A 56,739-nucleotide genomic window follows, 5' to 3' on the forward strand; every position below is an offset into this window, starting at 1 on the left:
ACCTACGGGTGGCTGATGTTCCACCGCCGCCTGGCCCGTGACTACGAAACCCTGCCCGCCTGCTCCGAAGCCATGATCCACCTCGCCATGACCGACCTGATGGCCCGCCGCCTGACCAACGAAGCCACCATCTCCTGGCGCGACCCGACACCCCGGGATTAAACACCTATTCCAGGATGAAACATCGGGAGAAAACGACCTCTAAGGACTCTCCTCCGGAAATCCCCGAAGCGCTATCTGCACGGCATGCCAAACGGCGATCCCACCTAGGCTGCCGTCGCTCGCATTACCTCGATGGCCTCTGGGACGCCCGACACCACGATGTCGGGCCGGTGGAGGCCATCGAGCCAGGTACGGCCGTTGGACACCCAAGCCGTGCGGAGCCCCGCCACGCTGCCCCCATGCACGTCCGTCTCGGGACCGTCCCCGACCATCCACCCTCCAGCGTCCAGTCGGGCACCGCACAGGGCGGCGGCAGCCTCAAAGTGTTCGTACGCCGGCTTCCGGGAGCCGATCTCCTCCGAGACGCAGATGCCATCGAAGAGGAACGCGAGCCCGGTCGCAGTGAGCTTGGCCCGCTGGACATCCCCTGCTCCGTTCGTTGCAATGCCGAGTGTCCACCCACCGCGGCGCAGATCTTCGAGACTCTCCCGAACCCCCGGAAAGCGCACTGACCGAGCGATACCTTCGACGTACCCGTGCCAGAGGTCGCCCGGATCATCACTGAGCCCGAATGCTTCCCGCAGGTCCACGAAGTCCGAGGGGTAGGCCCGCTCCCGGAGTCGCTCGCAGATGAGAGACTCCGCCTCTGGGAGCAGACGCCTTGAGCGCACGAAAACCCGTGCCCAGTCCTCCAGGCCCCCGCGTCGGTCTATCAGGGTGTTGTCTAGGTCGAAAAGCGCCAACACGGAGCGACGGTACGCGATGGGCGCGCCGTGTCAGTTTCCGTCTCATTCATGGCCGTACGTGCCCGTTCACGGCCGCACTCGACCCACCTTCGCCGTACGGATATACAGGCGCCGACGACTCCGGATCATGCTCTGACCAGCACGAACAGTCCTTACCGGCACGATCGGACCTCGCTGAAGGGAAGGCTGCTGTCGTCGTGAGCCGTCGCGGGGGTGGTGCCTCATTTCATGAAGTGCGGCACCATCCAGTGCCACGTGCCCCATGGTGCCCGAACGCGTCGAGGACCGCCTGCGCGTCGCCCACCGCCACCACCTTCGGCTGCCGACCCACTGCGGTCCGGTGCACCGCTAGGCGACAGCTGATCAGCAGAGCAGGCGGAGGGTGACGGCCGCCCCCTGCGTCGCGTTGTGGGCGTGGGCGGTGCCGCCGTGGGCGGTGGCCACCGCGTATACGAAGGCGAGTCCCAGGCCGGATCCGTCGCTGGTGCGGCTGGGCTCGGCGCGGGCGAAGCGGTTGAACGCCCGCGGCAGGAACTCCGGCGGGAAGCCGGGGCCCTCGTCCGTGACGCACATGCTCAGCACGCTCTCGTGGACGGTCGCCGTTACGCGAACTGTGCCGTGTCCGTGCCGCAGGGCGTTGTCGACAAGATTGCGGATGGCGGGTTGCAGCCACCGGACGTCGACGTCGACGATCACACGGTCGGTGTCGACGGTCACAGCACGCCCGGTCTGCTCCGCAGTGCGTAGGTGAGGGGCGACAGCGGCGTCGAGGAGGTCGGCGAGGTGCGCGGGAGCGCGGGTGATGTGGCCTGTGCTGCCGAGTTCTTCCAGGTCCAGCAGCGCGTTGGCGAGGTCGATCAGGCGCTGGACCTCGGCGTCCACGGAGCGCAGGGTCTCGGTGAGTTCCCCCGCCGAGCGGGGGCGGTGCAGGGCGACGTCGAGTTCGGCGCGCATCAGGGTGAGCGGGGTGCGTAGTTCGTGGCTGGCGTCCGCGACGAAGCGGCGTTCGCGTTCGGCAGACGCTTCCAGGCGATCGAGCATGTGGTTGAGGGTGTGGCCGAGGCGGGTGATCTCGTCGTCGCGGTCGGCGGGCACGTCCAGGCGTAGGTGCTGGGTGCCGTCGGCGAGGGTGGCGGCTCCGCTGCGGTAACGCTCGACGGGACGCAGGGCGGCGCGGGCGGTGCGGTAGCCGACGTAGGAGGCGGCGATGAGGGTCAGGCCGGAGGCGATAGCCAGCTGGGCGAGGAGTTCGCGCAATGCTTCGTCGCGGTGGCCGCGTCGGACGGCGGTGATCACGATCCGCCTGTGGCCGCCGGCCGTGACACGCGTGGCCTGCAGACGCAAGGGATAGGAGGTGATCGGCAGCAGGGAGCCGACGTCACGCCGGATCGTGGCTCCGCGTGCGACGGAGTCCACTTCGGCCGCAGTGAGCAGCACCTGGTGGCGGAGGGAGTCGCTGGAGTTCAGAACCCGGCCGTGCGCGTCGAGGACCTGCTGCAGACTGCAGCGGGGGCCGGGAGGCAGTTGCGCTTGGTTGCGTACGGCACGGTCGAGACTGCGCTGGCAGGTGGTCAGGTCGTCGTTCAGTTGCTGGTCCAGCGCGGTTCTGACCCGCCAGTAGACCAGCCCCGCTGCGCCCGCCAGGACCAGCGACATGGTGATGGCCACGGCCAGCACGAGGCGCGTGACCACGGGCAGCCGCTGAAACCGCGGCATCAGCCGGCCGTGCAGGCTCACTGGGCGGGCTCCAGCCGATACCCGCGTCCGCGCAGCGTGGTGATCGTCGTACGGCCGAAGGCCCGGTCGACCTTGGCACGCACCTTGGAGACGTGCACGTCGATGGCGTTGCTGCGCAGGTCGGCCTCGCCATCCCACACCTCCTCCAGCAGCCGCAGGCGGGACACCACGCATCCCGCGTTCTCCATCAGCACCCGCAGCACGGCGAACTCCCGTCGGGACAGTTCGAGTTCGCTGTCCGCGCGCCAGGCGCGCTGCTGCTCGGGGTCGAGGACGAGGTCGCCGACCTGGAGCCGGCCGGCCGGATCGGGGCGGCGCCGGGATATCGCACGCAACCTTGCCAGCAGCTCCTCCATGGCGAACGGCTTGACCACGTAGTCGTCGGCACCGGCATCCAGTCCGGCGACCCGCTCGTTGATCGCGCCGCGCGCGGTGAGCAGGATCACGGGCACGTCGATGCCCTCGCCGCGCAGCGTCCGGCACACCTCCACGCCGTCCATGCCGGGCAGCATCACGTCCAGAAGTACGGCCTCCAGCCGGGGATCACGAGCGGCAGCGAGCCCGGAGGGTCCGTCGTAGCGGCCCTCGGCGGTGTGTCCCGATTCGGTCAGGTAGCGGACGACCAGATCGCTCAGGCGGGTCTCGTCATCGATGACCAGGCAGTGCATGCCGGGCAGACTAGCCGTCCGCCGGCTGCGGTCAGCCGGCGGGAAAGCTTCATGGTCTGTTCATGTGACATCCCTACCGTCCTTCCGGTCGCGGTGCTCCGCGGACCGCGACCGGTCCGCCGTCCGATGTGCCGTGACGGAAGGGACAGCCATGCACACATGGATGCTCGCCGCCAAGGGCATCACCGACCACATTGCGGTCACCGACCTGATAACCCGCGGCGGTCTCGACGTCATCGCTCTGCTAATCCTGGTCGGTTGGTTCTACCGTCGCCGCCCCAGCCCACCGGCGATGCTGCTGGTGCTGGCCGCACTGAACATCGGCCTGTTTGCCGCGATGAGCACGATCAGCGCCGGCAAGTTCCCCGCCGGGGTCGGGTTCGGCCTGTTCGGAATCCTCTCCCTGGTCCGGTTGCGCAGCGCGGCCTTCACCCTCCGGGATGTCGCCTACACCTTCGTCACCCTGGTGATCGCCCTGTGCACGGGTCTGCCGCAGCGCCAGACCTGGCTCGTCGTCGCGCTGGACGTGGTGGTCCTGGTGGCGGTGCTCGTGGTCGACGACCCCAAGTCGTACGAGCCGCCGACCCGGACGGTGAAGCTCACCCTCGACCGGATCTACCCGGACCCCTCCGCGATCGCCCAGGATGTGGCCTTCCGCTTCGGTCAGGCACCGCTGTCCGTGGTCGTGGACGAGGTCGACTATGTCCGCGAGACCACCCGGGTCTCCGCCCGCTACCCCGCCCAGCCCCAGGAGCCCGCCATCGCTTCGGACCCCGAGCCGCGTGAGCCGGCGGTGGTGTGATGAGCCTTGGCTTCTCCCTCGCGGCCGGGCTGGGGCTGGGAGAGCTGCGCGGCGCAACGCTCGCCGAGGTGGACGCAGCCGCAGCTCTCCAGCACCGTGTCGACCGCAAGTACCTGGTCCCGCTCGACCGTGCTCGCCGCCTCATCGCCTGCCTCACCGACAGCCACCACGTCCTCGACCTCGGCGGCCGGCGTACGACGCGCTACCTCAGCACCTACTTCGACACCCCGGAGCTGGGTGCCTGGCGCGCCCACGTCCAAAGGCGCCGCCGCCGCTGGAAGGTCCGCACCCGCCTGTACGCGGAGGACGGTCTGTGCCGGGTGGAGGTGAAGACGAAGGACGGCCGCGGCGCCACGGTCAAGCACGCCCTGAGGGTCCCGGCCAGCCAGTACGGCGAACTGACCACGCGGGCAGAGCAGTTCGTCGACGAGGTGCTGGACGGGGCCGGCATCCCCGTCAGGGCCAAGGAACTGTCTGCCGCCGCCGAGGTCCGTTACGTCCGCGCAGCCCTTGCCGACCTCGACCACGGCAGCCGCGTCACCCTCGACGGAACCCTCAGCTGTCATCGCGACGACCGCACCGCCGCGCTCGACCCCGGACATGTCCTGATCGAGACCAAGGGCGGCGCACAACTCGCACCCGCCGACCGCCGGCTGCTCGGCATGGGCGCCCGGCCGGTCTCGCTCAGCAAATACATCGTCGGCCAGTCCCTGCTCACCCCGGGCCTGCCCGACAACGACGTACGCCGCCTCGCCCGCACCCACTTCACCACCGAGGCGAACCCGGCACCGCTCCACGAAAGGATCCCCGCCGCATGAACGTCCTGCGCGGCATCAAATGGCCCTACGCCCTGATCGCGGTACTCGCGGTTGCGGCCGTCGCCGTCGGCGTGCTGCGACCGCAGCTGGTCACGGCCGCCACCCCCACCTCCGCGAAGAAAAAGCCCGGCGCGACGGAAAGAATCAAGCAAGACCCGCCGCCCACGCTCTTCACCGACGCAGAGATCGCCACGATCGGTAAGAAGGCAGACGCCCAGCGCAAGAAGGCCGACGCCCTCTTCGCCCAGTGGGAGAAGGCGCACGGCACCACCCGCGACGACAAGGCATTCGCTGCCTGGGCTGCCCAGCAGGTACCCGCCCCGCCCACGGCGGCACAGCGCACCGCCGAACTCCATCAGGACCAGCAACTCGCCAAGTCCCGCACTGCAGCCGGGAAAAAGGCCGCCACCTGGCTGGAGCTCCACGGCAAGAAGGACATCTGGAAGCTCTACCTCCACGACCAGCGCGAACTGATCCCCGCCCAGCAGGGCACGGCTGAGAAGGCACAACTCAAGGCGGCACTGAAGCTGGCCAAAACGATCTGCGACCAGGTGGCGGCCAAGGACAAGCAGCCGGCCCCCTACGTCCTGGATCCCACCTTGCGCCCGGACAAGCACATCAAGCCCGGTACCAAGGGCCCGTACTCCTACCCCTCCCGGCACGCCACCCGCTCTGCCGCCGCAGTCACCTACCTCAGCGCCCTCTCCCCGCACCGCGTCGCAGACTACGAGTGGATGCAGGCCGAGGTCCTCTACTCCCGCCTCTACATGGCGGGGCACGTGACCAGCGACCTCACCGCCGGCACCCTCCTCGGTAACCTGATCGGCGACTACGAACTCGCCGTCAGCAGGCGCTGAGACCCGCCGTCGTGCTGTGCGCCGTCTACTGTGCCGGCTTCACCCTGCGGTGACCGCGCCGTACGACGGTAAGTACCGGGCCGAGCGCAAGGATGACGCCGAGAACGGCGTAGCCGTGGCTCAGGGTGGTGAGGGCGGCGACCGCTGCGACCAGCAACGGGCCGCCCGCATCGCCGAGTTCGCGGCCCAGTTCGGCAGCGCCCATGGTCTGGCCGAGACGCTCGGCCTGGGTGGCGGCGGCCAGGGCGGCGAAGCCGAGCGGGGTGATCAGACCGGTCCCCACGCCGATCAGGGTGGCGCCGACGAGGACGCCGGTCAGGCCCGGCAGCATCGCGCACCCCAGCCCGGCGGCGGTCAGCAGCAGTCCCGCCGCGATGCCGGACCGGGCCGTCAGGCGGCCATCGTCCAGTGCCCGTCCAGCGCGCGGCTGGATCACCGCCGCGCAGGCGGCCAGCACCGACACGGCGGCACCGGTGGCCACCGTGCCCAGACCTGCTGCCCGGCCCGAGACCGGCAGGAATCCCACCCCGACCGACAAGGCGGCGGTCGCCGCGGCCAGGGCCGATGTCGGGGCGAGGAACGCCGGGTCGGACAGCCGCCGGGCCAGGTCGAGTACCGTCTGCCGGGCCTTGGGCAGCGGTGGTACGACCGGGACGGCGAGTGCGGCCCACACGGCGACTGCCGCCCCGAGCACGGCCAGGACGGCAAACAGCAGGCGCAGGCCCCCAGCCCACACCAGAACCCCGCCGAGCAGCGGGCCGAGGGTGTAGCCGATCGACTTGTAGAAGCCGTAGCTGCCAAAGGCCCGGCCGTGCTTGGCTGCCGGGTTGAGGCGGGCGACTAGGGCGGAGGCCGACGGGGAGAAGGCGGAGGCCGCGGCGCCTTGGCCTAGGCGGGCGGCCCACAGCCAGCCGGGGCTGTCCGCGACGACGTACAGGCCGGATGCGGCGGCGAAGGCGACGAGTCCGCCGAGCAGGCCCTGGAGTCCTAGCCCAGACACCGGGGAACAAGTAACCGGCCGGTAGCTTTTAGGTGTTCACCGCCGTCTCGGCCGCCTGCTCGTCGTGCTCGCGCAGCATCCGCATCACGGTCGCAGGCGAGGGGTGTTGCCCCTTCTTCGCGCCGGTGGTGATGACGAGCCGCTTGGCGATGTCGCGCAGGCTCATCTCCTGGTCGCGCAGGTGGAGGGCCATGGAAAGCATGTCGCCGTCGGTGACCCCGGCGCCGCCGATGGTCTTGCCGCGCTTCCGCGCGCTCTCGTGGCCTTCGAGGGTGCGGTCGCGGATGTACTCGCGCTCCATGCCGGACATGGCCGCGAGTACGGTGAAGACGATGCCGGACGGGTCGTGCGAGCCCTTCAGCTCTCCGGTGAGGAACTCCAGGCCGACGTCGCTCGCCTTCAGCTCCTCGGCGAGCATGGCGAGTTCGATGCCGCGGCCGAGGCGCTTGTGCTCGTGCACGACGAGGGTGACGGCGACACCGGAGGAGCGGATCTCCCCGGCCAGCTTCACAGCGGCCTCCAGCTCGGGACGCCGGGTGGCGCGGGTGGAGATCTTCTCCGAGAAGACCCGGGTGACCCCGGCCTCGGCGAGGGAGTCGAGTTGTGCGTCGAGGGACTGCCGGGCGGTCGAGGCGCGGGCATAGCCGAGGCGGACGTGTCCGACCAGCTCGGCGCCGGCGCGCACGGGCCGGGGCAGTTCGGTCCATGCCGAGCCCGGCTTACGTACGGCGGGGGTCGGCACGCTCAACGCCTTGGCGAGTTGGGGCACCAGGCGGAAGCGGGCGGTGTGGTACTGGATGGCCACCTTGCCCTTGCCGGTCCGGCACGGGGAACCCGCCGGGGCGGCGCAGGTGGACATCGGGCAGTCGTGCGATTCCACACGCTTGAAGTCGTCGCTCACGACCCCGGACTGTTTCATGAGGGTGTTTCAGATGTCCAGTCGTTTGCAACAACTCATGAAACATGATCGCCGCAGGTGGCCGACGACCCGGCTGGGTGTTTCATGAGCGACCACCTATGAAACAGCGAAAGGGGCCGTCCGGGGCTGCCAAAGCCGACATGATCTGAGAACACAACAGGACATGGAGAGTTCCGGGGTGACTGTGCGCGCAGACATGACTATCCAAGACCGCTACCAGTTGCAGCACCTGCTGGGTGCGGGAGGCTTCGGGCAGGTCTGGAAGGCGACGGACCAAACTCTTGAACGTGAGGTAGCGGTCAAGTTCGCTATCGCCATCGCTGATGATCCGCAGGCGGTCGCCCGTTTCACGGCTGAAGCCCGCAAACTCGCCAGGCTACGTCACCGCGGGATCGTCACCGTTCACGATGCCGGAACCGTCGTCGCCGATAGTGGCCATCAGATCCCGTACCTAGTGATGGAGCTCCTGGACGGTACAACCTGGCAGCAGAGCACCTCCATGGAATCGATCGTACGGACGGGGGCGAGCCTTGCCGACGCACTCGCGCACATGCACGAGAAGGGGATCGTGCACCGGGATATCAAGCCTGCGAACGTCATGATCGGCGCGGATGGGAGTGCCGTGCTGATGGACCTCGGCATAGCCCGGGACTTCGCCGCCCTGACCACGGTCACCGCAGCCGCTTCCCCGGGGACCCTGGCCTATATGGCCCCTGAACAGCTCGCCGGGGAGCCTGCCACCGCTGCTTCCGATGTGTACGCGCTCGGTCTTGTCCTGATCGAGAAGCTCACCGGCAAACGTGGCCCGGCCGCACAGCTCCCCGCCACCGACCGGAACACCCTCACTCCCCACCTCCGCATGCTGCTCGACCGCATGACCGCTCTCGACCCAGCCGAGCGCCCCAGCGCGGCCGAATGCCGAATGCAACTGGCCCAGCCATCGCCCCCTGGTCACCCAGTGCCCGGAGAGCCCACCATGCCGCGGCCGAACGCGGAGAGCCCTGGGCACCGCGCACAGTGGGAGCGGTTCGGCCCTCCGGTGATCGTGTTCGTGCTTCTGAGCCTGTCTTCTGACCTCTGGCGCATCGACTTGGCTGGAGAAGGCGAGGATTGGGCCCTTGCCATCTGGCTTGTGCGTTTCCTTGAGGTGGGTCTGCTCGTGCTTACGGCAGTGCTGACACCGCGTTCTGAGAATGTGACGCGTACGGTCGGCTACCTGTTTGCGTCCTGCAATGCTGTGGGCTTCATCCTGGGCGTAACCCTGGGTCCGGGACCCTCGCTCGCCCACAACCTGCCGCTGTACTGCATAACGATCTTCCTGAGCGTCACGGCGTACTGCTACCGCGACTTCAAGACCCGTCGCATTCGGTTGCGGAGCGAATAGGTCAAAGCGTCTCTCTTGCTGCGGGAGGCTGATCGGCGGTGTCCGCTCGGGGGCGGGGTACGACGGATGCCGGGGCGAAGTTGAGGCGCTTGTCCATGTCGAGGCGGAAGGTGCCGTACGGGTTGACGTTCGACCAGAACAGCGCGGTCAGGCCGCGCCGGTCCTCGTGGTTGAGCTTCTTCGCCCACGCTGGTTCGGCCAGGACGTGCTGAACCAGAAGCGTGTTGACGTGCACGAGTGCGGACTGAAGCAGGTGCAGGGCGAGCATCGACGTCTCGGCGTGCTCCTTGTCCGGGCCGGTCAGGGCGCCGTCCTTGCCGTAGTGGAGCACGGTGTTCGCGCTGTTCCAGTTCTCCACGACCTGGAGCCCGCCGTGGATCTCGCGGCGTAGATCGGGGCTGGCGAGGTAGTCGCACGCGAAGATCGTACGCACGGCGCGGCCGAGTTCTTCGAGGGCCTGGTAGGTGGGGTGCTTGGGGCCACCCCGGGTGAAGCGCCGCAGCACCTGCTCCGCCTCCGCCGTTCCGAGCCGGAGCGCGGTCGCGTACTTCACCATCTGGTCGTACTGCTGCTCGATCAGCTCCCAACGGATCGGCCGCGTCAGCGAGGCGCCGAGCGACGGCCAGCCAGGCGGGGTGTCGTCCGGGCGGTACAGGCGGATGCTGCCGATGTTCTTCAACCGCGGCAGGAGGCGGAAGTTGAGCAGTTCGGTGAACGCGAACCCGACCACCGAGGCGCCGTGCGTATCGACGTAGTTCGACTCGATCTCGGCGTCCGTACAGTGCCGCAACAGGCCCTCGATCATCGCCGCGACCTCGGACGACGAACAACTCTTGAGCTGGGAGTAGATGCAGACGTTCTTCCGCTCGACGTGCCAGTAGATCATCACGCCGTTGCCGCCGTACCGGGCGTGGTACTCGGTCATGAAGTTCGAGGACCAGGACCCGAACTTCTTCGAGTCCGACGCGCACGCGGTGCCGTGACCCCACCATGCGGTGTCGCGGGCGGCGAAGGTGGCGTTCACCAGCCTGGTGACGGCGGCCCGAAGGTTGTCGACGGTGATGAAGTGCCGGCGGACGTGCCGCAGCGCGGCCTCGCTCTCGCCGTGCTCGCCGGTCGCCACGATCGCCCGGATGCCCATGTTCGTGCCCAGAGCGAAGAGGGCCAGTAGCAGGCGGCGCTGGAGAACGTCACGCTCGATGCGCTCGTACGCGGCCACCGAGGAGAACTCCTCGGTGAAGCCGGTGAGAAAGTCGGCGTTCTTCAGCACGTCCAGGAGGTCCAGGACACCCCAGCGGCGTGCGACCTCCTCCTTGAGGGCCGCCAGACCGGTGGCCTCGGCCAGCGGCTCCAGCTTCGGCACGGTCCGCGGCGCGGCTCGGGACCAGCGAACGGACGGTGCAGCGCCGGATCAAACGGCTGATGGAGCTGTCCGGCACCGACAGCCGGATGCAGCTGGCCTGGTACGCAGCCCGCTCCGGCCTGATCGCCCCGTGAGCGTGGCCCCACCCCTTGCTCGAGGCGGGGCCACGCTACGAGTCAGCGGACCTGGTACGCGCGGGTCACGGTCTGCTCGACGGCGGTCCCGTCGACGTCCGTGGCCTGCACCTTCAGCGTCACGAACCCGGCGGTCTTCGGGTTCAGCAGGACGGCGGTGGCTCCGGCGTCACCGGTCAGGCGTACCTGGGCCTGCGTCCAGGTCGCGCCGTCGTCGTACGACGCCGACACCTTGACGTCCTTCAGGTTCGGCGCGGCCAGCCCCTTCGGGTACCGGAAGCCGAGGCCGAGCGTACTGGTGCTCCCCTTCCGAACGCTGTTGTCGAGTGCCAGGTCCAGGTCGTAGTCGATCGACATGACCCCCAGTGCACCGTTGTCCGCGTGCTCGGAGCGGAACGTCCAGGCGCTCTGGACCTTCGTCGAGGTCGTCCACCACGGCTGGTCCCTGACCACCTCGCCGACCAGCGTGTACGTCGCCGGCTCCGGAACCATCGGGAAGTCCACCGACAGCGAGGGCGCCGTCCCGACCAGCTGACCGTCCCGGTACACCGTGAGCTTCTTCGTCTCCAAGAGGCTGACAAAGTTGGACTGCTGGCGAGGCTCCTCGGCCAGCAGCGGGGCGATGTCGACGGTGCCGAGCTCGCCCAGCCTGCGGGTGCCGTGCGCGTTGCCCGCGACGATGGCCGACCTGTACACGCCCTTGTTCCAGTCCATGGAGTACACCTGGCCAGCCTGCAGCCGCTCCGCAGAGGTCTGGACGGCCCCATTGCCCGGCTGCCAGAGCGGGGCACCGGCGACAAGCTCATAGGTCTGCACGCCGGCCGTGACGTACTCCGTCAGCGTCCGCGGCATCGTCGTCCGGACGATCGTCGGGTAGACGAACGCCTGCTTGTCCGACCTCATGACCCGTGCGAAGCCACCCTCGGTGGCCGGCGTCGAGGCGTAGAACCTGTCGTTGACCGTCGCCAGCTCGCTCGGGTCGGTCCGGTACTGCTGGTCGGCCGAGATGCCCTGTTCGGTCTTCATTACCTCGTAGCTGTACGCCGGCATCGCCTTGCCCTGGAACTGCAGCTTGACGTTGCCCTGCGCGGCGAGTGCCGCCAGCTTCGCGCCCTGCTCACCGGACAGCGTCAGCGCCGGGATCGCGGTCTCCGTCCTCGCGTCGACCTTGGTCCCCCACTCGCCCGGTACGTCGCTGTAGATGACGACCGCACCGGCGCCGGCGGCGGCCGCGTTCTGGAGGCTGTAGCCCTCAGCTTCGCGAGCATCTCCTTCTTCGAGCACCGCAAGCCGCTGCAGCGGCTGCTCGACGACAGCCGGTCCGCCTACACCATCCGCCCGGACGGCCGCGCCCTCGTCCACCGGGTCGACCCGACAACGACCGCGCTGCTCGACGCCGCCAAGCGCGCTGGCGAACAGCCCGACCGGGGCTCCTCCAGCACTCATCTACAGCACGCGTACGCCGCGGCGTACGCGCTGCACCAAGACCCGGTACGCGCCTACAGCGAGGCGGTCAAGGCGGTCGAGTCCGCCGCACCCTGGAGCCGAATAACACGAAGGCCACGCTGGGCACGATGCTGCGCGAACTGCGGCAGCACCCGAGGCAGTGGGACGTCACGCTCGCGGGCAAGACTGGCACTGAGGGAGCGGCGACCGTCGAGGCGATGATGTCCCTGCTGTGGACCGGGCAGACCAGCCGCCACGGCAACCTCCAGACCACCCGCGAAGAGACCCCGGCCGAGGCACGCATGGCCGTCGACCTCGCCGTGTCTCTGGTCCGTTGGTTCGCCGACGGCGCCGTACGGCGCCGCTGACCGACCGCGCTCGGTCGGTCGGTGCCCTTTCCGCCCACCGTGGACGACGTGTGGACGATCGCGAGCCGTCTCTAGGTGAATACAGCAGTTTCACCAGGTCAGCGCCTACATTGCTGCGTGATTTTGGGGGGACTGTAAACCTGCTCCCGAGTTCAGTCGTCCCGGGATGACCGAGACGGGGGCTGCCTCGACAACGATCACGAGGCGCGGCGGTTTGCCGCGTCTCGTGGTGTGTGCCCAGTGCAAGGGGCATGGTGTGTGTCCATGGCGCGCAGTGCCTGGGTCCGCCACTTGACGTCGACGGGAACCTGTACTTCGCCGTCGTGCTTGATGCGGTATCCGCTCATATCCAACAGGGCACCACTGCGGACGGCGATGTTTCCCGCCCACCGGGACGCTGCGCTCAGGAGTCGCGCCGATCAGCCGAACGAACGCTGCCGGCCGAGGCGCAGTCGAACGGCGCCGGTCTCGGGGTCACTGTGACCCATGTCTCATCCCGGCCGTGCAGCAGGCGTGGGCGTGTGCACGTCGAGGACGGGTGACAGGAAGGGAGGAGAGCGTGTGGAGACGGACTTCGAAGGCTTTGTCGCCGCTCGGGCCGGCGCCTTGTTCCGTGGGGCACTGGTGCTGACCGGGAACCGGGAGGCAGCCGAGGACCTGGTCCAGGAGACGCTGGAGCGGGCTTGCCGCAAGTGGCGGAGGATCGCCGTGGCGGACGCTCCGGACGCCTACGTACGGCGGATCATGGTGAACCTTGCCAACGACCGCTGGCGCAGGTTCCGCAGGACCGTTCCCGACCGTGGCGACCGGGTCGCCCCGGGGGACGAGTACGGACAGGTCGACAGCCGCGACCAGTTGGTGCGCGCCTTGCAGCAACTGCCCATGAGAATGCGGACGGTGGTGGTGCTGCGCTACTTCCACGACCTCTCCGACGCCGAGATCGCGGCCGACCTCGACATCTCGCCGAGCACCGTGCGCTCGCAGCTCGCCCGTGGCATCGACAAGCTCAGAAGCCAGATCCCCGCGCTCTCCAGCCCCTCATCACGGCAGCCCACGGAAGGAGTCCGATGACTTCCCACGACTCACGACCCTTCGACGGCGCCGGTCGCACATCCTTCGAAGAGGAACTGGTGAACGCCATGAACGCCTTCGCGAACTCCACCGAAACGCCGGACTTCGACGCGCCCAGTATGGTCCGCCGGTCGCGCCGCAGGCGGACCACAGTCATCGCCGCCGTAGCCGTGGCTCTGGTCACGGCGGGGGGCGGCAGCGCACTCGCGGCGATGAGCGGCAGCACGACGCACACCGCACGGCCCGCCGCGACGGGCGTCGCGTCCAAGCCCGCCACGATCCGCGTCGTGCCCAGGCCCGCCACGACCAGCGTCGCCCCCAAGCCCACCATCGGCCACGCGCCCACGGGCCATGACGCGACCACCGTGCTGGTCGCCGAGAAGGGGGTGAAGATCCCCATCGACTTCTCCGGCCTGAGCCGGTCGGCGGCCGAGCAGCGGATCCTGAAGGAGGGGTTCAAGCCGGGCACGGTCGCCAATGCGGCCCGCAAGGGCTGCACCCCGGGAACGGTGGTCGGCGTGAGCCCGCACAGCCCGACGGCCGTGCATCGGGGTGTCGCGATCGACCTCACTCTCTGCTCCCGCTGACCTGAGACACCTCCGCTCCGCCCGGTAGCACTGCCGGGCGGAGCGGAGTCGCGGGCGAGCCCGGGGCCGCGCACCGGGATCGATGCGCACGTGGGTGGCTCGGCCGGTGGCTCGAGGGCCTCGCCGTACCTAGCGAGGAACGTCTCATGCCCGACCCGGTCGTACTCCGCAATTGCTTGGAGGATCCCCGCGCGCGCGTGAAAGCCGCTGAGGCGGGGACTGATCGATCAAGCCGTCATACCCTCCAGAGAGCCCTGTGGGGCAAGGGCGGGGCGAAAGCAGTGGTGTCCACACGTAAGCGCTAGTCACGGCGTATTACGCGCGCGGTCTGTAAATCTGCCGGCTCAGCCTTCCCAGGTTCGAATCCTGGCGCCGCCACGTTGAGGGAGACCCCCTCTGACCAGGTTATTTGTCTGGTCAGAGGGGGTCTCTCGTTGGCTCTCCCTGTTCGATGCTCCCAATCGGTGATCCACAGGCGGAGCTTGCGTGCGGCCTCGGGGATCGTGATGAACACCTCGTGCCTCATGCCGGGTCAGGTTCTCCGCCAGCTCGCGGCGCCGCTTCTGTACCTCGTTCGTGGTGACCCCGAAGACAGGTCCACGTCGACTTCCACGCCGCATTCGGCGATGCGGATCGGGCCGAGAGTGGAGGCGCCTGCCTCGCCCATCTCCTTGATGGCGCCTCGCAGCGCGGGCACCCCCAGGTCACGCAGTGCCTTGACCGCGATGGGCTCGCCCTCGCTGGAGCGAAGGTCGTCGGGGAGCGCCCGCACCTTGTTGACGACTGAGGCGTGGCAACGCGCTAGGGACGCAGACGCTGTTCCTCCAGGCGTCCCCTGACAGCGTCAAGTTCAAGGGAACCCGCTGGTAACGGAGAGCGAACGGAGCCCGATGCACATCTGCCGGCTCAGCCCTCAGGATCCCCGCGCGCGTGATCTCGGAAGGGGCCATGAGCGACACCGTAGATCAGGGCACTGACAACGAGGCCGTGCTCTGGTCCCGCAGGCGTCCTCCCAACCAAGGCCGGAAGACGGAGAATCGCAGGCTCAGGCGGGGCCACCGTGCCCGGCAGGCGTGGTCGCGGATGAAAGTGACCCTCCACCAGGACGGTGAGCTGCGCCCCGGCGGATCTGCGCGACGGAGGTGTCAGGAATAGCCTGGAATTCCCTTCGCCGCGCGGGACGCGAAACAGGGAGATAAAGCCATGCCCTGGAATCTCAACGGCACGTACCTGGAGAGCTGCAACTGTGACGTGGTGTGCCCCTGCACCACCTCGGGCCTCACCGCACCGGCCGACCACGAGCGCTGCCAGGTGACCTTCGCCTTCCACGTGGACAGCGGGAACGTGGACGGCGCGGACGTCTCCGACCGCAGCGTCGCCGTCTTCATCGACGCGCCCCGGGTGATGGCCGAGGGCGGCTGGCAGGTGGCGCTGTACATCGACGCTTCGGCCGACGACGGCCAGGCGGACGCGCTGGGCAAGGTCTTCTCCGGCCAGGCCGGCGGGCCGATGGCGGCGCTCACTCCGCTCATCGGCGAGGTCCTCGGCGTGGAGCGCGCCCCCATCGACTACCGCGACGACGGCCGCCGCCACGCCGTGCGGGTGGGCGACGCCATCGACATCGAAATCGAGGACCAGGTCGCCCCGCAGTTCGGCGAGGACGGTCCGGTCATGGGCCTGACCGGCATGTTCCACCCGGCGAACAGCACGCTGACGATCGCCCGGTCCACCCGGGCCACGGGCGACGGCGTGTACGGCCGATCCTGGGACTTCACCGGCGGCAACGGACACTCGGCGCCGTTCACGTGGTCCGCGTGACCGGTGGGCCGGCCGCCGTCCGCGGGAAGGCGGGCCCCGCCGGGTTGCTGCTGGTCGCGGCAGCTGCCGCCTGGGTCTGGGTGGTAACGCGCTGGGGCGGCATGCAGGCGATGCCCGGCACCATGGGCTTGGGCCTGCCCGCTTTCCTGGCCGTGTGGACGCTGATGATGGCTGCGATGATGCTGCCCGCCACGTCGCTCGTCGCCGCGCTGTACGCGCGCACCATCACCGCGCATCGGGCATCGCGCATGGTCGTCTTCACCGTCGCCTACCTGCTCGTCTGGGCTGCGGCCGGGCTGCCGGGGTACGCGCTGGCCGTTGGCCTGGACCGGGCGGCGAGCCTCCCCGCCGCGGCGGGGACCGCAGTGGCCGCGGCTGTGTTCGCGGTCAGCGGCGTCTACCAACTCACGCCCGTAAAGGACCGCTGCCTGGCGAGGTGCCGCTCGCCGATCGGGCTGATGCTGCGCTACGCCTCGTATCCGGGGCCCTCGCGCGATCTGCGTGCCGGAGCCCACCACGGGGCCTTCTGCCTGGGCTGCTGCTGGTCGCTGATGGTGCTGCTGGCGGCGTTCGGTGTGATGAACCTGTGGGCCATGGTGGTCCTGGCCTTTGTGATCACCACTGAGAAGCTCGCTCCGGTCGGCCGTCTGGTGGCCCGTGTCGTGGGGATCGCCTCGATCGCCCTGGCCGTCGCCGTCTTCTGGGTCCCGGCGCTGGCTCCGGGCCTCACCGGTGCGGGTATGGCCGGTATGTGACAACAGGCCGTCTCCGCCAGTGGATCACGGGCGGGCGCGGGAGTCCTGGGATCGGCGGCGGAGATCCTGGCAACCGTGAACACGGCGAGCGTGGTCAGCGGCGATGCGACGACCGCCCTGATCGACCGTCAGCAGGGATGGTGGTTCGGCTTGTCCTGCCACGCCTGGTAGGCCTCGGCGCCCAGCTCGGGGAACATCTGCTGATGCTGATGCTCCGTTGGTCCGGAGGCCGCTGGAAGTCCTCGTACTGGAAGTCGTCGCTGAACCTGATCTCCTCGGTGGCTTTCCAGCCACAGCTGAAGTGGACGGCGTCGATTCGCGCCCAGTAGATAGCGCTCATGCACATGGGACAGGGCGCGCCGCTGGTGTAGATCGAGAGTGGCACGAGGGGCGTGTCCACATCGTTTCAAGTCACCTGACAATTCAGTAAGAAGGCTGTGGGAAAGAGCAAAAAATCCCTCATGAATTGCCCTCCCGCCTTTGGGTAAATGAAGAGGGAGCGATAATGGCGATCGTTCATTGGTGGCGCGACGCCCTGCTGGAGGTCCCTGGAGAAGGCCCGGCTCAGGCCGGACGACTCGCGCGTCTGCCCGCTCAGCCTTCCCAGGTTCGGGTCCTGGCGCCGCCACATTGGGGAAGACCCCCTTTCATCTGCGGAGACGCAGACTGGAGGGGGTCTTTTCGTGTTCTCGGAGGGAGCGGGGTCCACTGCCGCGGCCCAGGCATCCAGGCGCGCAGGGCTCGGCACGTCCTCATACGCTCCGGGGCACACTGACCCCATGTCGTCCCGCCGTAGAACCTGTCCTGTGTGTCGTCGTGAGATCGCCGTCGTCGCGGGGCGGTTCGCGCGGCACGATCCGCCCGGGGCGCGGGAGAGCGGGGAACTCGTGTCTTGCTCCGGTTCGCGAAGGCAGGCGCAACTCGGGGCAGTCCAGCCGTCGTTGGACGGGTACGCCGTGCCGGAATTCCCCGGACAGCTGCCTCTCTTCTAACGGTCGGTGACCAACCTCAGTTCCCCGCCACCGACTTCACCGCCACCGACACCGGCGTCGAACCGCCGATCAGCTCCAGCGTCAGACCGGTCGTCGCCGAGCTGTCCACCAGTTCCGTGAGCACGGCGGCCACGTCCTCGCGCGGGACCGAGCCACGACCCGTGTGGGCTTCCAGGCGTACGAGGCCGGTGCCGGGGTCGTTCGTCAGGGAGCCGGGGCGCAGGATCGTCCAGTCCAGGGCGTCCAGGCCGCTGACGTACGCGTCGGCCTCGCCCTTGGCACGCAGGTACACGTCGAAGACGTCGTCTCCCTTGTGCGCGGGATCCGCGCCCATCGAGGAGACGACCACGAAACGGCGTACGCCGGCGCGTACGGCCGCGTCCGCGAACAGCACCGCCGCGCCCTTGTCCACGGTGTCCTTGCGGGCCGCGCCACTGCCCGGGCCGGCGCCCGCCGCGAACACCGCCGCGTCCGCGCCCTGCAGATACGCCGCCACCTCCTCCACCGAGGCCGACTCAAGGTCGAGCAGGACCGGTTCGGCACCGGCCTCCCGTAGATCGTCGCCCTGTTCGGCCTTGCGGATGATCCCCGCGACCTCGTCCCCGCGCGCGGAGAGCAGCCGCTCCAGCCGCAGCGCGATCTGACCATGACCACCAGCGATGACAATGCGCATGTCTCCGACCGTACGCCCGAAGGACCGCCGTCGCCGTACGGCTTGGGAGTGGCCGCGGAGGTTCGACCAGGGAGTGGTGTTTCAGCGGCGCTCGAACGCGGTTGCGCGCCCCAGGCGTACGCTCCGGGAGCGGCTTTCGTGACTCCGCGGGCGCGCACGGCAGGCGCAAGCGCGCACGCCCAGCGCGCACCACCCTCCGCGCGCACTTCGCCCCGCGTGCGCACCACATGCACGCGCCCGGCGTGCGACCCCCCCGGCGCACGAGTCAGGCGCGCCTACCGGGGCGCACGCGCCCCTCACCGCACCACGAGACGCGCACTCGGTGCGTGGCGCGCACGCCGCCAACCACACCACGCGGCGCGCACCCCACGGCGCACCAGCCGAGGCTGCACACCCACGGTGCACAGCGCACTCCACAGCGCACACGCCACGGCATGTACTCCACGGCTCGCAAGCCCCAGGAAGACGCCCCCTCGCGCGCCGCTCCGCACCCGCCTCCCCCCTGTCTCCCGCCCGCGCCCGACCCCCTCACACCCCCTAGGACAACTCCTTACGTCCCTGCCGCGGCAACCCCAGCTCCGCCGTCGCTGCCGATTTGCAGTACTCCCGTACCGCGCTCGTCCGGGCCACGATCCGCCCCCGGTGGACCACGACCCGGCTGTACGCGAGGGACAGCGCGCCCGCCAGGTGGTCGCCGCGTACGGCGAGGAGTTCGGCGGGGAAGCCGGCCTCCACGCGTACTTCGGGGAGGCCCAGCGCCGCTCGGGCCGCCGTGCTCACCGCGCCGTACGCGTCCTCGGGGCGCAGGCCGTGGCGGGAGGCCAGCAGGTAGGCGGCCTCGAGAGGGTCGCCGCGGCCGACCGGGTTGGAGACGTCCCGCAGCGCACCGCTTCCAGCCGCGACGCGGACGCCGGCCGCCCGCAGCAGCCGTACCGGAGCCGTGCCCCGCCGGTCCGCGCACCCGCAGCCGCCCTGGGGCAGGCACACCACCGTCACGCCGGCCGCCGCGAGCTGGTCGGCGACGCGTGAAGCCGCGTCCGTACGGAGGCGGGCCAGGCCGGCGCACGGGCCGAGGGTCACGCCGGGGCGCAGGCCGCCCGCCATCGCGGCGAGCCGGGACAGCCGGGCCGGATCGGTGGCGTCCGTGTGCAGGTCGACGGGACACCCGTGCTCGGAGGCCACCTCCAGGACCGCCTCCACATAGCCCGTGGGATCCGGGTCCAGGTCGGGACAGCCACCCACCACCGAGGCGCCCATCTTCACCGCGTCCCGCAGCATCGCGAGGCCGTCGGCCCCGGCAACGCCGGTCAGCACCCGCGGCATCGCCACCGTCGTCAGCTCGGCGAGCTCGCGCAGCGACCGCCGTGCCCGCAGTACGGCGGACAGCGCGCTCAGCCCCTGGACGTCGCCCACGCGCACGTGCGCGCGCAGTGCGGTGGTGCCGTGCCCGAGTTGCAGCAGGGCGGCCTCCGTCGCGCGGCGCTGGACGTCCTCGGGGTCGTACGAGACCGGTCCCTCGCTCGCGGCGGAGAGGGCGGTGTCGGCGTGGGCGTGCGGTTCGGCCGGGGCAGGCAGGAGCAGATAGCCGGTGAGGTCCACGCGTGTGCCGCCGCAACGGGACGGGCCCGGTGCCAGGCTGCCGGCGGTGCCGACCGCCTCGATGCGCGCGCCAGCGAGCCGTACGTCCACGATCCGTCCGTCGGTCAGCCGGGCCCCGCACAGCAGGAGGGCGGCCGCGTCCGACTGCCCCGAGGAACCCGGGGGGTTCGACGACGGAGGGGGCGGCTGCGGCTGGCTGTCGGGCATCGCGCTCCAGGGGATCGGGGGTCCGGCGGGCCGCGGGGGGGAGGGAGGGCTCGGGGACCGTGCACGGGGACGCAAGATCACGCAGAGTGAGTCGAGCCTAGGGTGGCCGGACACGTGCGTCGCGGAGGAGCGCAATAGTCGTACCGGCGTGGTCCCGCCCGGTGGTGAGGCGTGCGGGAGGGGCCCGCGGGGCTGCCGGGGACGGGCGCGGAACGAGCCCGGACGGGCGGTGCGAAACGGATTTGGGTGAACGGCGGCCGAGCGTGTAATGTCTTCATCGCTCGCCCCAATAGCTCAGTCGGCAGAGCGTCTCCATGGTAAGGAGAAGGTCAACGGTTCGATTCCGTTTTGGGGCTCTGGTGTGAGAGGTACCCGCCGCGAGGCGGGACCGATCTCATCAAAGCGGTGTAGCTCAGTCGGTAGAGCAAGCGGCTCATAATCGCTGTGTCACCGGTTCAAGTCCGGTCACCGCTACTGACAGTAGCCGATTGTGGGGTCGGTCCTTCGATCGGCTACTCTTTCTTGCGTTGAACAAGTCTATCCGTTCGTCTTAGGAGCACTCACGTGGCTGCCACCGACGTCCGCCCGAAGATCACGCTGGCCTGCGTGGAGTGCAAGGAGCGGAACTACATCACGAAGAAGAACCGGCGTAACAACCCGGACCGTCTCGAACTGACGAAGTACTGCCCGCGTGACAACAGGCACACGGTGCACCGCGAGACGCGATAACAACAGGCTCGTACCGCGAGGCCGCCCCCTGCAATCCGGGGGCGGCCTCGCGGCGTTTCACCCGCTGGTTCCAGCTAAGTTGTGGGCATTCACAGCAAATTCAGGAGGTACCGGGCCATGGCGCTCGACCAGTCCTTCGTCGGGCGGACCTATCCGCCCACCGAGCCCTACGAGGTGGGCCGGGAGAAGATCCGTGAGTTCGCCGAGGCGGTGGGGGACACCAACCCGGTGTACACCGACACGGAGGCCGCAAAGGCGCTCGGCCACCCCGATGTGATCGCCCCGCCGACCTTCGTGTTCTCGATCACCTTCCGGGCCGCGGGACAGGTCGTCGAGGACCCGCAACTCGGTCTCGACTACAGCCGCGTTGTCCACGGCGACCAGCGGTTCGTGTACGCCCGTCCGGTCCGCGCCGGCGACCGGCTCACGGTCGTCTCGACCATCGAGTCGATCAAGTCCCTTGCGGGAAACGACGTCCTGGACATCCGTGGCGAGGTCCGCGACGAGGCGGGCGAGCACGTGGTGACCGCCTGGACCAAGCTGGTGGCCCGTGCGGCCGAGGAGGCGTGAGGCAGCGATGACGGCGAAGATCGCGTACGACGATGTCGAGGTCGGCACCGAACTCCCGGCGCAGACCTTCCCGGTGACCCGCGCGACGCTGGTGCGCTACGCGGGCGCCTCCGGGGATTTCAACCCGATCCACTGGAACGAGAAGTTCGCCAAGGAGGTGGGCCTGCCGGACGTCATCGCGCACGGCATGTTCACCATGGCCGAGGCGATCCGGGTGGTCACCGACTGGGCCGGCGACCCCGGCGTGGTGGTCGAGTACGGCGTCCGCTTCACCAAGCCGGTCGTCGTCCCGAACGACGACAAGGGTGCCCTGATCGAGGTCGCCGCCAAGGTCGCGGCCAAGCTCGAAGACAACACGGTCCGCGTGGACATCACCGCCACGAGCGACGACAAGAAGGTGCTGGGCATGTCCCGGGCGGTCGTTCGGCTGGCCTGAGCGGCAGGTGGCGGATCGGTAAGGGGCGTTCTCCATTGCGGGGCGCCCCTTACTTGTGTGTGGTCCCCCTGACTTGTGTGGTCCCCGTACGGGCAAGAGCGGCCCCAGGGGCTGACGGGGTTGTCCGAATCTGATCCTGGCCGCGCTTGCGTGTGACTGCGGATGCGCCGTCGGCCTGCCTCGTCGAGCCGATCCGTCACGGAGACGCGGCCAGAAGGATGTCGAATGCGCCGGTTCTCGATCGACGTGAGAGTGAAAGCAGCACATCCCAGGACTCAGGAGCACCCATCGTGACCGTGACCGCGGACATGGCCATCTCCCTCGACGGCTACATCGCCGGCACCGACGTCGCCATCGACAACCCGGGAGGCGACGGCGCCGAGCCGCTCTTCGAGTGGATCCACGATCTGGCGAGCTGGCGCGAGCGCCAGGGCATGACCGGCGGGAAGGAAAACCGCGACTCCGAGCTGATGCGTGAATGGTTCGACGCCACCGGAGCGGTGGTCATGGGCCGGATGATGTACGACACGGGTGAGGAGTTCTGGGGCGACAACCCGCCGTTCCGGGCCCCGGTCTTCGTACTCACCCACCGCCCCCGGCCGACCCTTGTCAAGGAGGGCGGTACCAGCTTCACCTTCGTCACCGACGGCATCCACAGCGCCCTCGACCAGGCGAAGGCCGCCGCCGGCAACAGGAACGTCGACATCGCGGGCGGTGCGAGCACGGTGCAGCAGTACCTCAGGGAGGGGCTCATCGATGAGCTGCAGCTGCACGTGGTGCCCGCGCTCCTCGGAGGGGGGCTGCGGCTCTTCGAAGGACTGGGCGCCGGGCGGCGGTCCCTCGAACCGGTCAGGGTGGCCGACACGCCCCTCGCAACCCACCTGAAATACCGCTTCGTGAAGTGACGGACCAGGCATGGACAAGGTTGGGCCCCGCCGGCCCGCCCGGTGGGGCCCGGCCGCCGACCCGTCATGACCACAGACGAGGAACCGGCGCTACGCGGTCGGTGGAAGGCTTCACGAGAGGAGCGGTCAGATCCGTATTCACGCCGGTCGGAGCCGTCTTCACGCGGCCCGTCTCCGTGCGGGAATGCCCGGTGCGGACATCCCCTCCCGCCGGGGCTTGACCAAGTTAGTGATTGAGTACTAACTTAGTCGCATGGTCAGGATGAGCGCGGAAGAGCGGCGCGAGAGCGTCATCAGTGCGGCGATCGCCGAGTTCGCACAGAGGGGCTACTACGGCACCTCGACCGAGGTGATCGCCAAGCGGGTCGGTGTCTCGCAGCCGTATCTCTTCCGGCTCTTCCCGGGCAAGAAGGCGATCTTCGCAGCGGCTTCGCTGCGCTGCATCGAGGACGTCCGCCGTGTCTTCGCCGAGGCGGCCGACGGCCTGGAGGGCGAGGAGGCGCTCCACGCCATGGCGCAGGCGTACGTCAGTCTGATCCAGGTGGAGCCGGAGCGGCTCCGGATGCAGATGCAGACGTACATCGCGGTCGCGGCCGCAGAGGCGGAAGGCGACCACGAGTTCGGCGAGGCCGTACGGGCCGGCTGGATGAAGCTCTGGGAGACCGTGCATCTGCCGCTGGGGGCGGACGTGAACGAGACGACGACCTTCCTGGCGTACGGCATGCTCGTCAACACCCTCGCGGCCATGGGGTTCCCGCCGGGGCACCAGGTCTGGCAGGGCATGTATCCGTCCGCCCGCGTCACGGGGCGGCTGGAGAAGTAGGGGGTCACGGGGAGGCTGCCTGCCGCCTTTCTGTGCCCGCAGAAGTTAGTAATCGATAACTAATCACTGCTCGTGCATCACGCTCTGGGGGAGCGATGTCACAGGAAACCGCACCGACCACAGAACGCCGCGGGGGAGCCGTCTGGGCCCTCGTCATCACCGGCGTCGCCGGATTCATGGCGGCTCTCGACAACCTCGTCGTCACCACCGCACTGCCGTCCATCCGCGAGGACCTCGGCGGAGCGCTGGACGACCTCGAATGGACCGTGAGCGCCTACACGCTCACCTTTGCCGTCCTGCTGATGTTCGGTGCCGCCCTCGGCGACCGCTTCGGCCGCCGCCGGCTCTTCCTCGCCGGTCTCACCGTCTTCACCGGCGCCTCGGCCGCAGCGGCCATGGCACCCGGCATCGACTCCCTGATCGCCGCCCGCGCGGTCCAGGGCGTCGGCGCGGCGGTGATGATGCCACTGACGCTCACCCTCCTGACGGCCGCCGTGCCGGTCGCCAAGCGCGGGATGGCGTACGGCATCTGGGGCGCCGTCAACGGCCTCGCGGTCGCCTCCGGGCCCCTCATCGGCGGCAGCCTCACCGAGCACGTCTCCTGGCACTGGATCTTCTGGCTGAACGTCCCGCTCGGCCTGGCCGTGCTGCCCCTGGCCCGTCTTCGCCTCGCCGAGTCGTACGGCACCGGCGCGCCGCTCGACGTCCCCGGCACCCTCCTCGCCAGCGGCGGCCTCTTCGGCATCGTCTACGGCCTGGTGCGCGGACCGGCCGACGGCTGGACCGGCTCCCTCGTGCTGACCGGGCTGATCGCGGGCGGATCCCTGCTCGTCGGCTTCGTCCTCTACAGCACCCGCGCCAAGAACCCCATGCTCCCCATGCGCCTCTTCCGCTCCCGCGCCTTCTCCGGGATCAACGCGGCCAGCCTGCTGATGTACCTCGGGATGTTCGGCTCGATCTTCCTGCTCAGCCAGTACATGCAGGGCGTGCTCGGCTACTCGCCCACCGAGGCGGGTCTCAGGATGCTGCCGTGGACCGGCATGCCGATGCTCGTCGCGCCGATCGCGGGGATCCTCTCCGACCGCATCGGCGGCCGCCCGGTCGTCGCCGCCGGCCTGTTCCTGCAGGCCGCCGGACTCGCCTACCTGGCCTCCGTCGCCACGGCCGACGTCTCCTACGCCGCCCAGCTGCCCGGCCTGATCGGCAGCGGCATCGGCATGGCCCTGTACTTCGCCCCGGCGGCCAACCTGGTGATGTCCAGCGTCCGCCCGACGGAGCAGGGCATCGCCTCCGGCGCCAACAACGCCCTGCGCGAGGTCGGCGGCGCGCTCGGCATCGCGGTCATGGCGTCGATCTTCTCGGCACAGGGCGGGTACGAGTCCGCGCAGTCCTTCGTCGACGGCCTGCGGCCCGCGCTCGTCACCGGCGCCGCGGTGGTCGCCCTCGGCGCGCTCGCGACCCTGGCGATCTCGACCCGGCGCCGGGCCGCCACGCTGGTGGCGTCGGGCTCGGTCGAGCAGGAACCGGTTCTGGAGGCCGCCGCTCACTGAGCACCACCGGCTCCTCGAGCAATGGCACGCGCGCGTACGGCCCCGCTCTCCCGGCGGGGCCGTACGCGCGCGTGGGCCGTGTCTCCGCCGGGGCCCCGCGGCAGCCGCACGCACGCGTGCACATGAGGGGGCCCGCGGCCCCACCGCTGCCGGGCCCGTGTTTCCACAGGACCCGCGCCGCCCCGCCGGCGGTGTCCGTGGTGTCTCGTAGTCTTGGGCGCGTGCTGGAACTCCACGACGCTCCCCTCGCCCCGCTGACCACCTTCCGGCTGGGCGGTCCCGCGACCCGGCTGGTCACCGCCGCCACCGACGCCGAGGTGATCGCCGCCGTCCGCGAGGCCGACGACAGCGGTACGCCGCTGCTGGTCATCGGCGGCGGATCGAACCTCGTCATCGGGGACAAGGGCTTCGACGGCACAGCCCTGCGCATCGCCACGCGCGGGTTCGAGCTGGACGGCACCCGGCTCGAGCTGGCCGCCGGCGAGGTGTGGACCGACATCGTCGCGCGCACGGTGGAGGCCGGACTCGCGGGCATCGAGTGCCTCGCCGGCATCCCGGGCTCCGCGGGCGCGACACCGATCCAGAACGTCGGGGCCTACGGCCAGGAGGTCTCCGCCACCATCACCGAGGTCGTCGCCTACGACCGCACCGCGCGCGACACCGTCATGCTGACGAACGCCGAGTGCGCGTTCTCGTACCGCCACAGCCGCTTCAAGGCCGACCCGCAGCGCTACGTCGTCCTGCGCGTCCGCTTCGAGCTGGAGGACGCGGGCGGGCTGTCGGCGCCGGTGAAGTACGCCGAGGCCGCCCGCGCGCTGGGCGTCGAGCCGGGCGACCGGGTGCCGCTCGCCGCCGCCCGTGAGGCCGTCCTGAAGCTGCGGGGCGGGAAGGGCATGGTGCTGGACCCCGAGGACCACGACACCTGGTCGGCCGGGTCGTTCTTCACCAACCCGATCCTCACGCACGAGGAGTTCGCCGCCTTCCACGCGCGCGTGCGCGAGCGCCTGGGCGACGGGGTGGAACCGCCCGCCTATCCCGCGGGCGACGGGCACACCAAGACCTCGGCGGCCTGGCTGATCGACAAGGCGGGCTTCACCAAGGGGTACGGCGCCGGTCCCGCCCGTATCTCCACCAAGCACACCCTCGCCCTCACCAACCGCGGCCGGGCCACGACCGAGGACCTGCTCGCGCTGGCCCGCGAGGTCGTCGCCGGTGTCCGTGAGGCCTTCGGGATCACCCTGGTCAACGAGCCCGTGACGGTTGGCGTCAGCCTCTAGGAGGCCCGGCTTCCGCATACGCCGGCCACCAGGAGCGCGAGCCCGAGGGAACCCCCGGAAACGCGACCCCCTAGTACGCCACCCCCACCCCCCGGCCGACCGTCCCCCGATCGTCGATCATCGCCAGCATCGCGTGGGCCACGTCCGCGCGGGCGATGAAACGGCCCTTGGGCGGAAAGCCCTCGACGACCGTGCGGTACCTGCCGGTGACGGGCTTGTCCTGCAGGCGCGGCGGCCGTACGGACGTCCAGTCCGTGCCGCTGCGCGCCAGCTCGGCCTCCATCTCCCGCAGGTCCGCGTACACGTCCTTGAGCAGCGCCGAGACGACACCCCGCGCGGTGCGGTCGAGGAAGCCGTCGTTCTCCGGCTCGGGGCCGACCGGACCGGCGCTCACCACGAGCAGCCGCCGTACACCCTCCGCCTCCATGGCCGCCAGGACCGTACGGGTCAGCCGGGCCGCGACACCCGCGTCCTTGCGGCTGCGCGCCCCCAGCCCGGACAGCACCGCGTCCCGGCCCGCGACGGCGGGGCGGACGGCCGCCGGGTCGGTCAGGTCGGCGCGGAAGACCTCCAGGCCGGTGCCGGTCACGGTCAGCCGGGCCGGGTCCCGGACGACCGCCGTGACCCTGTGGCCCGCGGCGAGCCCCTGCCGGACGATCTCCTGGCCGATGCCGCCGGTGGCGCCGAAGACGGTGAGGTGCATGGCGTACTCCCGAGCTCCCATGGGTGGGTGAGCGTTCACTCACCCCTCTGGCTCCCAGAGTGGGTAAGCACTCACCCACTCGTCAAGCCCGGTCGGGGCAGCCATGAAATCCTTGGACGCCATGGAGCAGAAACCGGCCCGTGTCCGCATCCTCGACGCCGCCCACGAGCTGATGCTCACCATCGGCCTCGCCCGCGCCACCACCAAGGAGATCGCCAAGGCGGCCGGCTGCTCCGAGGCCGCGCTCTACAAGTACTTCCCGAGCAAGGAGGAACTGTTCGTCCGGGTGCTCGCCGAGCGGCTGCCCCGTCTGACCCCCCTGCTCAGCAGCCTCGCGGCCGAACCCGGGCAGGGCACGCTGGAGGACAACCTCACCGAGATCGCCCGCCAGGCCGCCCTGTTCTACGAGCAGAGTTTCCCGATCGGGGCCTCCCTGTACGCCGAGACCCAGCTGAAGCGGCGTCACGACGAGGCGATGCGGCAGATGGGCTCGGGACCGCACATGCCGATCCGGGGCCTGGACGCCTACCTCCGCGCCGAGCAGAAGGCCGGCCGTGTCCGCCCAGATGCCGACACCTTCGCCGCCGCCTCCCTCCTGCTCGGCGCCTGCGCCCAGCGCGCGTTCGCCTACGATGCAGCGGACACCGGGCAGCGCCCCCCGGTCGACGACTTCGCCCGCCGTATCGCCCGGACCCTGCTGGGCGGAATCTCCGTTGCCGCGGACCACGCCACACCGTGACCCTGAGCGCATGAGGCGTCCCGCATGCGCCTGAGACTGCGCGAGTTCAGGCCCAGGACCGGTCCCCACGAGCACCGCGTCGTCCAGCCGTGGCAGCCGCTGCGCCACACCTCACTGCGCTCCCCGGAACCCATCGGCCTGCTCTTCGGCGACCACGACGGGCTGAACCGGCTCGCGGGCCTGTTCTCGTTCGCCGCCTACTCACGGCACACGATCGTCCACGTGCCGCTGCGCGACGGCGTCCCGCCGGACGAAGGCACCGGCGAACTGGTCGATCTCGTCCTGGCCCACCGCTCCTACGGCCTGCGCCCCAGCAAGTGGCCCGCGCTGCGCCGCACGCTCGGCGGCCCGGGTACCCCGCTCACCGTCCGCACCGACGAGGCCCGCACCGCGCGGGACGCGGCGGCCTGGCGCGAGCGCGGGCCGCGCTCGGACCGCCGGGACGACCTGCGGCACACGACGCACGCCCGCACGCTGGTCCTCCTGGGGGGCCGGGAGGTCTTCGCTGAGGCCGCGATGTCCTTCGCGTACGCGGCGGGCTGGGGGCCGCGCCAGAAGCGGGTCGCCGAGGGACGCCTGGCGTACATGACAGGCCTTCCGCTGGCCGACGCGCCCGGCGGCGGACACCCTGTCGAGGTGCTGGTCTGCTTCAAGCCGTATCCGCCCTACGCGCACTTCAGGCGGCCGGGCGAACGGGCCGGTCTCAGACCACCGGGTGAACGAGCCAGTCGTCGACGCCGGCCAGCAGTTCCGCCCGTACGTCCTCCGGCGCCGCCGACCCCCTGACCGACTGCCGGGCCAGCTCGGCCAGCTCCGCGTCCGTGAAGTCGTGGTGGCGGCGGGCGAGTTCGTACTGCGCGGCCAGCCGGGAGCCGAACAGGAGCGGGTCGTCGGCGCCGAGGGCCATCGGGACACCCGCCTCGAACAGAGTCCGCAGCGGCACGTCCTCCGGCTTCTCGTACACGCCCAGCGCCACGTTCGACGCCGGGCACACCTCGCACGTCACGCCCCGGTCCGCCAGCCGCTTCAGCAGCCGCGGGTCCTCGGCCGCGCGCACCCCGTGCCCGATCCGCGAGGCGTGCAGGTCGTCCAGGCAGTCGCGCACCGACGCCGGACCGGTCAGCTCGCCGCCGTGCGGGGCCGCGAGCAGGCCGCCGTCCCGGGCGATGGCGAACGCCCGGTCGAAGTCCCGCGCCATGCCGCGGCGTTCGTCGTTGGACAGCCCGAAGCCGACCACACCCCGGTCCGCGTACCGCACCGCGAGGCGGGCCAGCGTGCGGGCGTCCAGCGGGTGCTTCATGCGGTTGGCCGCCACCAGGACCCGCATCCCGAGCCCGGTGTCCCGCGAGGCCGTCTCCACCGCGTCCAGGATGATCTCGAGGGCCGGGATGAGCCCGCCCAGCCTGGACGCGTACGAAGTCGGGTCCACCTGGATCTCCAGCCAGCGCGATCCGTCCCGCAGATCCTCCTCCGCGGCCTCCCTGACCAGCCGCTGGATGTCCTCCGGGGCCCGGAGGCAGGAGCGCGCCGCGTCGTACAGCCGCTGGAAGCGGAACCAGCCCCGCTCGTCCGTGGCCCGCAGCTTCGGAGGCTCCCCGCTGGTCAGCGCGTCCGTCAGGACCTCGGGCAGACGCACGCCGTACTTGTCGGCCAGCTCCAGCAGGGTGGTGGGTCGCATCGACCCGGTGAAGTGCAGGTGGAGATGGGCTTTCGGCAGCTCAGAGACATCACGTACACGCTCCATCCCAGGATCCTGCCGCACGTCCCCGCCGACCCGGAAGCGGATTCCCCGAACGTGGTCTTGCTCGCACAAAGGGACGGGGTCACCTACGCCAATCCGTAGGTGACCCCCGTGCCGGAGGCGGACGTCAGTCCCGCGCCTCCGCGAGCAGCTTCTGGATCCGGCTCACGCCCTCGACGAGGTCCTCGTCACCGAGCGCGTACGACAGCCGCAGATAGCCCGGGGTGCCGAAGGCCTCGCCCGGGACGACCGCGACCTCGGCCTCCTCCAGGATCAGCGCGGCCAGCTCGACCGAGTTCTGCGGGCGCTTGCCGCGGATCTCCTTGCCGAGCAGTGCCTTCACCGACGGGTACGCGTAGAACGCGCCCTCGGGCTCCGGGCAGATCACGCCGTCGATCTCGTTGAGCATCCGCACGATCGTCCGGCGGCGCCGGTCGAAGGCCTCGCGCATCTTCGCGACCGCGTCCAGGTCGCCGGAGACGGCGGCCAGGGCGGCGACCTGGGCGACGTTCGAGACGTTCGACGTGGCGTGCGACTGGAGGTTCGTCGCGGCCTTGACGACGTCCTTCGGGCCGATGAGCCAGCCCACACGCCAGCCGGTCATGGCGTACGTCTTCGCCACACCGTTGACCACGATGCACTTGTCGCGCAGCGCGGGCAGGAGCGCCGGCAGCGAGGTGAACTTCGCGTCGCCGTAGACGAGGTGCTCGTAGATCTCGTCCGTCAGGACCCACAGGCCGTGCTCGACGGCCCAGCGGCCGATCGCCTCGGCCTCCTGCTCGGAGTAGACGGCGCCGGTCGGGTTCGAGGGGGAGACGAACAGCACGACCTTCGTCTTCTCCGTGCGCGCGGCCTCCAGCTGCTCCACGCTCACCCGGTAGCCGGTGGTCTCGTCGGCGACGACCGCCACCGGGACACCGCCGGCCAGCCGGATCGACTCCGGGTACGTCGTCCAGTACGGCGCCGGGACGATCACCTCGTCGCCCGGGTCCAGGATCGCGGCGAAGGCCTCGTAGATGGCCTGCTTGCCGCCGTTGGTGACCAGGACCTGCGACGCGTCGACCTCGTAGCCCGAGTCGCGCAGCGTCTTCGCGGCGATCGCGGCCTTCAGCTCCGGCAGACCGCCGGCCGGCGTGTAGCGGTGGTACTTCGGGTTCTTGCAGGCCTCGATCGCGGCTTCGACGATGTAGTCCGGGGTCGGGAAGTCGGGCTCACCGGCGCCGAAGCCGATCACCGGACGCCCGGCGGCCTTGAGGGCCTTGGCCTTGGCGTCCACGGCGAGGGTGGCGGACTCGGAGATCGCGCCGACTCGGGCGGAGACCCGGCGCTCGGTGGGAGGGGTTGCAGCGCTCATGAGCCCATCGTTTCAGACTGGAAATCTCCCCGGCACGCGGGTTTCACAGACTGAACAGCAATGGGTCGGTCCGTGAACAAGCGTCCGGAACCGGCCACCGGCCAGGACGATCTTCCCTACGGAGAGCCTGTGCGGGCACTTTCTGTTCGACGCCGAGCCGCGGACCACGTACACTCTCACCTCGTTGGCCTCCAGCCGCCGTCTTAGGCCGGTGCACACCGAGCACCCGGTCGGATGCGGTACGTTGGGGTACACACAAAGGGTCGTAGCTCAATTGGTAGAGCACTGGTCTCCAAAACCAGCGGTTGGGGGTTCAAGTCCCTCCGGCCCTGCTACACACACCGCCAGGATGTGTGCGCATGTACGTACAGCATTGCACTGCCGTGCGGCTCAAACCGGGCGCGGCACGGCCACGACCCGGGATCAGGTGAGGACGCATGACGGACGCCGTGGGCTCCATCGACACGCCTGATGCGCAGGACGAGGTGGCGGAGTCCAAGAAGAGGACCCGTAAGGGTGGTAAGCGCGCCAAGAAGGGCCCGCTGAAGCGTCTTGCGATCTTCTATCGCCAGATCATCGCGGAACTCCGCAAGGTCGTCTGGCCGGCTCGCAATCAGCTGACGTCGTACACCACCGTGGTGATCTTCTTCGTCGCCATCATGATCGCGCTGGTGACCGTGATTGACTATGGGCTCAACCACGCGGCCAAGTACGTCTTCGGCTGAGCCAAGAGCGAAGGGCGCCGTGGTACCGGCGCCCGTTTTCGCATGTTCCACCCCTATGTATCCAGGAAGAAGCAGCCATCGTGTCTGACGTGTCTGACCCGAACCTGAACGACGCCGTCGAGCGTCGCGAGGACGCAGCCGAGTCCGTGCATGACGAGCTCGACATCGTCGAGGGCGCGGACGAGCAGGACGAACTCGAGGCTGAGGACGCTCAGGCGGGGGAGCCGGCCGAGGAGGCTGCTCTCCAGGTCGTGACCGACGACGAGATCGAGGCGGCCGAGGAAGAGCCGGCCGAGCCTGCGGAGCCCGTCGACCCCGTCCAGGCCCTGCGCGAGGAGCTGCGCTCGCTGCCCGGCGAGTGGTACGTCATCCACACGTACGCCGGCTACGAGAACCGCGTGAAGACCAACCTGGAGCAGCGCGCCGTCTCGCTGAACGTCGAGGACTACATCTTCCAGGCCGAGGTGCCGCAGGAAGAGGTCGTCCAGATCAAGAACGGCGACCGCAAGACGATCAAGCAGAACAAGCTGCCGGGTTACGTCCTGGTCCGCATGGACCTGACCAACGAGTCCTGGGGCGTCGTCCGCAACACCCCCGGCGTCACCGGCTTCGTCGGCAACGCCTACGATCCCTACCCGCTGACCCTGGACGAGATCGTCAAGATGCTCGCCCCGGAGGCGGAGGAGAAGGCCGCCCGCGAGGCCGCCGAGGCCGAGGGCAAGCCCGCGCCGCAGCGCAAGGTCGAGGTCCAGGTGCTGGACTTCGAGGTCGGCGACTCGGTCACCGTCACGGACGGCCCGTTCGCCACGCTCCAGGCCACGATCAACGAGATCAACCCCGATTCCAAGAAGGTCAAGGGCCTGGTGGAGATCTTCGGCCGCGAGACGCCGGTGGAACTCTCCTTCGACCAGATCCAGAAGAACTAGCCGGCACCGGCTTCTTCTGGAACCACCTCTTCCGAGCAGGTCAGACGGGCTCTCGTAGCCAGTCTGACCTGCTCGGTTTTTGGCCGCGCATCTATACCCGTTATCGTTGTGCGGTATGCCTTCATCCGGGACGCGACCCGGGCGGGGGCACACTTCGATCGAAAGGACCCGGAGAGCTATGCCTCCCAAGAAGAAGAAGGTCACGGGGCTCATCAAGCTCCAGATCCAGGCCGGTGCCGCCAACCCGGCTCCGCCGGTCGGCCCCGCGCTGGGTCAGCACGGCGTCAACATCATGGAGTTCTGCAAGGCCTACAACGCCGCGACCGAGTCGCAGCGCGGTTGGGTCATCCCGGTGGAGATCACGGTCTACGAGGACCGTTCCTTCACCTTCATCACCAAGACGCCGCCGGCCGCCAAGATGATCCTCAAGGCCGCGGGCATCGAGAAGGGCTCGGGCGAGCCGCACAAGACCAAGGTCGCCAAGATCACCGAGGCGCAGGTCCGCGAGATCGCCCAGACCAAGCTGCCCGACCTCAACGCCAACGACCTGGACGCCGCCGCGAAGATCATCGCCGGTACCGCGCGCTCCATGGGCGTCACGGTCGAGGGCTGACCTCAACCCCGTAAGCAGAAGAACCGTGGCAGGGCCTGCTCGGCCCGTACACCACGACTCCTTTCAGAACACACAGGAGCAAGTTGTGAGCAAGCGCAGCAAGGCTCTCCGCGCTGCGGACGCCAAGATCGACCGGGAGAAGCTGTACGCCCCGCTCGAGGCCGTCCGTCTCGCCAAGGAGACCTCCACGACCAAGTTCGACGGCACCGTCGAGGTCGCCTTCCGTCTGGGTGTCGACCCGCGCAAGGCCGACCAGATGGTCCGTGGCACCGTGAACCTTCCGCACGGCACCGGTAAGACCGCCCGGGTCCTGGTCTTCGCGACCGGTGACCGTGCCGAGGCCGCGCGTGCCGCGGGCGCCGACATCGTCGGCGCCGACGAGCTGATCGACGAGGTCTCGAAGGGCCGTCTGGACTTCGACGCCGTCGTCGCCACCCCGGACCTCATGGGCAAGGTCGGCCGCCTCGGCCGCGTCCTCGGTCCGCGTGGTCTGATGCCGAACCCGAAGACCGGCACCGTCACCCCCGACGTGGCCAAGGCCGTCAACGACATCAAGGGCGGCAAGATCGAGTTCCGCGTCGACAAGCACTCGAACCTGCACTTCATCATCGGCAAGACGTCGTTCGACGACACCAAGCTGGTGGAGAACTACGGCGCCGCGCTGGAGGAGATCCTCCGTCTGAAGCCGTCCGCCGCCAAGGGTCGCTACATCAAGAAGGCCGCCATCAGCACCACGATGGGCCCCGGCATTCCGGTCGACTCCAACCGCACCCGCAACCTCCTCGTCGAGGAGGACCCGGCCGCCGTCTGAGCCGTGCGCTCACTCCGGTAGCCGCGTCAGGGACGCGATGCGGAGCACGGGCCCCGCAACCTTCCGAGGTTGCGGGGCCCGTGCCTTTTCCGGTGTACGTCCATGCCCTGCGTTAGCGTGCGAACACAGCAGTCGCATAGGGGTGGGACGTATGAAGAGCACGACCGTGCGCCGCGGCGCCCTCACGATCGCGGTGACGATCGCGCTCTCGGGGACGGGCGCCTGCACCTCCTCCGGTTCCTCCGGGGCCTCCGGCACGTCCGGCAGAGGCACGCCGCACGCCGGCGTCGTCGCGGCCCTGCGCAGTGCCGAGAAGCGCACCGACGACGCGGAGTCGGCCAGGGTCCGCTCCACCACGACCATGGGCTCCGACCTGTCCATGACGGCGAACGGCGTCCTCGGCTGGAGCGACGGCACGACGGGCACCGTCACCATCGCCTACACCGGCGGCACGACGGCCGACCTGATGCGCAAGCTCGGTACGACCTCGATGGAGGCCCGCTATCTGCCCGACGCCTACTACGCGAAGGTCGGCGAGAGGTTCGCCGCGCAGGCGGGCGGCAAGCACTGGATCCGCTACGAGTACGCCGACCTCGCCGGCCTCGGCAACCAGATGCAGACCACCGCGCCCCACCACTCGGTGAAGCTCCTGCTGACCTCCGGCGACGTGAGAAAGGTCGGCGAGGAGACCGTCCGGGGCGAGCACACCACCCACTACACAGGCGCGGTGGACGTCGCCGGCCTGGCCTCCGGGGAGCTGAAGAAGCAGCTCACCCGGGCCGGCGTCATCACGGAGACCGTCGACATCTGGATCGACGACCGCGACCTGCTCGTCAAGAAGGTCGAGAAGGGCCGGACGGCGAACGGCGCCTACAGCCAGACCGCGTACTACAGCGAGTACGGCGCGAAGGTCTCGGCCACCCGGCCCCCGGCGAGCGACACCGAGGACTTCAGGGACCTGCTGTCGAAGCAGGGGGCGACACCCCGTAGCACCTCCTGACCCCGGGAGAATTCAGGAGCCGCTGTCACACCCGTGGGATAGGCTCACGCGGTCTTGCTGTGAGTGGCTCATGTCTTCCTTGGGGGGAATCAATGAGAGCTTCTGTACGCGTTTCGGGCGGGGCCAAGGTCGCAGGCGCCTCGCTGGCCGCCCTGCTCCTCGCCGCCGGTGCGGTCGGCTGTTCCAAGGGGGCCGACGAGCAGTCGCCGGCCATGACCCCGGCGGCTGCCGTCGCCAAGGCGGCGAAGAAGACGGAGCGCATCACGTCGCTCCGGTACCGGATGGACGGGACGATGCCCGGCGCGGGCTCCGTCAAGGGAGAGGCGGCGATGAGCATGAAGCCGCTGGCGATGAGCATGAAGATGACCTCGTCCCAGACGCCCGACCCGGTGGAGGTCCGCCTCGTCGGCCAGGCGCTCTACATCAACGGCGGCGCCGAGGCCGCCAAGGAGATGGACGGCAAGAGCTGGATGAAGCTCGGCACGTCCGAGCTGGGCGCCGCCGGCAAGGGGCTGAACACCGACTCGCTGGGCGCCGGCCAGGCCGGCCAGAACCCGGCCGCGGAGTCCACCTTCCTCACCGGCTCCAAGGACGTGAAGAAGGTCGGCACCGAGACCGTCGACGGCGTCAAGACCACCCACTACAAGGGCACGGTCACCCTCGACGAGCTGCGCAAGGCCATGAAGGGCGGCGACAAGGACACCCGCGAGAGCCGCGAGAAGAGCCTTCAGCAGTACGAGAAGATGGGCGCCGACAAGATCACGATGGACATGTGGGTCGACGGCAGCGACCACGCCAAGCAGTTCCGGATGAACTCGGACACCGGCAACGGCCCGCTCGACATGACCATCACCTTCCTCGACTACAACAAGCCGGTCACCGTGAAGGCCCCGCCGGCCTCCCAGACCGTCGACCTGGCCCAGATGATGAAGGACGCCCAGGCCCAGGGCTGAGCGCCGTACGGACGGATTTGCTCGACCGCACCCCGTTCCCGTACTCTCCTACAGAAGCCAAAGACCGCTGGTCGTTGCCGTGCTCTCGCAAGAGGGTGCGGTGGCCGAAGGATCCGCTGACACGCGGACGACCCGCGCAGGTGACTGTGGAAGTGCTCCCGGAGCCCGCCGCCGTAGTGTGCGAGCAGCCGGTCGAGCTACGCCCCGTGCGCCTGCGCCGGGGCGTTTCGTTTACCCCAGCCCCTTCCGAGCGGTCTCATCACCCGGAAGGAGGCCGACGCTCTATGGCAAGGCCCGACAAGGCTGCCGCGGTGGCCGAGCTGACGGAGCAGTTCCGCAGCTCGAACGCCGCCGTGCTGACCGAGTACCGGGGTCTCACCGTGGCGCAGCTCAAGACGCTGCGCCGTTCGCTCGGTGAGAACGCCCAGTACGCCGTGGTGAAGAACACGCTGACCAAGATTGCGGCCAACGAGGCCGGGATCACGACGCTCGACGACCTGTTCAACGGTCCGACGGCGGTCGCCTTCGTCACCGGTGACCCGGTGGAGTCGGCGAAGGGTCTTCGTGACTTCGCCAAGGACAACCCGAACCTCGTCATCAAGGGCGGTGTCCTTGACGGCAAGGCGCTGTCCGCCGACGAGATCAAGAAGCTTGCGGACCTCGAGTCCCGCGAGGTTCTGCTCGCCAAGCTGGCGGGCGCCTTCAAGGGCAAGCAGACCCAGGCTGCTCAGCTCTTCCAGGCGCTCCCGTCGAAGCTCGTCCGCACCGTGGATGCTCTTCGCGCCAAGCAGGACGAGCAGGGCGGTGCCGAGTAACTCGGCTCGCGCATTGACCGCCGCCTGACGCGACGGTCGCAGCGGGCCGACCGTACGCCCGCCAGACATGTACATCCGGCACCAGCCGAATTAGTGGAAGGATCGCCCATCATGGCGAAGCTCAGCCAGGAAGACCTGCTCGCGCAGTTCGAGGAGATGACCCTCATCGAGCTCTCCGAGTTCGTGAAGGCGTTCGAGGAGAAGTTCGACGTCACCGCCGCCGCCGCGGTCGCCGTCGCCGCTCCGGGTGCCCCGGGCGCCCCGGTCGAGGCCGTCGAGGAGAAGGACGAGTTCGACGTCATCCTCACCGGCGCCGGCGACAAGAAGATCCAGGTCATCAAGGTCGTGCGTGAGCTGACCTCCCTGGGCCTGAAGGAGGCCAAGGACCTCGTGGACGGCGCTCCGAAGCCGGTCCTCGAGAAGGTCGCCAAGGACGCCGCGGAGAAGGCTGCCGAGTCCCTCAAGGGCGCCGGCGCCTCCGTCGAGGTCAAGTAAGACCCTTCGGAGTCCTCGCGACTCCCGCGTGACGACCACGGCCCGGTAGGGCTGTAACGCGAACGCACCGAAGAGCGATCATCCATCCGGGTGGTCGCTCTTCGGCGTTTACGAGGGCCCGGCGGCGGCTGCCTTGCACCCTCGGTCGCGAGGGGTATGGTGATCTTCGTCGTGCCTCGAGCGCCCCTGGTGGCAGGCTGCAAGTGACGAGCGCAGCACCCGGTTTGGGCAAGGGAGGCCTTGACGAACCGCACGCAGCGCGCAATTCTCAGGGCGTCGTCACAACGATCCGAATCCGAGGCATGGATCGACGACGAAGAGGGCAGTATGAACGTGCGTTGAGGGCAGGCATGCCGAGGGCGTTGACAACAACTAGGGTCTCAAAAAACCCGCACTGGACATCAGTGTGCCAAGTGGCTACACTGACCCTTTGCGCTGCCTGTTAGCTGTCCCCTGCCCGTCACCAGGGGCATGCCCTCGCTTGAGCACCGACGACCGGATCATCCCTGACCTGGCTTTATCGCCAGTTCAGGAACAACCTGTCTCCGTGCACGGGAGAGGGGCCGGCACGCGCGTAGTGAGTCCGAGCCCTCGGAAGGACCCCCTCTTGGCCGCCTCGCGCAACGCCTCGACCGCGAATACGAACAACGGCGCCAGCACCGCCCCGCTGCGCATTTCCTTTGCAAAGATCAAGGAGCCCCTCGAGGTTCCGAACCTTCTCGCGCTCCAGACCGAGAGCTTCGACTGGCTCCTCGGCAACGACGCCTGGAAGGCTCGCGTCGAGGAGGCTCTGGAGAGTGGTCAGGACGTCCCCACCAAGTCCGGCCTCGAGGAGATCTTCGAGGAGATCTCCCCGATCGAGGACTTCTCCGGGTCGATGTCGCTGACCTTCCGTGACCACCGTTTCGAGCCGCCCAAGAACTCCATCGACGAGTGCAAGGAGCGCGACTTCACGTACGCCGCCCCGCTCTTCGTCACGGCTGAGTTCACCAACAACGAGACCGGCGAGATCAAGTCCCAGACCGTCTTCATGGGCGACTTCCCGCTCATGACGAACAAGGGCACCTTCGTCATCAACGGCACCGAGCGTGTCGTCGTCTCGCAGCTGGTCCGCTCGCCCGGTGTCTACTTCGACTCCAGCATCGACAAGACGTCCGACAAGGACATCTTCTCCGCCAAGATCATCCCGTCCCGGGGTGCCTGGCTGGAGATGGAGATCGACAAGCGCGACATGGTCGGTGTCCGCATCGACCGCAAGCGCAAGCAGTCCGTCACCGTCCTCCTGAAGGCGCTCGGCTGGACGACCGAGCAGATCCTCGAGGAGTTCGGCGACTACGAGTCGATGCGCGCCACCCTGGAGAAGGACCACACCCAGGGCCAGGACGACGCGCTGCTCGACATCTACCGCAAGCTGCGTCCGGGCGAGCCCCCCACGCGTGAGGCCGCGCAGACGCTGCTCGAGAACCTGTATTTCAACCCGAAGCGCTACGACCTCGCCAAGGTCGGCCGCTACAAGGTCAACAAGAAGCTGGGTGCGGACGCCCCGCTCGACGCGGGCATCCTGACCGTCGAGGACGTCATCTCGACGATCAAGTACCTGGTCAAGCTGCACGCGGGCGAGACCGAGACGGTCGGTGACTCCGGCCAGACGATCGTCGTCGAGACCGACGACATCGACCACTTCGGCAACCGCCGCCTGCGCAGCGTCGGCGAGCTCATCCAGAACCAGGTCCGTACGGGTCTGGCGCGTATGGAGCGCGTCGTGCGCGAGCGCATGACCACGCAGGACGTCGAGGCGATCACGCCGCAGACCCTGATCAACATCCGGCCGGTCGTCGCCTCCATCAAGGAGTTCTTCGGCACCAGCCAGCTGTCCCAGTTCATGGACCAGAACAACCCGCTGTCCGGGCTGACGCACAAGCGTCGTCTGTCCGCGCTCGGCCCGGGTGGTCTCTCCCGTGAGCGGGCCGGCTTCGAGGTCCGTGACGTGCACCCCTCGCACTACGGCCGCATGTGCCCGATCGAGACGCCCGAAGGCCCGAACATCGGCCTGATCGGCTCGCTCGCCTCGTACGGCCGGGTCAACGCGTTCGGTTTCGTCGAGACGCCGTACCGCAAGGTCGTCGACGGCCAGGTCACCGACGAGGTGGACTACCTGACCGCCGACGAGGAGGACCGGTTCGTCATCGCGCAGGCCAACGCCACGCTCAACGACGACCTCAGCTTCGCCGAGGCCCGCGTTCTCGTCCGTCGCCGTGGCGGCGAGGTCGACTACGTCGGTGGCGAGGACGTGGACTACATGGACGTCTCGCCGCGCCAGATGGTGTCGGTCGCGACCGCCATGATCCCCTTCCTCGAGCACGACGACGCCAACCGTGCCCTCATGGGCGCGAACATGATGCGCCAGGCCGTCCCGCTGATTAAGTCGGAGTCCCCGCTCGTCGGCACCGGCATGGAGTACCGCTCCGCCGTCGACGCCGGCGACGTCGTCAAGGCCGAGAAGGCCGGTGTGGTCCAGGAGGTCTCCGCGGACTACATCACCACGGCCAACGACGACGGCACGTACATCACGTACCGCCTGGCCAAGTTCTCCCGCTCCAACCAGGGCACCTCGGTCAACCAGAAGGTCATCGTCTCCGAGGGCGACCACGTCGTCACGGGCCAGGTGCTCGCCGACGGCCCGGCCACCCAGAACGGTGAGATGGCGCTGGGCAAGAACCTGCTCGTGGCGTTCATGCCGTGGGAGGGTCACAACTACGAGGACGCGATCATCCTGTCGCAGCGCCTCGTGCAGGACGACGTCCTCTCCTCGATCCACATCGAGGAGCACGAGGTCGACGCCCGTGACACCAAGCTCGGCCCCGAGGAGATCACCCGGGACATCCCGAACGTCTCCGAGGAGGTCCTCGCCGACCTCGACGAGCGCGGCATCATCCGCATCGGTGCCGAGGTCGTCGCCGGTGACATCCTCGTCGGCAAGGTCACGCCCAAGGGCGAGACCGAGCTGACGCCGGAGGAGCGCCTGCTGCGCGCGATCTTCGGTGAGAAGGCCCGTGAGGTCCGTGACACCTCGCTGAAGGTGCCGCACGGTGAGATCGGCAAGATCATCGGCGTGCGCGTCTTCGACCGCGAGGAGGGCGACGAGCTTCCCCCCGGTGTGAACCAGCTGGTGCGCGTCTACGTCGCGCAGAAGCGCAAGATCACCGACGGTGACAAGCTCGCCGGCCGGCACGGCAACAAGGGTGTCATCTCGAAGATCCTGCCGATCGAGGACATGCCGTTCCTGGAGGACGGCACCCCGGTCGACATCATCCTCAACCCGCTGGGTGTGCCGTCCCGAATGAACCCGGGACAGGTCCTGGAGATCCACCTCGGCTGGCTCGCCAGCCGCGGCTGGGACGTCTCCGGGCTCGGCGAGGAGTGGGCGCAGCGTCTCCAGGCCATCGGTGCCGACCAGGTCGCCCCGCGCACCAACGTCGCCACCCCGGTCTTCGACGGCGCGCGCGAGGACGAGCTGGCGGGTCTGCTGCAGCACACCATCCCGAACCGGGACGGCGAGCGCATGGTGCTCCCGTCCGGCAAGGCGCGGCTGTTCGACGGCCGCAGCGGTGAGCCGTTCCCGGACCCGATCTCGGTCGGCTACATGTACATCCTGAAGCTGCACCACCTGGTCGACGACAAGCTGCACGCCCGTTCGACCGGACCGTACTCGATGATCACCCAGCAGCCGCTGGGTGGTAAGGCCCAGTTCGGTGGCCAGCGCTTCGGCGAGATGGAGGTGTGGGCCCTCGAGGCCTACGGCGCCGCCTACGCGCTCCAGGAGCTGCTCACCATCAAGTCCGACGACGTCACCGGCCGCGTGAAGGTCTACGAGGCCATCGTCAAGGGCGAGAACATCCCCGAGCCCGGCATCCCCGAGTCCTTCAAGGTCCTCATCAAGGAGATGCAGTCGCTCTGCCTGAACGTGGAGGTGCTCTCCAGCGACGGTATGTCCATCGAGATGCGTGACACCGACGAGGACGTCTTCCGCGCTGCGGAGGAGCTCGGCATCGACCTGTCCCGGCGCGAGCCGAGCAGCGTCGAAGAGGTCTGACGGGAGTCCGGAGGCCTTCCCTGTGAAGGCCTCCGGCCCCAGGACCCCCGTATCAGACCCAAAGACTCACAACCCTGAGAGGGATTGACGCATAGTGCTCGACGTCAACTTCTTCGACGAGCTCCGGATCGGCCTGGCCACCGCTGACGACATCCGCCAGTGGAGCCACGGCGAGGTCAAGAAGCCCGAGACCATCAACTACCGCACCCTCAAGCCCGAGAAGGACGGCCTCTTCTGCGAGAAGATCTTCGGCCCCACCCGGGACTGGGAGTGCTACTGCGGCAAGTACAAGCGCGTCCGTTTCAAGGGCATCATCTGCGAGCGCTGTGGCGTCGAGGTCACGCGTGCCAAGGTGCGCCGTGAGCGGATGGGCCACATCGAGCTGGCCGCTCCCGTCACGCACATCTGGTACTTCAAGGGCGTTCCGTCGCGGCTGGGCTACCTGCTCGACCTCGCCCCGAAGGACCTGGAGAAGGTCATCTACTTCGCGGCGTACATGATCACGTACGTCGACGAGGAGCGCCGTACGCGTGACCTGCCCTCCCTGGAGGCGCACGTCTCCGTCGAGCGGCAGCAGATCGAGAACCGCCGGGACGCCGACCTGGAGGCCCGCGCCAAGAAGCTCGAGGCCGACCTGGCCGAGCTCGAGGCCGAGGGTGCCAAGGCCGACGTGCGCCGCAAGGTGCGCGAGGGTGCCGAGCGCGAGATGAAGCAGCTGCGCGACCGTGCGCAGCGCGAGATCGACCGCCTCGACGAGGTGTGGACCCGGTTCAAGAACCTCAAGGTCCAGGACCTCGAGGGCGACGAGCTGCTCTACCGCGAGCTGCGTGACCGCTTCGGCACGTACTTCGACGGCTCGATGGGTGCCGCGGCGCTGCAGAAGCGCCTGGAGTCCTTCGACCTCGAGGAGGAGGCCGAGAAGCTCCGCGAGATCATCCGTACCGGCAAGGGCCAGAAGAAGACCCGCGCCCTGAAGCGGCTGAAGGTCGTCTCCGCGTTCCTGCAGACCTCCAACAGCCCCAAGGGCATGGTCCTGGACTGCGTCCCGGTCATCCCGCCGGACCTGCGTCCGATGGTGCAGCTGGACGGTGGCCGCTTCGCGACCTCCGACCTGAACGACCTGTACCGCCGTGTCATCAACCGCAACAACCGCCTGAAGCGGCTTCTCGACCTCGGCGCGCCCGAGATCATCGTGAACAACGAGAAGCGCATGCTCCAGGAGGCCGTCGACGCGCTCTTCGACAACGGCCGCCGCGGCCGCCCGGTCACGGGCCCCGGCAACCGTCCGCTGAAGTCGCTGTCCGACATGCTCAAGGGCAAGCAGGGCCGCTTCCGTCAGAACCTGCTCGGCAAGCGAGTCGACTACTCGGCGCGTTCCGTCATCGTCGTCGGCCCGCAGCTCAAGCTGCACCAGTGCGGTCTGCCCAAGGCCATGGCCCTTGAGCTGTTCAAGCCGTTCGTGATGAAGCGCCTGGTCGACCTGAACCACGCGCAGAACATCAAGAGCGCCAAGCGCATGGTGGAGCGCGGCCGCACCGTCGTGTACGACGTCCTCGAAGAGGTCATCGCCGAGCACCCGGTGCTGCTGAACCGTGCGCCCACCCTGCACCGCCTCGGCATCCAGGCCTTCGAGCCGCAGCTGGTCGAGGGCAAGGCCATCCAGATCCACCCGCTCGTGTGCACCGCGTTCAACGCGGACTTCGACGGTGACCAGATGGCCGTGCACCTGCCGCTGTCCGCGGAGGCGCAGGCCGAGGCCCGCATCCTGATGCTGTCCTCGAACAACATCCTCAAGCCGGCCGACGGCCGTCCGGTGACGATGCCGACCCAGGACATGGTCCTCGGTCTGTTCTTCCTCACCACCGACGGCGAGATGCGGAACGTGAAGGGCGAGGACCGCTCCTTCGCGTCCGTGGCCGAGGCGATCATGGCGTTCGACGCCGGTGACCTCTCGCTGCAGGCGCGCGTGGACATCCGCTTCCCGGTGGGCACCATCCCGCCGCGCGGCTGGACCCCGCCGGCGCAGGAGGAGGGCGAGCCGGAGTGGCAGCAGGGTGACAGCTTCCGGCTGAAGACCACGCTGGGCCGTGCGCTCTTCAACGAGCTGCTGCCCGAGGACTACCCGTTCGTCGACTACGAGGTCGGCAAGAAGCAGCTCTCCGAGATCGTCAACGACCTCGCCGAGCGCTACCCCAAGGTCATCGTGGCGGCGACGCTCGACAACCTGAAGGCGGCCGGCTTCTTCTGGGCGACCCGTTCCGGCGTCACCGTCGCCATCTCCGACGTCGTCGTCCCCGAGGCGAAGAAGGAGATCGTCAAGGGCTACGAGGCGCAGGACGAGAAGGTCCAGAAGCAGTACGAGCGCGGTCTGATCACCAAGGATGAGCGCACGCAGGAGCTCATCGCGATCTGGACCAAGGCGACCAACGAGGTCGCCGAGGCGATGAACGAGAACTTCCCGAAGACCAACCCGATCTTCATGATGGTGAACTCGGGTGCACGAGGCAACATGATGCAGATGCGTCAGATCGCCGGTATGCGTGGTCTGGTGTCGAACGCGAAGAACGAGACGATCCCGCGTCCGATCAAGGCGTCGTTCCGTGAGGGTCTGTCCGTGCTGGAGTACTTCATCTCCACGCACGGTGCCCGTAAGGGTCTGGCGGACACCGCTCTGCGTACCGCCGACTCGGGTTACCTGACCCGTCGTCTGGTGGACGTCTCGCAGGACGTCATCATCCGCGAGGAGGACTGCGGCACCGACCGCGGCCTCAAGCTCCACATCGCGGAGCGCGACGCGAACGGCGTGCTGCACAAGGCGGAGAACGTCGAGACGTCCGTGTACGCGCGCTGCCTCGCCGAGGACATCGTGGTCGACGGTCAGGTGCTGGCCCCGGCCGGCACGGACCTCGGTGACGTCCTCATCGAGGAGCTCGTGGCCCGCGGCGTCGAGGAGGTCAAGACCCGTTCGGTCCTGACCTGCGAGTCCGCCGTCGGCACCTGCGCGATGTGCTACGGACGTTCGCTCGCCACCGGCAAGCTGGTCGACATCGGTGAGGCGGTCGGCATCATCGCCGCCCAGTCCATCGGTGAGCCCGGTACCCAGCTGACGATGCGTACCTTCCACACCGGTGGTGTGGCCGGTGACGACATCACCCAGGGTCTGCCGCGTGTCGTCGAGCTCTTCGAGGCCCGTACCCCGAAGGGCGTCGCCCCGATCTCCGAGGCCCAGGGCCGCGTGCGGATCGAGGAGACCGAGAAGACCAAGAAGATCGTCATCACGCCGGACGACGGCAGCGACGAGACGGCGTTCCCGATCTCGAAGCGTGCCCGGCTCCTGGTCAGCGAGGGCGAGCACGTCCAGGTGGGCCAGAAGCTCACCGTGGGTGCCACCAACCCGCACGACGTGCTGCGCATCCTGGGCCAGCGTGCCGTTCAGGTCCACCTGGTCGGCGAGGTCCAGAAGGTCTACAACTCGCAGGGTGTGTCGATCCACGACAAGCACATCGAGATCATCATCCGGCAGATGCTGCGCCGTGTGACGATCATCGAGTCCGGCGACGCCGAGCTGCTGCCCGGCGAGCTGGTCGAGCGCTCGAAGTTCGAGCACGAGAACCGTCGTGTGGTCCAGGAGGGCGGTCACCCGGCCTCCGGTCGTCCGCAGCTCATGGGTATCACCAAGGCCTCGCTGGCGACCGAGTCCTGGCTGTCGGCGGCGTCCTTCCAGGAGACGACCAGGGTCCTCACGGACGCGGCGATCAACGCCAAGTCCGACTCCCTGATCGGCCTCAAGGAGAACGTCATCATCGGTAAGCTCATCCCGGCCGGTACGGGTCTGTCCCGCTACCGCAACATCCGGGTCGAGCCGACCGAGGAGGCCAAGGCCGCGATGTACTCGGCCGTCGGCTACGACGACATCGACTACTCGCCGTTCGGCACGGGCTCCGGCCAGGCCGTTCCGCTGGAGGACTACGACTACGGTCCGTACAACCAGTAAGCGAGCAGCTTGAGTTGAAGGGCGGTCACCTTTCGGGGTGACCGCCCTTCGGCGTACCCGGCGTGTGAATTCCGGCGCGCGGCGCGCGAATTGCCGCGCGCGGAAAGGCGAAGGAAGGAAACCATGCCGGACAATGGGCGTTGAAATGTGACAGAGGCCGGTATTCGGGAGCGGTCCCGGGGGAGGTGCCCATGTCCCAGCCGACACCGTGGCAGCAGCAGCCCTGGCAGCCGTGGCAGGGGCAGAGCGGTTCGTCGATGCTCGCGTCGCACGCCGACCGGGAGCGCGCCGTGGACGTGCTCAGGGCGGGCTTCGGCGAGGGGCGGCTGCTGCGGGACGAGTTCGACAAGCGGGTCGCGCGGGCGCACCAGGCGCGCACGGTGGGGGAGCTGGCCCTGCTGGTCGCCGACCTCCCGCAGGGGCCCGTACCGGTCGCTCTTGTACTTCCTGCCGCGCCGACGGCCGTCCCGGCGGCCTTCATGCCCGCCCCGCGCCCGCCGGCCAACGGGAAGGCCGTGGGCGCCATGGTCTGCGGAGTCCTCACGGTCATGACCGCCGGCATCACCGGCATCCCCGCGGTCGTCCTGGGCCACTCGGCCCGCGCGGAGATCCGGCGTACGGGTGAGGGCGGCGACGCGCTCGCCCTGACCGGGCTGATACTGGGCTGGCTGTCGATCGCCGGCTGGGCGCTGTTTTTCACGATCATCATCGTGGCCGCGGCCGCCTCGCCGGGCTGACCTGGGCGAACCGGCAGTGCCGAAGATCATCGGCCATGGATTCGAAGATCGTCGGCGGGCCGGAGTTTTGGCATGGTTCGCGCAGCTGGGCAGGGGCCGCCCATTTGTTTTGACCGCAGCGTATGAGGTAGGTACGCTCAGACCTTGTGCCTGGGGTGTGCCCTGGCTCTCGTGCGTGCCTTCAACCGCATCGCGAGCCGCGACCGGCCACCGTAATCTGCGCCCTTTTCGCCTTGCGGCGGAGGTCTGCGGGATTCGACACACCCGACCGCGTGGGTCGGAGACGTTCCAGGTTAGCTGTACCCATCGGCACACAGAAACCGGAGAAGTAGTGCCTACGATCCAGCAGCTGGTCCGCAAGGGCCGGCAGGACAAGGTCGAGAAGAACAAGACGCCCGCACTCGAGGGTTCCCCTCAGCGTCGTGGCGTCTGCACGCGTGTGTTCACGACCACCCCGAAGAAGCCGAACTCGGCCCTGCGTAAGGTCGCGCGTGTGCGTCTGACCAGCGGCATCGAGGTCACGGCCTACATTCCGGGTGAGGGACACAACCTGCAGGAGCACTCCATCGTGCTCGTGCGCGGCGGCCGTGTGAAGGACCTGCCGGGTGTTCGCTACAAGATCATCCGTGGCTCCCTCGACACCCAGGGTGTCAAGAACCGCAAGCAGGCCCGTTCCCGCTACGGCGCCAAGAAGGAGAAGTAAGAATGCCTCGTAAGGGCCCCGCCCCGAAGCGCCCGGTCATCATCGACCCGGTCTACGGTTCTCCTCTGGTCACCTCGCTCATCAACAAGGTGCTGCTGAACGGCAAGCGCTCCACCGCCGAGCGCATCGTCTACGGCGCCATGGAGGGCCTGCGTGAGAAGACGGGCAACGACCCGATCATCACGCTGAAGCGCGCGCTGGAGAACATCAAGCCGACCCTCGAGGTCAAGTCCCGCCGTGTCGGTGGTGCGACGTACCAGGTTCCGATCGAGGTCAAGCCCGGTCGTGCCAACACGCTCGCGCTGCGCTGGCTGGTCGGTTACTCGCGCGCCCGTCGCGAGAAGACCATGACCGAGCGTCTGCTCAACGAGCTTCTCGACGCCTCCAACGGCCTCGGTGCCGCTGTGAAGAAGCGCGAGGACACCCACAAGATGGCCGAGTCCAACAAGGCCTTCGCGCACTACCGCTGGTAGTCGCTACCCCATCGAGAACCGAGAGAAGACTGAAGCCTTATGGCTACCACTTCACTTGACCTGGCCAAGGTCCGCAATATCGGGATCATGGCCCACATCGACGCGGGCAAGACGACCACCACCGAGCGGATCCTGTTCTACACCGGTGTGTCATACAAGATCGGTGAGGTCCACGACGGCGCTGCCACCATGGACTGGATGGAGCAGGAGCAGGAGCGTGGCATCACGATCACCTCTGCTGCCACCACCTGCCACTGGCCGCTGGAAGACGTCGACCACACCATCAACATCATCGACACTCCGGGCCACGTCGACTTCACGGTCGAGGTGGAGCGTTCCCTGCGCGTGCTCGACGGTGCCGTGACGGTGTTCGACGGCGTCGCCGGCGTTGAGCCACAGTCCGAGACGGTGTGGCGTCAGGCGGACCGCTACGGCGTTCCGCGCATCTGCTTCGTCAACAAGCTCGACCGCACCGGTGCCGAGTTCCACCGCTGTGTCGACATGATCTCCGACCGCCTGGGCGCTCAGCCGCTGGTCATGCAGCTGCCGATCGGCGCCGAGGCGGACTTCAGGGGCGTCGTCGACCTGGTGACGATGAAGGCCCTGGTGTGGTCCGCCGAGGCCAGCAAGGGCGAGATGTACGACGTCGTCGACATCCCGGACACGCACACCGAGGCTGCCGAGGAGTACCGCGGCAAGCTGCTCGAGGCCGTGGCCGAGAACGACGAAGAGATCATGGAGCTGTACCTGGAGGGCGAGGAGCCCTCCGTGGAGCAGCTGTACGCCGCGATCCGCCGCATCACCATCGCGTCCGGCAAGTCCAAGGACACCACGGTCACCCCGGTGTTCTGCGGTACCGCGTTCAAGAACAAGGGCGTCCAGCCCCTGCTCGACGCGGTCGTGCGCTACCTCCCCTCCCCGCTCGACGTCGAGGCCATCGAGGGCCACGCCGTCAACAACGCGGAGGAGATCATCAAGCGCAAGCCGTCCGAGGACGAGCCGCTGTCCGCGCTGGCGTTCAAGATTATGAGCGACCCGCACCTCGGCAAGCTCACCTTCGTCCGGGTCTACTCGGGCCGCCTGGAGTCCGGCACCTCGGTGCTGAACTCCGTCAAGGGCAAGAAGGAGCGCATCGGCAAGATCTACCGCATGCACGCCAACAAGCGTGAGGAGATCGACTCGGTGGGCGCCGGCGACATCGTCGCCGTCATGGGCCTGAAGCAGACCACCACCGGTGAGACGCTGTCCGACGACAAGAACCCGGTCATCCTGGAGTCCATGGACTTCCCGGCGCCGGTCATCCAGGTCGCCATCGAGCCCAAGTCGAAGGGCGACCAGGAGAAGCTGGGCGTCGCGATCCAGCGCCTGGCCGAGGAGGACCCGTCCTTCCAGGTCCACTCGGACGAGGAGACCGGCCAGACCATCATCGGCGGTATGGGCGAGCTGCACCTCGAGGTGCTGGTCGACCGTATGCGCCGTGAGTTCAAGGTCGAGGCCAACGTCGGCAAGCCGCAGGTCGCCTACCGCGAGACGATCCGCAAGGCCGTCGAGCGCGTCGACTACACGCACAAGAAGCAGACCGGTGGTACCGGCCAGTTCGCCAAGGTGCAGATCGCGATCGAGCCGATCGAGAGCGGCGACGCGTCGTACGAGTTCGTGAACAAGGTGACCGGTGGACGTATCCCGAAGGAGTACATCCCTTCGGTGGACGCCGGTGCGCAGGAGGCCATGCAGTTCGGCATCCTCGCCGGTTACGAGATGACCGGCGTGCGCGTCACCCTGATCGACGGTGGCTACCACGAGGTCGACTCCTCCGAGCTCGCGTTCAAGATCGCCGGTTCGCAGGCCTTCAAGGAGGCCGCGCGCAAGGCCAGCCCCGTGCTGCTCGAGCCGATGATGGCCGTGGAGGTCACCACGCCCGAGGACTACATGGGTGAGGTCATCGGCGACATCAACTCCCGCCGTGGTCAGATCCAGGCCATGGAGGAGCGGGCCGGTGCCCGCGTCGTGAAGGGCCTCGTGCCCCTGTCGGAGATGTTCGGCTACGTCGGCGACCTCCGTAGCAAGACGTCGGGTCGCGCAAGCTACTCGATGCAGTTCGACTCCTACGCCGAGGTTCCGCGGAACGTCGCCGAGGAGATCATCGCGAAGGCCAAGGGCGAGTAACGCACCGCGTTCCCACGCTTTAGGCTTGACTCCGGAGCCTCCAGGGGCAAACACCCGCAAACGCGGGCGTTTGCCCCGGGCCCCGGGCATTAACAGCAAAGATCACCTGGCGCCGATGAAGTAAGGCGTACAGAACCACTCCACAGGAGGACCCCAGTGGCGAAGGCGAAGTTCGAGCGGACTAAGCCGCACGTCAACATCGGCACCATCGGTCACATCGACCACGGTAAGACGACCCTCACGGCCGCCATTACCAAGGTGCTGCACGACGCGTACCCGGAGCTGAACGAGGCCACCCCGTTCGACAACATCGACAAGGCGCCCGAAGAGCGTCAGCGCGGTATCACCATCTCCATCGCGCACGTCGAGTACCAGACCGAGGCGCGTCACTACGCCCACGTCGACTGCCCGGGTCACGCGGACTACATCAAGAACATGATCACCGGTGCCGCGCAGATGGACGGCGCGATCCTGGTGGTCGCCGCCACCGACGGCCCGATGCCGCAGACCAAGGAGCACGTGCTCCTGGCCCGCCAGGTCGGCGTTCCGTACATCGTGGTCGCCCTGAACAAGGCCGACATGGTGGACGACGAGGAGATCATGGAGCTCGTCGAGCTCGAGGTCCGTGAGCTCCTCTCCGAGTACGAGTTCCCGGGCGACGACCTGCCGGTCGTGCGTGTCTCCGCGCTGAAGGCCCTCGAGGGCGACGCGCAGTGGACGCAGTCGGTCCTGGACCTCATGAACGCCGTCGACACCGCGATCCCGGAGCCGGAGCGCGACGTCGACAAGCCGTTCCTGATGCCGATCGAGGACGTCTTCACGATCACCGGTCGCGGTACGGTCGTCACCGGCCGTATCGAGCGTGGTGTCCTGAAGGTCAACGAGACCGTCGACATCATCGGCATCAAGCAGGAGAAGACCACCACCACGGTCACCGGCATCGAGATGTTCCGCAAGCTGCTCGACGAGGGCCAGGCCGGTGAGAACGTCGGTCTGCTGCTCCGCGGCATCAAGCGCGAGGACGTCGAGCGCGGCCAGGTCATCATCAAGCCGGGCTCGGTCACCCCGCACACCGAGTTCGAGGCGCAGGCCTACATCCTGTCCAAGGACGAGGGTGGCCGCCACACGCCGTTCTTCAACAACTACCGTCCGCAGTTCTACTTCCGTACGACGGACGTGACCGGCGTCGTGACCCTCCCCGAGGGCACCGAGATGGTCATGCCGGGTGACAACACCGAGATGAAGGTGGAGCTCATCCAGCCCATCGCCATGGAAGAGGGCCTGAAGTTCGCCATCCGTGAGGGTGGTCGCACGGTGGGCGCCGGCCAGGTCACCAAGATCAACAAGTGATCCTGACCTGACCCCGGTACTGAACCGGTAGGTCTTCGAGAGGCCCGTACGACTTCGGCCGTACGGGCCTTTCGGCGTTCTCGGACCCGGCCCGGAGTGTCCGGCGGGTTCGAAACTATTCGGCGCGTACGACCCGTTGTCCCCTCGCTTCACTCCCCCCAGCATTTGTCATGCCGCTTATCAAATTCGCGAGGAGGGGTGAGGCATGTCTGGACACGTCAGCCGGAGAGCCGTACTGGGGGCGGGGATCGCCGCAGTGCCCGTGCTGTCGTCGCAAGGCGCCTGGGCCGGAGACGAGGGTCACGCCGGCGACGGGGCGTTGCGGGTCACGGACCCGGGTGCGTACATCTCCTTCACCGGCGGGGCCTTCTCGCTGGTGGGCGCGCCGGTCGTGGTGAGCGCCGACGACCACCCCGGCGTCGTCCGCGTGGCGGGCGACCTGCGTGACGACCTCGAGCGCGTCACGGGCGTACGGCCCGGCAGCACCATCTCCCGCTACCCGGTCCTGATCGGCACGATCGGCCGCAGCAAGCTGATCGACGGCCTGATCGCGAGCGGCAAGCTGGATGTCGCGGGCGTGCGCGGCAAGTGGGAGACGTCGCTGCAGACCGTCGTCGAGCACCCGATGCCGGGCGTGGAGCGGGCGTTCGTGATCGCGGGCAGCGACCAGCGGGGGACGATCTTCGGGGCGTACGACGTCTCGTACGGCATCGGCGTCTCGCCCTGGTACTGGTGGGACGACGTGCCGCCGGTGCGCCGCACCAAGGTGTGGGTCCTGCCCGGGCGCTTCACGCAGGGCACCCCGACCGTGAAGTACCGCGGCTTCTTCATCAACGACGAGAACCCGTCGCTCGGCACCTGGGCGCCGGCGTACTTCGGCCCCGGCAAGGCCCCCGGCTACCCCGGCGGCTTCAACGCGGACTTCTACGCCAAGCTCTTCGAGGTCCTGCTGCGGATGAAGGGCAACTACCTCTGGCCCGCCGTGTGGGGCCGGGCCTTCGCCGAGGACGACCCGGAGAACCACAAGCGGGCGACGGAGTACGGCGTCGTCATGGGCACCTCGCACGAGGCCCCGATGGTGCGCGGCATCGAGGAGTGGAACCGGCACGCGACCGGGGGCACGGACCCGTACGGCGGCACGGGCGAGTGGTCGTACGTCCGCAACGCCGAAGCGATCAGGAAGTACTGGCGCGACGGCCTCCAGCGGATGGTCGACGATGGCTTCGAGGGCGTCGTCACCCTCGGCATGCGCGGCAACGGCGACACGGGCCTGCCCGACGGCGACGGCATCGAGCTGATGCAGGAGATCATCGCGGCGCAGCGCCAGATCATCGAGGAGGTCACCGGAAAGCCGGCCGCCGAGACCCCGCAGGTGTGGACGCTCTACAAGGAGGTCCAGCGCTACTGGGACCGCGGTCTGCGGGCACCGGAGGACGTGACGGTGGTCCTCACGGACGACAACTGGGGCAACATCAGGAAGCACCCGGACCCGGCGGAGCCCGGGAGATCGGGCGGCTACGGCCTCTACTACCACTTCGACTACGTCGGAGCGGGCCGCAACTACAAGTGGGTCGACACCGCTAACCTCCGCAACGTCTGGGACCAGCTCCACCAGGCGCACGCGTACGGCAACCACGGCCTGTGGGTGGTGAACGTCGGCGACCTGAAGGGCAACGAGCTGCCGACGGAGTTCTTCCTCGACTACGCGTGGAGCCCGGACCGTTGGACCTTCGACTCGCTGGGCGAGTGGGAGGAACGGTACGCCCGGCAGAACTTCGGCGCGGCGTCGGCGGGAGCGATCGCCGAACTGCTCGCCGAGTACGGGCAGTTGCAGGCTCGCCGCAAGCCGGAACTGCTCAACCGCCGCATCACACTGGTCGACGGCCAGGTGGTGTACGACGACCAGCAGACGCCGTACTACGCCGGGCACCGCGAGCTGGAGCGGGTCACCGACGAGTGGCGGGAGTTGGGCAAGCGGGCGGAGCGGATCGGGCGCGGGCTGCCGGCGCGGGTGCAGGACGCGTGGTACGAGCTGGTGGGCTACGAGGTGCAGGCGACGGCGAACCTCTACGCCCTGCGCCAGGCCGAGTTCACCAACCTGCGGTACGCCGCGCAGGGCCGGGCGGCCACCAACGACCGCGCGTCGGAGGCGGAGGCGGGCCTGAAGACCGACTTCGCACTGGCCGACCGCTTCAACACCGAGGTGGCCGACGGAAAGTGGGCGGGCTTCCAGACCCAGCCGCACATCGACTACGGCGACGTGGACCGGTACGGCCCCAACGCCCCGTGGCAGCAGCCGGAGATCGACAACGCGGCGATCCCGGACGTCCTGTTCCCGGCGGTGAAGCGGATCGACGTGCTGGAGGCGGCCGCGCTGGGCGTGTCGGTGGACGGCTCGGAGGACACGGGGGACTGGTGGCCCGGGGGCGCGTCCGCGGCGGCGAAGCTGCCGGAGTTCAGCCCGTTCCAGACGCGTCCGCAGCAGTATGTCGAGGTCTTCAACCGGGGGCGTACGCCGTTCGACTACCGGGTGGAGGTGTCGGCGCCGTGGCTGCGGGTGTCCCGGACGCGGGGGCGCGTGGAGCAGCAGATACGGCTGGAGGTGAGCGTCGACTGGTCGAAGGCACCGGCGGGCCGGTCCGAGGCCGAACTGACGGTGAGCGGTGCGGGGGAGTCCGTGACGGTGGCGTGCGTGGCGGCGGGAGCCTCCCGACGGGGGCTGCGCGGCTTCGTCGAGGCGGGCGGGTACGTCGCGATCGACGCGGAGCACTACGACCGTACGGTGGGCGAATGGCGCCGACTGGACGGCATCGGCCGCACGGGCGCGGGGATGACGCCGTGGCCGGTGACGGGGCCGCGGCTGACGCCCGGAGGCTCGTCGTCGCCTCGCCTGGAGTACGAGGTGAGCCTGCTGTCGGCGGGTTCGGGCGAGGTGACGGTGTGGGCGTACGTCTCCCCGCGCAACCCGGCGCTGGGGCGGCAGGGGCTGCAGTACGCGGTGTCGTTCGACGACGCCGAGCCGCAGGCGGTCGACATCATCGCGGCGACGGGCTCGGACGACGGCACGATGAACACGGGCTGGGCCCGCAACACGTCGGACAACGTCAACCGCACGTCCACGCGGCACACGGTGAGCGGACCCGGGGTGCACCGGCTGAAGTTCTGGGTGGTGGACCCGACGATGGTGCTGCAGCGGCTGGTGATCGACGCGGGTGGGCTGGAGCCGACGTATCTGGGCCCGCTGGAGAGCAAGCGCGTGTAGCGGTCACCGCTGCCGGCTGAGGTCGGCGTCCCCGTCCTGCGTCCGCAGGACGGGGACGCCGACCTCAGGTCTGTGGCCTCAGGCCTGCGGGGTGAAGAGCAGGTTCCGGGTGCGCGGCGGCCGGGGCTGGTGCCAGGGCACGAGGGTGCCGTCGTGCTCGGTGATCCAGTGGCAGTCGTAGCCGAGCGGTTCGAACTTGGCGACGAGCCCGTCCAGGGGCACCTTCACCAGCGCCTCCATGATCACGGTCGGCCGGTCGCGCTTCAGCACCCGCCGGGCGCCGCGCAGGACCGACATCTCGTGACCCTCGACGTCGACCTTGACGAGGTCGAGCTTCGTGTCGGCGAAGACCTCGTCGAGCGTGTGGAGCCGGATGCGCTTGGGCTCGGCGTCGGTGGCGGCTCCCTCCAGGGTCGAGCCCGTGGAGAGGAGGTTCCCGGAGAAGCGCACGCTGATCTCGGCCCATCCCGGCTTGCTGGACACGCCCGCCTGGTAGAGCTTGACGTTCTGGACGCCGTTCGAGCGGACGTTCACCGAGAGCCGGGCGTGGATCTGGTCCACCGGCTCGAACGAGTGGATCTTCGCCTGCGGGTTGGCGAGTGCGGCGATCATGGAGAAGTACCCGACGTGCGCACCGACGTCGGCGATGGTCGCGCTCTTCGCGGCCAGTCGGGCCCAGGTGGAGAGGGTGCCCGGCTCGTAGCCGAACTTCCCGTTCCACAGAGTGTCCAGGGCGGCCGCGTCGTCGTTCACGCAGAACATGACGAACGGCGGACAGTACGGGGAGTCGATCTCGGCGAAGCCCCGATAGGGGAACTTCTTTCGGTGAACACGGATGATGTCGCTCGCGGGGACCGGCCGGACGGATGGCGCATGGGCCAGCATGCGGGCGTTTGCTTCTTCGAGCTGCGAGGTACGCATTGGGCGATCGTAAAGCAGAGGTTAAGTATTTTTATGGGCTTTGAAAATGTTCCAAAAAGCCTGCTCAAGGGCGTATCTGAGCTGCCCTTTCGCTGCGCACCCATTTCGAATCACCTGGAATTAATTCGTCCTTTACCCGTGAGGACTCCGCAGGGGTGGACGACGGCGAAGGATCAAGGCGCATACCGGAAGCACCGGGGAAAATGCGAAATGCCCCTCGCCCGAGAGGTCTTCGGCCCGCTGGGCGGCGCACCGGAGGAGGCGCTCGTCGGCCCACGCGCGCCTTACTCCTTCTTCTGTGCCGGGCTTCGGGTGTCCTTCGTCTTCACCGCGTCGTTGACCTTCTTCGCCAGTTCGTCGTCCAGCTTCTTGAACTCGCGGACCACCGTGTCCGACATGTCGGCGAGAGCGTCGAGTTGCTGGGTGATGTCCTCGCGGCCGTCCTCCCAGTGGGACTCGAAGTCGTCGAGGGCGTCGTTGACCTTGCCCTCGGCGATGTCGTCCTTGTAGGACTCGAAGAGCTTCTTGGTGTGGTTGAGACGGGTCTTGATCGAGCGCAGCCGGCGGCCGTAGTCCTCCAGCTCGGTCAGCGGGAGCGAGAGGTCGCTCTTGCCCTTGCCCACGTGCCCGTCCCCCGTCCTCGTAATCTGGGCCGCACCGTACAACAGCATGTTGCCTGGACAACTGACCGGCGAAACGGGGGAACACGACACCATGGCCCGCTACATGGAGACGCTCACCATCGAGCGCGGCGGTTTCCGGATCAACGTGCCTGAGTCGTGGTGGGAGTTCGACGTCCGCCCGGAGTCGCGCGACGACTCGATCCGGCGGATGGTGAGCGAGCGGGTGGCGGCGCATCCGGAACTGGCACAGTACCGGGACACGTACATCACGTTCCTCCGGAAAGCCGCCGCCGACGCCTGGAAGTCCGGTGCGATGTACTGCGGTTGCATGGCCGAGAGCTTCGGCGGCGACACCCCGATCACCGGTTCCGTCACCGTCTCCCTGGTCGGTGGCCGCACCCGATCCGGCGAGCCTCTCCCGAACGACCCCGCCACCATCGCCGGCCGGCTCGCCGTGAAGGAGGCGAGGAGGGCGGGTGACTCCTGGCGGAAGGTGACGACGGTCGACATCGCGGGTGTCGGGCCCGCGGCACGGACGTACGGCATCGAGGACATCCCCGTCCCCGACGACACCCGGGGCCGCACCATCCGCGCGGTACTGATGCAGACGTACATCCCCGTCCCCGGCCAGGAGGGCAAGGTCGCGCTGGTCGCGGGCAGCAGCCAGGTCCTGGACCTCGCGGACAGCTTCTTCGACATCTTCGACGCGATCACGTCGACGTTCCGTTTCGCGGACTGAGCCCGGCCTGTCCCGGATCCGACGCCCGGGGACCCGCACCTCCTGGCGCCCGTGTCCGTCGCCCGTCCGGTCCCAGTAGGTTCGCGTGGGCGCCGGCACGGAGGTGCCGATCGAGCGGGGAGCGGCGTGACGACGGAGTGGGACTGGGAGAGCGGCGAGGGTCTGCTGGGTCTCGACGACCCTGGAGAGTGGGATTCCGCGTTCGAGCGCGGCGAGGGCCATCTCGGTACGGCGGTGATCGGACTGGCGTTCCAGTGTTCACTGGAGGAAGCGTCGCCGCGGATCGTCAGGGCGATGCGGCTTCCGGACCATGATCAGCGAGGGTACGCGTTCACAGCGGCCGGTACTGCGGCTCGTCTCAACGGCCGGTCGACCACCGAGCTGTACGCCGCGCTGCGGGCCGAGGG

52 protein-coding genes, 3 tRNA genes and 2 pseudogenes (1 of these 57 only partly in view) are annotated in these 56,739 nt (G+C 68.7%); 42 read left to right on the top strand and 15 right to left on the bottom strand.

The genetic code is table 11. The annotated features are described in order from the left end of the window. A pseudogene (locus IEZ19_RS16025) lies at positions 1–162 on the top strand (IS5 family transposase); the annotation flags it as partial. A gap of 104 nt (positions 163–266) precedes the next feature. Here the strand turns inward: IEZ19_RS16025 and IEZ19_RS16030 are convergent. From IEZ19_RS16030 to IEZ19_RS16040, 3 genes are all read right to left on the bottom strand, one after another. After that, a complete protein-coding gene (locus tag IEZ19_RS16030; RefSeq protein WP_189311874.1) occupies positions 267–908 on the bottom strand; it encodes an HAD family hydrolase in 642 nt (213 codons plus the stop codon). Positions 909–1,271: 363 nt separating this feature from the next. Then, a complete protein-coding gene (locus IEZ19_RS16035; protein ID WP_189311875.1) occupies positions 1,272–2,645 on the bottom strand; it encodes a sensor histidine kinase in 1,374 nt (457 codons plus the stop codon). Next, positions 2,642–3,313 carry a response regulator transcription factor gene (locus IEZ19_RS16040; protein WP_189311876.1) on the bottom strand — a complete coding sequence of 224 codons (672 nt, stop codon included), beginning with the start codon at positions 3,311–3,313 and terminating at the stop codon, positions 2,642–2,644. Before IEZ19_RS16040 ends, IEZ19_RS16035 begins: the two co-directional genes overlap by 4 nt. A gap of 151 nt (positions 3,314–3,464) precedes the next feature. Here IEZ19_RS16040 and IEZ19_RS16045 point away from each other — a divergent pair, with 151 nt between their 5' ends. Genes IEZ19_RS16045 through IEZ19_RS16055 form a run of 3 tightly spaced genes read left to right on the top strand, consistent with a single transcriptional unit; the run spans position 3,465 to position 5,790 of the window. Beyond that, entirely contained in the window at positions 3,465–4,115 is a 651-nt protein-coding gene (locus IEZ19_RS16045; RefSeq protein ID WP_229840364.1) for a DUF4956 domain-containing protein, read from the top strand. After that, a complete protein-coding gene (locus IEZ19_RS16050; RefSeq protein ID WP_189311877.1) occupies positions 4,115–4,933 on the top strand; it encodes a VTC domain-containing protein in 819 nt (272 codons plus the stop codon). The genes IEZ19_RS16045 and IEZ19_RS16050 overlap by 1 nt, the downstream gene beginning before the upstream one ends. After that, entirely contained in the window at positions 4,930–5,790 is an 861-nt protein-coding gene (locus tag IEZ19_RS16055; RefSeq protein WP_189311878.1) for a phosphatase PAP2 family protein, read from the top strand. Before IEZ19_RS16050 ends, IEZ19_RS16055 begins: the two co-directional genes overlap by 4 nt. Positions 5,791–5,815: 25 nt before the next feature. On the opposite strand, the gene IEZ19_RS16060 is transcribed toward IEZ19_RS16055, so the two are convergent. Then, positions 5,816–6,790 carry an MFS transporter gene (locus tag IEZ19_RS16060; RefSeq protein WP_229840366.1) on the bottom strand — a complete coding sequence of 325 codons (975 nt, stop codon included), beginning with the start codon at positions 6,788–6,790 and terminating at the stop codon, positions 5,816–5,818. 28 nt (positions 6,791–6,818) lie between these two features. Then, on the bottom strand, positions 6,819–7,691 hold the full coding sequence (locus tag IEZ19_RS16065; protein ID WP_229840368.1) for a recombinase family protein: 873 nt from the start codon (positions 7,689–7,691) through the stop codon (positions 6,819–6,821). 196 nt (positions 7,692–7,887) lie between these two features. Between IEZ19_RS16065 and IEZ19_RS16070 the strand changes: the two genes are divergently transcribed. Next, positions 7,888–9,093 (top strand): serine/threonine-protein kinase, encoded by a 1,206-nt coding sequence (locus IEZ19_RS16070; RefSeq protein WP_189311879.1) that lies wholly within the window; start codon positions 7,888–7,890, stop codon positions 9,091–9,093. Position 9,094: 1 nt separating this feature from the next. On the opposite strand, the gene IEZ19_RS16075 is transcribed toward IEZ19_RS16070, so the two are convergent. Continuing rightward, entirely contained in the window at positions 9,095–10,456 is a 1,362-nt protein-coding gene (locus IEZ19_RS16075; RefSeq protein ID WP_229840369.1) for a Tn3 family transposase, read from the bottom strand. A gap of 176 nt (positions 10,457–10,632) precedes the next feature. Further along, positions 10,633–12,036: a PA domain-containing protein gene (locus tag IEZ19_RS16080; protein WP_189311880.1), complete on the bottom strand. Its 1,404-nt coding sequence runs from the start codon at positions 12,034–12,036 to the stop codon at positions 10,633–10,635. Positions 12,037–12,164: 128 nt separating this feature from the next. Between IEZ19_RS16080 and IEZ19_RS16085 the strand changes: the two genes are divergently transcribed. From IEZ19_RS16085 to IEZ19_RS16095, 3 genes are all read left to right on the top strand, one after another. Continuing rightward, a complete protein-coding gene (locus IEZ19_RS16085) occupies positions 12,165–12,404 on the top strand; it encodes a hypothetical protein (protein ID WP_189311881.1) in 240 nt (79 codons plus the stop codon). Between the two features lie 561 nt (positions 12,405–12,965). Then, positions 12,966–13,475 carry a SigE family RNA polymerase sigma factor gene (locus tag IEZ19_RS16090; RefSeq protein WP_229840371.1) on the top strand — a complete coding sequence of 170 codons (510 nt, stop codon included), beginning with the start codon at positions 12,966–12,968 and terminating at the stop codon, positions 13,473–13,475. Continuing rightward, positions 13,472–14,062, top strand: a complete 591-nt coding sequence (locus IEZ19_RS16095) for a PASTA domain-containing protein (protein ID WP_189311883.1) — start codon at positions 13,472–13,474, stop codon at positions 14,060–14,062. Before IEZ19_RS16090 ends, IEZ19_RS16095 begins: the two co-directional genes overlap by 4 nt. A 460-nt stretch (positions 14,063–14,522) precedes the next feature. Here the strand turns inward: IEZ19_RS16095 and IEZ19_RS50700 are convergent. Further along, positions 14,523–14,828 (bottom strand): annotated as a pseudogene (locus tag IEZ19_RS50700) (ATP-binding protein); the annotation flags it as partial. Between the two features lie 437 nt (positions 14,829–15,265). Here IEZ19_RS50700 and IEZ19_RS16100 point away from each other — a divergent pair. From IEZ19_RS16100 to IEZ19_RS50710, 4 genes are all read left to right on the top strand, one after another. Continuing rightward, positions 15,266–15,880, top strand: coding sequence for a DUF1326 domain-containing protein (locus tag IEZ19_RS16100; RefSeq protein ID WP_189311884.1), 615 nt, complete (start codon positions 15,266–15,268; stop codon positions 15,878–15,880). After that, the gene (locus IEZ19_RS16105; RefSeq protein WP_189311885.1) at positions 15,877–16,635 is read left to right on the top strand and encodes a DUF2182 domain-containing protein; all 759 of its coding nucleotides are present in this window, start codon (positions 15,877–15,879) and stop codon (positions 16,633–16,635) included. Before IEZ19_RS16100 ends, IEZ19_RS16105 begins: the two co-directional genes overlap by 4 nt. 137 nt (positions 16,636–16,772) lie before the next feature. After that, positions 16,773–16,964 carry a hypothetical protein gene (locus IEZ19_RS53070; protein ID WP_189311886.1) on the top strand — a complete coding sequence of 64 codons (192 nt, stop codon included), beginning with the start codon at positions 16,773–16,775 and terminating at the stop codon, positions 16,962–16,964. Between the two features lie 450 nt (positions 16,965–17,414). Beyond that, positions 17,415–17,627 carry a hypothetical protein gene (locus IEZ19_RS50710; protein ID WP_229840372.1) on the top strand — a complete coding sequence of 71 codons (213 nt, stop codon included), beginning with the start codon at positions 17,415–17,417 and terminating at the stop codon, positions 17,625–17,627. Between the two features lie 16 nt (positions 17,628–17,643). Here the strand turns inward: IEZ19_RS50710 and IEZ19_RS16115 are convergent, their stop codons facing one another. Together IEZ19_RS16115 and IEZ19_RS16120 are read right to left on the bottom strand one after the other, a co-directional pair. Further along, complete coding sequence (locus tag IEZ19_RS16115; RefSeq protein ID WP_189311887.1) at positions 17,644–18,300, bottom strand: SDR family oxidoreductase; 657 nt, start codon at positions 18,298–18,300, stop codon at positions 17,644–17,646. Between the two features lie 537 nt (positions 18,301–18,837). Then, positions 18,838–20,106 carry an amidohydrolase family protein gene (locus tag IEZ19_RS16120; protein ID WP_189311888.1) on the bottom strand — a complete coding sequence of 423 codons (1,269 nt, stop codon included), beginning with the start codon at positions 20,104–20,106 and terminating at the stop codon, positions 18,838–18,840. Between the two features lie 283 nt (positions 20,107–20,389). Here IEZ19_RS16120 and IEZ19_RS16125 point away from each other — a divergent pair. From IEZ19_RS16125 to IEZ19_RS16165, 9 genes are all read left to right on the top strand, one after another. Continuing rightward, a tRNA-Thr gene (locus tag IEZ19_RS16125) sits at positions 20,390–20,462 on the top strand. A 45-nt stretch (positions 20,463–20,507) separates the two neighbouring features. Then, a tRNA-Met gene (locus tag IEZ19_RS16130) sits at positions 20,508–20,580 on the top strand. A 90-nt stretch (positions 20,581–20,670) separates the two neighbouring features. Beyond that, positions 20,671–20,835, top strand: a complete 165-nt coding sequence (gene rpmG / locus IEZ19_RS16135) for a 50S ribosomal protein L33 (protein WP_189311889.1) — start codon at positions 20,671–20,673, stop codon at positions 20,833–20,835. Positions 20,836–20,952: 117 nt separating this feature from the next. Further along, a complete protein-coding gene (locus tag IEZ19_RS16140; protein ID WP_189311890.1) occupies positions 20,953–21,405 on the top strand; it encodes a MaoC family dehydratase N-terminal domain-containing protein in 453 nt (150 codons plus the stop codon). A gap of 7 nt (positions 21,406–21,412) precedes the next feature. Then, positions 21,413–21,841 (top strand): MaoC family dehydratase, encoded by a 429-nt coding sequence (locus tag IEZ19_RS16145; RefSeq protein WP_189311891.1) that lies wholly within the window; start codon positions 21,413–21,415, stop codon positions 21,839–21,841. 290 nt (positions 21,842–22,131) lie between these two features. Then, complete coding sequence (locus IEZ19_RS16150; RefSeq protein WP_189311892.1) at positions 22,132–22,746, top strand: dihydrofolate reductase family protein; 615 nt, start codon at positions 22,132–22,134, stop codon at positions 22,744–22,746. A 253-nt stretch (positions 22,747–22,999) separates the two neighbouring features. Further along, a complete protein-coding gene (locus IEZ19_RS16155) occupies positions 23,000–23,569 on the top strand; it encodes a TetR/AcrR family transcriptional regulator (protein WP_189311893.1) in 570 nt (189 codons plus the stop codon). Between the two features lie 95 nt (positions 23,570–23,664). Further along, positions 23,665–25,119, top strand: coding sequence for a DHA2 family efflux MFS transporter permease subunit (locus tag IEZ19_RS16160; protein WP_189311894.1), 1,455 nt, complete (start codon positions 23,665–23,667; stop codon positions 25,117–25,119). Between the two features lie 221 nt (positions 25,120–25,340). After that, positions 25,341–26,396, top strand: coding sequence for a UDP-N-acetylmuramate dehydrogenase (locus tag IEZ19_RS16165; protein ID WP_189311895.1), 1,056 nt, complete (start codon positions 25,341–25,343; stop codon positions 26,394–26,396). Between the two features lie 70 nt (positions 26,397–26,466). Here IEZ19_RS16165 and IEZ19_RS16170 read toward each other — a convergent pair whose 3' ends face one another. Next, complete coding sequence (locus tag IEZ19_RS16170; protein ID WP_189311896.1) at positions 26,467–27,099, bottom strand: NAD(P)-dependent oxidoreductase; 633 nt, start codon at positions 27,097–27,099, stop codon at positions 26,467–26,469. Between the two features lie 121 nt (positions 27,100–27,220). Here IEZ19_RS16170 and IEZ19_RS16175 point away from each other — a divergent pair, with 121 nt between their 5' ends. Next, the gene (locus IEZ19_RS16175) at positions 27,221–27,838 is read left to right on the top strand and encodes a TetR/AcrR family transcriptional regulator (protein ID WP_189311897.1); all 618 of its coding nucleotides are present in this window, start codon (positions 27,221–27,223) and stop codon (positions 27,836–27,838) included. 24 nt (positions 27,839–27,862) lie between these two features. Beyond that, positions 27,863–28,624 carry a hypothetical protein gene (locus tag IEZ19_RS16180; protein WP_229840374.1) on the top strand — a complete coding sequence of 254 codons (762 nt, stop codon included), beginning with the start codon at positions 27,863–27,865 and terminating at the stop codon, positions 28,622–28,624. On the opposite strand, the gene IEZ19_RS16185 is transcribed toward IEZ19_RS16180, so the two are convergent. Both IEZ19_RS16185 and IEZ19_RS16190 read right to left on the bottom strand, forming a co-directional pair. Then, entirely contained in the window at positions 28,542–29,582 is a 1,041-nt protein-coding gene (locus IEZ19_RS16185) for an adenosine deaminase (protein WP_189311898.1), read from the bottom strand. The two genes, IEZ19_RS16180 and IEZ19_RS16185, sit on opposite strands and share 83 nt — an antisense overlap. A gap of 124 nt (positions 29,583–29,706) precedes the next feature. Further along, complete coding sequence (locus tag IEZ19_RS16190; protein ID WP_189311899.1) at positions 29,707–30,933, bottom strand: pyridoxal phosphate-dependent aminotransferase; 1,227 nt, start codon at positions 30,931–30,933, stop codon at positions 29,707–29,709. Positions 30,934–31,192: 259 nt separating this feature from the next. On the opposite strand from IEZ19_RS16190, the gene IEZ19_RS16195 reads away from it, so the two are divergent. From IEZ19_RS16195 to IEZ19_RS16275, 17 genes are all read left to right on the top strand, one after another. After that, positions 31,193–31,265 (top strand) — tRNA-Trp (locus IEZ19_RS16195). 105 nt (positions 31,266–31,370) lie between these two features. Beyond that, the gene (gene secE / locus IEZ19_RS16200) at positions 31,371–31,658 is read left to right on the top strand and encodes a preprotein translocase subunit SecE (protein WP_189311900.1); all 288 of its coding nucleotides are present in this window, start codon (positions 31,371–31,373) and stop codon (positions 31,656–31,658) included. Positions 31,659–31,747: 89 nt separating this feature from the next. After that, positions 31,748–32,584, top strand: coding sequence for a transcription termination/antitermination protein NusG (nusG, locus tag IEZ19_RS16205; RefSeq protein WP_189312126.1), 837 nt, complete (start codon positions 31,748–31,750; stop codon positions 32,582–32,584). A gap of 178 nt (positions 32,585–32,762) precedes the next feature. Next, positions 32,763–33,197 carry a 50S ribosomal protein L11 gene (gene rplK, locus IEZ19_RS16210; RefSeq protein ID WP_003998857.1) on the top strand — a complete coding sequence of 145 codons (435 nt, stop codon included), beginning with the start codon at positions 32,763–32,765 and terminating at the stop codon, positions 33,195–33,197. Between the two features lie 85 nt (positions 33,198–33,282). Beyond that, positions 33,283–34,008 carry a 50S ribosomal protein L1 gene (rplA, locus tag IEZ19_RS16215; RefSeq protein WP_189311901.1) on the top strand — a complete coding sequence of 242 codons (726 nt, stop codon included), beginning with the start codon at positions 33,283–33,285 and terminating at the stop codon, positions 34,006–34,008. Between the two features lie 151 nt (positions 34,009–34,159). Continuing rightward, on the top strand, positions 34,160–35,008 hold the full coding sequence (locus IEZ19_RS16220; RefSeq protein WP_189311902.1) for an SCO4651 family lipoprotein: 849 nt from the start codon (positions 34,160–34,162) through the stop codon (positions 35,006–35,008). Between the two features lie 92 nt (positions 35,009–35,100). Beyond that, positions 35,101–35,961: an SCO4651 family lipoprotein gene (locus IEZ19_RS16225; RefSeq protein WP_189311903.1), complete on the top strand. Its 861-nt coding sequence runs from the start codon at positions 35,101–35,103 to the stop codon at positions 35,959–35,961. Positions 35,962–36,245: 284 nt separating this feature from the next. After that, positions 36,246–36,776 carry a 50S ribosomal protein L10 gene (rplJ, locus tag IEZ19_RS16230; protein ID WP_189311904.1) on the top strand — a complete coding sequence of 177 codons (531 nt, stop codon included), beginning with the start codon at positions 36,246–36,248 and terminating at the stop codon, positions 36,774–36,776. Between the two features lie 111 nt (positions 36,777–36,887). Continuing rightward, positions 36,888–37,271, top strand: a complete 384-nt coding sequence (rplL, locus tag IEZ19_RS16235; protein WP_189311905.1) for a 50S ribosomal protein L7/L12 — start codon at positions 36,888–36,890, stop codon at positions 37,269–37,271. A gap of 607 nt (positions 37,272–37,878) precedes the next feature. After that, on the top strand, positions 37,879–41,364 hold the full coding sequence (gene rpoB, locus IEZ19_RS16240) for a DNA-directed RNA polymerase subunit beta (protein ID WP_189311906.1): 3,486 nt from the start codon (positions 37,879–37,881) through the stop codon (positions 41,362–41,364). 94 nt (positions 41,365–41,458) lie between these two features. Further along, positions 41,459–45,358, top strand: coding sequence for a DNA-directed RNA polymerase subunit beta' (locus IEZ19_RS16245; RefSeq protein WP_189311907.1), 3,900 nt, complete (start codon positions 41,459–41,461; stop codon positions 45,356–45,358). 191 nt (positions 45,359–45,549) lie between these two features. Beyond that, positions 45,550–46,095: a DUF1707 and DUF4190 domain-containing protein gene (locus IEZ19_RS16250; protein ID WP_189311908.1), complete on the top strand. Its 546-nt coding sequence runs from the start codon at positions 45,550–45,552 to the stop codon at positions 46,093–46,095. A 331-nt stretch (positions 46,096–46,426) separates the two neighbouring features. After that, entirely contained in the window at positions 46,427–46,798 is a 372-nt protein-coding gene (gene rpsL / locus IEZ19_RS16255; protein WP_003948652.1) for a 30S ribosomal protein S12, read from the top strand. Between the two features lie 2 nt (positions 46,799–46,800). Beyond that, positions 46,801–47,271: a 30S ribosomal protein S7 gene (gene rpsG, locus IEZ19_RS16260; RefSeq protein WP_003992340.1), complete on the top strand. Its 471-nt coding sequence runs from the start codon at positions 46,801–46,803 to the stop codon at positions 47,269–47,271. A gap of 39 nt (positions 47,272–47,310) precedes the next feature. After that, entirely contained in the window at positions 47,311–49,437 is a 2,127-nt protein-coding gene (gene fusA / locus IEZ19_RS16265; RefSeq protein WP_189311909.1) for an elongation factor G, read from the top strand. A gap of 156 nt (positions 49,438–49,593) precedes the next feature. Further along, positions 49,594–50,787 carry an elongation factor Tu gene (gene tuf, locus IEZ19_RS16270; RefSeq protein ID WP_189311910.1) on the top strand — a complete coding sequence of 398 codons (1,194 nt, stop codon included), beginning with the start codon at positions 49,594–49,596 and terminating at the stop codon, positions 50,785–50,787. Between the two features lie 205 nt (positions 50,788–50,992). After that, a complete protein-coding gene (locus IEZ19_RS16275) occupies positions 50,993–54,049 on the top strand; it encodes a glycosyl hydrolase 115 family protein (RefSeq protein WP_189311911.1) in 3,057 nt (1,018 codons plus the stop codon). Positions 54,050–54,127: 78 nt separating this feature from the next. Here IEZ19_RS16275 and IEZ19_RS16280 read toward each other — a convergent pair whose 3' ends face one another. Together IEZ19_RS16280 and IEZ19_RS16285 are read right to left on the bottom strand one after the other, a co-directional pair. After that, positions 54,128–54,970 (bottom strand): FkbM family methyltransferase, encoded by an 843-nt coding sequence (locus IEZ19_RS16280; RefSeq protein ID WP_189311912.1) that lies wholly within the window; start codon positions 54,968–54,970, stop codon positions 54,128–54,130. Between the two features lie 284 nt (positions 54,971–55,254). Then, on the bottom strand, positions 55,255–55,593 hold the full coding sequence (locus IEZ19_RS16285) for a hypothetical protein (protein ID WP_229840376.1): 339 nt from the start codon (positions 55,591–55,593) through the stop codon (positions 55,255–55,257). 91 nt (positions 55,594–55,684) lie between these two features. On the opposite strand from IEZ19_RS16285, the gene IEZ19_RS16290 reads away from it, so the two are divergent. Both IEZ19_RS16290 and IEZ19_RS16295 read left to right on the top strand, forming a co-directional pair. Further along, a complete protein-coding gene (locus IEZ19_RS16290) occupies positions 55,685–56,332 on the top strand; it encodes a hypothetical protein (protein WP_189312127.1) in 648 nt (215 codons plus the stop codon). A gap of 126 nt (positions 56,333–56,458) precedes the next feature. Beyond that, positions 56,459–56,739 carry the 5' portion of a hypothetical protein gene (locus IEZ19_RS16295; protein ID WP_189311914.1) on the top strand. 187 nt of this gene lie beyond the right edge of the window, so the window shows 281 of its 468 coding nt (coding positions 1–281); it begins with the start codon at positions 56,459–56,461; its stop codon lies beyond the right edge, outside the window.

The organism is Streptomyces brasiliensis, from assembly GCF_014647875.1.
Classification (GTDB): domain Bacteria; phylum Actinomycetota; class Actinomycetes; order Streptomycetales; family Streptomycetaceae; genus Streptomyces; species Streptomyces brasiliensis.

What these genes read in the sequence shown, in the direction of transcription:
- IEZ19_RS16040 (WP_189311876.1), bottom strand. Translation starts at nt 3,313, where the DNA reads ATGCACTGCCTGGTCATCGATGACGAGACCCGCCTGAGCGATCTGGTC.
- IEZ19_RS16045 (WP_229840364.1), top strand. Translation starts at nt 3,465, where the DNA reads ATGCACACATGGATGCTCGCCGCCAAGGGCATCACCGACCACATTGCG.
- IEZ19_RS16050 (WP_189311877.1), top strand. Translation starts at nt 4,115, where the DNA reads ATGAGCCTTGGCTTCTCCCTCGCGGCCGGGCTGGGGCTGGGAGAGCTG.
- IEZ19_RS16055 (WP_189311878.1), top strand. Translation starts at nt 4,930, where the DNA reads ATGAACGTCCTGCGCGGCATCAAATGGCCCTACGCCCTGATCGCGGTA.
- IEZ19_RS16080 (WP_189311880.1), bottom strand. Translation starts at nt 12,036, where the DNA reads ATGAGTGCTGGAGGAGCCCCGGTCGGGCTGTTCGCCAGCGCGCTTGGC.
- IEZ19_RS16085 (WP_189311881.1), top strand. Translation starts at nt 12,165, where the DNA reads ATGCTGCGCGAACTGCGGCAGCACCCGAGGCAGTGGGACGTCACGCTC.
- IEZ19_RS16095 (WP_189311883.1), top strand. Translation starts at nt 13,472, where the DNA reads ATGACTTCCCACGACTCACGACCCTTCGACGGCGCCGGTCGCACATCC.
- IEZ19_RS16100 (WP_189311884.1), top strand. Translation starts at nt 15,266, where the DNA reads ATGCCCTGGAATCTCAACGGCACGTACCTGGAGAGCTGCAACTGTGAC.
- IEZ19_RS53070 (WP_189311886.1), top strand. Translation starts at nt 16,773, where the DNA reads ATGGTGGTTCGGCTTGTCCTGCCACGCCTGGTAGGCCTCGGCGCCCAG.
- IEZ19_RS50710 (WP_229840372.1), top strand. Translation starts at nt 17,415, where the DNA reads ATGTCGTCCCGCCGTAGAACCTGTCCTGTGTGTCGTCGTGAGATCGCC.
- IEZ19_RS16115 (WP_189311887.1), bottom strand. Translation starts at nt 18,300, where the DNA reads ATGCGCATTGTCATCGCTGGTGGTCATGGTCAGATCGCGCTGCGGCTG.
- IEZ19_RS16120 (WP_189311888.1), bottom strand. Translation starts at nt 20,106, where the DNA reads ATGCCCGACAGCCAGCCGCAGCCGCCCCCTCCGTCGTCGAACCCCCCG.
- IEZ19_RS16140 (WP_189311890.1), top strand. Translation starts at nt 20,953, where the DNA reads ATGGCGCTCGACCAGTCCTTCGTCGGGCGGACCTATCCGCCCACCGAG.
- IEZ19_RS16145 (WP_189311891.1), top strand. Translation starts at nt 21,413, where the DNA reads ATGACGGCGAAGATCGCGTACGACGATGTCGAGGTCGGCACCGAACTC.
- IEZ19_RS16155 (WP_189311893.1), top strand. Translation starts at nt 23,000, where the DNA reads ATGGTCAGGATGAGCGCGGAAGAGCGGCGCGAGAGCGTCATCAGTGCG.
- IEZ19_RS16160 (WP_189311894.1), top strand. Translation starts at nt 23,665, where the DNA reads ATGTCACAGGAAACCGCACCGACCACAGAACGCCGCGGGGGAGCCGTC.
- IEZ19_RS16170 (WP_189311896.1), bottom strand. Translation starts at nt 27,099, where the DNA reads ATGCACCTCACCGTCTTCGGCGCCACCGGCGGCATCGGCCAGGAGATC.
- IEZ19_RS16175 (WP_189311897.1), top strand. Translation starts at nt 27,221, where the DNA reads ATGGAGCAGAAACCGGCCCGTGTCCGCATCCTCGACGCCGCCCACGAG.
- IEZ19_RS16180 (WP_229840374.1), top strand. Translation starts at nt 27,863, where the DNA reads ATGCGCCTGAGACTGCGCGAGTTCAGGCCCAGGACCGGTCCCCACGAG.
- IEZ19_RS16185 (WP_189311898.1), bottom strand. Translation starts at nt 29,582, where the DNA reads ATGGAGCGTGTACGTGATGTCTCTGAGCTGCCGAAAGCCCATCTCCAC.
- IEZ19_RS16190 (WP_189311899.1), bottom strand. Translation starts at nt 30,933, where the DNA reads ATGAGCGCTGCAACCCCTCCCACCGAGCGCCGGGTCTCCGCCCGAGTC.
- secE (WP_189311900.1), top strand. Translation starts at nt 31,371, where the DNA reads ATGACGGACGCCGTGGGCTCCATCGACACGCCTGATGCGCAGGACGAG.
- rplK (WP_003998857.1), top strand. Translation starts at nt 32,763, where the DNA reads ATGCCTCCCAAGAAGAAGAAGGTCACGGGGCTCATCAAGCTCCAGATC.
- IEZ19_RS16220 (WP_189311902.1), top strand. Translation starts at nt 34,160, where the DNA reads ATGAAGAGCACGACCGTGCGCCGCGGCGCCCTCACGATCGCGGTGACG.
- IEZ19_RS16225 (WP_189311903.1), top strand. Translation starts at nt 35,101, where the DNA reads ATGAGAGCTTCTGTACGCGTTTCGGGCGGGGCCAAGGTCGCAGGCGCC.
- rplJ (WP_189311904.1), top strand. Translation starts at nt 36,246, where the DNA reads ATGGCAAGGCCCGACAAGGCTGCCGCGGTGGCCGAGCTGACGGAGCAG.
- rplL (WP_189311905.1), top strand. Translation starts at nt 36,888, where the DNA reads ATGGCGAAGCTCAGCCAGGAAGACCTGCTCGCGCAGTTCGAGGAGATG.
- IEZ19_RS16250 (WP_189311908.1), top strand. Translation starts at nt 45,550, where the DNA reads ATGTCCCAGCCGACACCGTGGCAGCAGCAGCCCTGGCAGCCGTGGCAG.
- rpsG (WP_003992340.1), top strand. Translation starts at nt 46,801, where the DNA reads ATGCCTCGTAAGGGCCCCGCCCCGAAGCGCCCGGTCATCATCGACCCG.
- fusA (WP_189311909.1), top strand. Translation starts at nt 47,311, where the DNA reads ATGGCTACCACTTCACTTGACCTGGCCAAGGTCCGCAATATCGGGATC.
- IEZ19_RS16275 (WP_189311911.1), top strand. Translation starts at nt 50,993, where the DNA reads ATGTCTGGACACGTCAGCCGGAGAGCCGTACTGGGGGCGGGGATCGCC.
- IEZ19_RS16280 (WP_189311912.1), bottom strand. Translation starts at nt 54,970, where the DNA reads ATGCGTACCTCGCAGCTCGAAGAAGCAAACGCCCGCATGCTGGCCCAT.
- IEZ19_RS16290 (WP_189312127.1), top strand. Translation starts at nt 55,685, where the DNA reads ATGGCCCGCTACATGGAGACGCTCACCATCGAGCGCGGCGGTTTCCGG.